This window comes from Serratia sp. GW822-FHT06D09 (assembly GCF_058799515.1).
Genome location: NZ_JBXALO010000001.1, coordinates 206,542 through 263,674, shown reverse-complemented (window position 1 = coordinate 263,674; position 57,133 = coordinate 206,542). Strand labels below are relative to the sequence as shown.

Here is a 57,133-nt window from a genome sequence, read left to right as displayed (position 1 = left end):
GGTGCATGCGCCGACCTCCGGCACCATCAGCGCCATCAAACCGCATATCACCGCTCACCCTTCAGGGCTGGCAGAGCTGTGCGTTATTATTCAGCCGGATGGCGAAGACCGTTGGTGCGAACGCGCACCGGTGGCGGATTACCGTCAACTGCCTACCGGTGAACTGATCCAGCGGATTCATCAGGCCGGCATCGCCGGGTTGGGTGGCGCAGGTTTCCCTACCGCCAGCAAGCTGCAGGGTGGCATGAACGGGGTAGAAACGCTGATCCTCAATGCCGCGGAATGCGAGCCTTATATCACCGCCGATGACCGTTTGATGCAGGAGCATGCCGACCAAGTGATCGAAGGCACGCAGATCCTGCGCCACCTGCTGCAACCGAAAGTGACGCTGATCGGCATCGAGGACAATAAACCCGAAGCGATCGAAGCGTTAAAACTGGCGTTGCGCGATCAACCGGGCATCTCGCTGCGGGTGATCCCAACCAAATATCCTTCCGGCGGCGCCAAGCAGCTCACCAAGATCCTGATCGGCAAGGAAGTGCCGCACGGCAAACACTCCTCCGCTATCGGCGTGCTGATGCAAAACGTCGGGACTGCCTTTGCCATTAAGCGCGCCATTGTCGACGGCGAACCCTTGATCGAACGCGTGGTCACCCTTACCGGTGAAGCGCTCAGCCAACCGGGTAATCTGTGGGCACGCATCGGCACCCCGGTGCAGCACCTGCTGAACTTTGCCGGTTTCCAGCCGCAGGCCCAACAAATGGTGGTCATGGGCGGCCCGCTGATGGGCTTCACCCTGCCCGCGCTGAACGTGCCGATCGTTAAGATCAGCAACTGTATTCTGGCCCCTTCCGTCAGTGAAATGGCGCCGCAAGAACCTGAACAGTCCTGTATTCGCTGCGGTTTATGCGTTGATGCCTGCCCGGCGGGCCTGTTGCCACAGCAGCTTTACTGGTTCAGCCGTGGCGAAGAACACGAAAAAGCCCGCAAGCATAACCTGTTCGACTGCATTGAGTGCGGTGCCTGCGCCTTTGTATGCCCCAGCAATATTCCGCTGGTGCAGTACTACCGCCAGGAAAAGGCCGAAATCAAAGCCATCGATCAGGAAGCCGCGCGCACCGCCGAAGCCAAGGCCCGTTACGAAGCCAAATTGGCCCGTCTGGAACGTGAAAAACTGGCGCGCGAAGAACGTCACAAGAAAGCGGCCGTCAAATTGACCGACGGCGATCAGGATGCGGTACAAGCCGCCCTGGCCCGCGTGCGCAGTAAAAATGCCGCGCCGGCAACCGGAACCATCAGCGGCGAGACACCGGACAATAGCGAGATGATCGCCGCCCGCGAAGCCCGCAAAGCGCAGGCGCGTGAACGTCGTGCTCAGCAAGATGCGGCTGCCACCCCAGCGACGTCTCCTGCTGTCGAGGGCGAAGATCCGCGTAAGGCTGCAGTTGCTGCTGCGTTAGCCCGGGTTAAAGCCAAGAAAGAAGCTCAGCAAGCCGACGCAGTTGGAACGCCTGCTGAGCCGGTAGCTGTGGTGCAGGAAGAAGATCCGCGCAAGGCAGCCGTGGCCGCTGCATTGGCACGGGTCAAAGCCAAGAAAGCTGCGCAGCAGGCCGATAGCGTTGAGTCGCCGACGGAACCAGCAGCTGCCGTACCGGAAGAAGATCCACGCAAGGCGGCGGTTGCTGCGGCCATCGCTCGCGCTAAAGCCAAGAAAGCCGCGCAGCAGGCCGAAACCGTTGAATCGCCGACGGAACCAGCAACTGCCGTACCGGAAGAAGATCCTCGCAAGGCGGCGGTTGCTGCGGCCATCGCACGTGCTAAAGCCAAGAAAGCCGCACAGCAGGCCGAAACCGTTGAATCGCCGGCAGAACCGGTAGCTGCCGCGCAGGAAGAAGATCCGCGTAAGGCGGCGGTTGCGGCGGCCATCGCACGCGTCAAAGCTAAAAAGGCCGAGCAAAACCTGGCGACGGCGGAAAACGATAAAGAGTAGCGGAAGCGGCGCCTTGCAAAACGCAAGGCGGCCCTGGCTGTTTCACTCAATAATGCGTGAGCGCCGCTGGCGACCACTTGAGCACGCAGCAAGGCGTGAGATGTGAAGGTTGGTGGACCAAACAGGCGGTTCGTAATACAGGGCGCGTTCCAATAGTCTCAGCCCTTGGAGTCACGCCCTAATCAATAGAGATCAGATAGGTATAATCAACGTCAATCTGGCGCATCTTCGAATCCTGATTCCTCTCCTTGGTTTGAATTATTTCCATCTCGACGCTCCCTTTCACTTCATTACGCAGCCCCGGCATCACGTGGGTGATCAGATAGGCAAAGAACTGCGAACACTCTTTCGCCGAGCCCAGATGGTTAATAGAAATATATTCACGCCCGGCGATCGGGATAGTGTCGATCTGGTAGCCCGACAAAATATCCTGTTTGTTCTCAGGATCCACTGCCATGATGTGGGTGGCCGAATACGCGTCATCATCTCGATTTCGCACGGAATGAATGCTGTAAACCCGATGACAATCCACACTCAGCCCACGGAAGAAATCGGTGAAGATTTCGTCCTTCATCGCCATACAAGACGAATGTTCGATCTCCGCTTCCGAGGCAAAATCCAACTGGCGCGAAAAACCCACCAGCTGCATATCCGGCAACGTCAGGCGTTTCACTTCTGGGTAATAATCGGCTGCGAAATTGGCATCGAAACTAAAGCGCGGCATCAGGTTTTTCACATCCCAGGTGTCCATCGAACGATAACGATTGGGCGTGGTGTCGAAACGCTGTTTGAACATGCGGGTAAAGGTTTGTTGGGAATCAAAGCCCAGTTCGTCTGAAATATCGATGATAGAACGGTGGGTGATACGTAACGCCACCGCTGCACGCGTCAGAATACGTGAGCGGATATAGGTGGCGAGCTGAATGCCGGTGATGCGTTTAAACTTGCGTTGCAGATGCCACTTGGAATAGCCGGAAATACGCGCGACTTCGTCCAGATTAGGCCGTTTCTCCAGATGTATCTCAACCCACTCAATCAGTTCTTCAATAAAAAATACATCTTCATTTGTCATTAATGTACATTCACTAACTTAATAATACACGGGATAATAACCCACATAGATTATGCAAAAGTTGTTATTTTGTGCGAAAAAAAGGCCCTAAAATACCCTGCAAATCCAGTGGTTATCGCCTGTTGTCGGCCAGTGATGCCGACGATTTTTGTTTTGACTGACCAAACTACCCCGCTTTTCTCGGCAAAAAAAATCTAATCGCGCCATTAGAAATTTCCCCCTCGCGTACACCCCGTGCTAAAAGCCGAATACCCGCACAATTAAGACGTATTACCCTCGCAGTGATTCAGGTAGAATGCAGCGCTATAATTTTTCCTGCGGCTCCTCTGAGAGGCGCGTTGAACCTGCCGATGCACGGCAAAGATAGGTGTAGTTACTCTATGAAGTTCAGGCCGGTACAACAAACAGCCGCCAAAGGCTTGCACATCGCCAGTTCTCCTTTCACCCATAACCAGCAAAGCACCAGCCGTATTATGCTGTGGGTCATGCTGGCTTGTATTCCCGGTGTCGCGGCGCAGGTGTGGTTCTTTGGCTACGGTACTCTGATTCAAACCGCCCTGGCGATGCTGGTCGCCCTGCTGGCGGAAGGCGCTATCCTCGCCTTGCGCAAGCTGCCGGTTCGCACGCGTCTGGCAGATAATTCTGCCCTGCTGACCGCCTTGCTGTTGGGCATCAGCCTGCCGCCACTGGCCCCCTGGTGGATGATTGTCATCGGCACTTTCTTTGCCATCGTCATCGCCAAGCAGCTGTATGGCGGCCTCGGGCAAAACCCGTTCAACCCGGCGATGGTCGGCTATGTGGTGCTGCTGATCGCCTTCCCGGTACAAATGACCAGTTGGCTGCCGCCGGATGAACTGCGAGCCACCGCGCTGTCGTTCCAGGATACCCTGCTGGCGATCTTCAGCGGCCATACCGCGCAGGGCGCCACCATTCACGAATTGCAGATGGGGATTGACGGCATCAGCCAGGCCACCCCGCTGGACGGTTTCAAAACCGGGTTGCGCAGTGGCCATAGCGTCGAACAAGTGTTGCAACAGCCGCTGTTTGGTGGCGCTCTGGCCGGTATCGGTTGGCAATGGGTGAACCTCGGTTTCCTGGCCGGCGGGCTGTTTATGCTGGCTCGCCGCCTGATCCACTGGCAGATCCCGTTCAGCATGCTGGCAGCTATCGCCGTGTGCTCTGGACTGGCCTGGTGGCTTGACCCGCTGCAGCAGGCATCGCCGCTGATCCACCTGTTCTCCGGGGCCAGCATGCTGGGGGCGTTCTTTATTGCTACCGACCCGGTCAGCGCTTCCACCACGCCAAAAGGCCGCCTGATTTATGGCGCATTGATTGGCGTACTGGTGTGGCTTATCCGTGTTTATGGCGGCTACCCCGACGGCGTTGCCTTCGCCGTTCTGCTGGCCAACATTACCGTACCGCTCATCGACCACTACACGCAGCCTCGCGTGTACGGCCATCGCTAAGGAGCCATGATGCTGAATTCAATGAGAAAGCATGGCACCACGCTGGCGGTGTTTGCCGCAGTGACTACCGGTCTGACCGCGGTGGTGCATAGCCTGACGCAAAAAACCATCGCCCACCAGGCGGCATTGCAGCAAAAAGCCCTGCTTGACCAAGTGGTGCCCCCGGAACACTACGACAACGACATGCAGACCGAGTGCTTCCTGGTAAGCGATCCGGCGCTGGGCAACGGTGCCCCTCATCGCCTGTATCTGGCGCGTAAAAACGGTCAACCTACGGCAGCCGCGGTAGAAACCACCGCACCGGACGGCTATTCCGGCGCCATTCAGCTGCTGGTCGGCGCTGATTTCAGCGGCACCGTGCTGGGTACCCGCGTGGTCGAACACCATGAAACGCCTGGATTGGGCGATAAAATTGAGCTGCGTATCTCGAACTGGATTTCGTTCTTCAGCGGCAAAAAAATTGAAGGCCCGGACGATAAACGCTGGGCGGTGAAGAAAGACGGCGGTATGTTCGATCAATTCACCGGCGCCACCATCACACCGCGCGCGGTGGTCAACGCCGTTCGGCGCACGGCATTGTATATGGAAACGCTGCCGCCTAAACTTGATAGCTTACCTGTGTGTGGAGCCAGCGAATGAGTGAAGCCAAAGATCTGATTGTCCAGGGGTTGTGGAAGAACAACTCCGCACTGGTACAGCTGCTGGGGATGTGCCCGCTGCTGGCAGTGACGTCCACCGTGACCAACGCCCTCGGGCTTGGGCTAGCGACCACCCTGGTATTGACGCTGACCAACGGCTCCATTTCCGCGGTGCGCCGCTGGGTGCCGAATGAAGTGCGTATTCCCATTTACGTCATGATCATCGCGGCGGCGGTCAGCATCGTGCAGATGTTGATCAATGCCTATGCCTTTGGCCTGTATCAATCGCTGGGGATCTTTATTCCCCTGATCGTCACCAACTGTATCGTGGTGGGGCGCGCCGAAGCGGTAGCCTCTAAAAAACCCATCGGTTTGTCGGCGCTGGACGGCCTGGCAATCGGCCTGGGCGCTACCGGCGTAATGGTGACGCTTGGCGCGATGCGTGAGTTGCTGGGCAACGGCACCCTGTTCGACGGCGCCGATATGTTGCTGGGCAGCTGGGCCAAAGTATTGCGCATCGAAGTGGTTCACTTTGACAGCCCGTTCCTGCTGGCCATGCTGCCACCGGGGGCCTTTATCGGCCTGGGCCTGCTGTTGGCGTTGAAATACCTGATTGATGAACGGATGAAAGCGCGTACGGCCAAAGCCTTGCTGGCTGAACCGACGCTGGGACAAGGACAGACAGAGAAAGCCTGATGAATAAGCAAAAACGGCTGGAAATTCTTACCCGGCTGCGCGACAACAACCCGCAGCCGACCACGGAACTGGTGTACAGCACGCCGTTTGAACTGCTGATCTCCGTACTGCTCTCCGCACAGGCGACCGACGTCAGCGTCAATAAGGCCACCGCCAAGCTTTATCCGGTGGCCAACACCCCGGCCGCCCTGCTGGCTCTGGGCGTCGACGGCGTCAAAGACTACATCAAGACTATCGGTCTGTTTAACAGCAAAGCCGAAAACGTGATCAAAACCTGTCGCATGCTGTTAGAACTGCACGGCGGCGAGGTACCGGAAGATCGTGCCGCGCTGGAGGCCCTGCCTGGCGTCGGTCGCAAGACCGCCAACGTGGTGCTCAATACCGCCTTTGGCTGGCCGACCATTGCCGTAGATACCCACATCTTCCGCGTTTGCAATCGCACCCGTTTCGCTCCGGGCAAAAATGTCGATCTGGTTGAAGAGAAGCTGCTCAAGGTGGTGCCGGCCGAGTTCAAGGTCGATTGCCACCACTGGTTTATCCTGCACGGCCGTTATACCTGCATCGCACGTAAACCGCGCTGCGGTTCCTGCATCATTGAAGATCTTTGCGAGTTTAACGAGAAGGTTTATCCCGACGCCTGATCGCTGCCACCGGGCGCAACGCGCGCCCGTCTCTTCCTCATATCCCATTGAGCTATTTTTTATCGGAAATGTGATATCAAGCAGCAGTAACCTTGGTGTTCTCGCGGATTTCAGTAGAAAACCCAATTCCCGCTTATTTTCAAGCGAAAAATTAGTTAAAAATTGCGGTAAACCTCACGTTTTAAAGATCACATTACCGTCACAAGCGCCAGTCCCGTTTTCTTAAATTTCTATAATTTTACAAAATGCGTAATATGCACAACAATCCAATGGATTAATCACCCCACCTATTGATATGGACTAATAAAACTCCATTCAGCAGAATATATCACTGTTTAAATTCCGTATAGCTTTTAATCAAAACAAAAACTCGGCAAAGCAAATAAAGACGAACGTTAATGCTGCATAACATTTGCAACATGGTTGTTTCACTCCGCGAGCGTTATATGTAACAGGATATGACAAACGCCTTGCCTCGTTGACAAAGATAGTGAACATTAACCGCCGTCATCCCATCCTATAACAACGCAGAAGGATGCAGTCCTGCATCACCTTTTGCAATTTCTCGTCTCTCTGGGACGGGGCAGTGAAAAATCAGAGGTACCAGTGTCAACAGCAAACAACAACAGCGAACAACCTGAAAGCGTGAGTCTTAACGCCTTCAAACAACCCAAGGCGTTTTACCTGATCTTCTCTATCGAGCTGTGGGAACGTTTTGGCTATTACGGCCTGCAAGGCATCATGGCGGTTTATCTGGTCAAAATGCTTGGCCTGAGCGAAGCCGACTCGATTACCCTGTTCTCTTCCTTCAGCGCACTGGTGTACGGCTTTGTCGCCATCGGTGGCTGGCTCGGAGATAAAGTGCTGGGCTCCAAGCGCGTGATCGTGCTGGGCGCGCTGGTGCTGGCCGTCGGCTATGCCATGGTGGCCTACTCCGGCCATGAAATCTTCTGGGTGTACCTGGGTATGGCGACCATCGCCGTGGGTAGCGGCCTGTTCAAGGCTAACCCATCCTCCCTGCTGTCAACCTGCTATGAGAAAGACGATCCGCGTTTGGACGGTGCATTCACCATGTACTATATGTCCGTCAATATCGGTTCTTTCCTTTCCATGTTGGCCACACCGTGGCTGGCGGCGAAATACGGTTGGAGCGTCGCGTTCTCACTGAGCGTGGTGGGCATGCTGATCACCCTAGTCAACTTTATGGTGTGCCACAAGTGGGTTAAACAGCACGGTTCCAAGCCTGACTTCAAACCTCTGCAGGTGAAAAAGCTGCTGATGGTCCTGGTGGGCGTAGTCGCTCTGGTAGCCATTTCCAGCTGGTTGCTGCACAACCAGGTGATTGCCCGCTGGGCACTGGCGATTATCTCCATCGGTATCGTGATTGTGTTCGCCAAAGAAACCTTTGCGCTGCACGGTGCCGCGCGCCGCAAGATGATCGTCGCCTTCCTGTTGATGCTGGAAGCGGTCGTCTTCTTTGTGCTCTACAGCCAGATGCCAACCTCGCTGAACTTCTTCGCTATCCACAACGTGGAACACAGCATCCTCGGTATTGGTTTCGAACCCGAGCAATATCAGGCGCTGAACCCGTTCTGGATCATGCTGGCCAGCCCTATTCTGGCGGCGCTGTATAACAAGATGGGTGACCGTCTGCCGATGCCGCACAAGTTCGCTTTCGGTATGATCCTGTGTTCCGGTGCCTTCCTGGTGCTGCCGTGGGGTGCCAGCTTTGCCAACGAACAGGGTATCGTTTCGGTTAACTGGCTGATCCTGAGCTACGCGCTGCAGAGTATCGGCGAGCTGATGATCTCCGGTCTGGGCCTGGCTATGGTGGCGCAACTGGTACCACAACGCCTGATGGGCTTTATCATGGGTTCCTGGTTCCTGACCACCGCCGCTGCCGCGCTGATTGCCGGTAAGGTCGCCGGTCTGACCGCCGTGCCTAGCAACGTTAACGACGCGCACGCTTCGCTGGCTATCTACAGCCACGTGTTTATGCAAATCGGTATCGCTACTGCCGTGATCGCCATCCTGATGATGCTGACCGCGCCGAAGCTGTACCGCATGACGCTGGACACCGCTGAAGATACCAACAAGAAAGCACAGGCGGCCGCTGCGGCCAACTGATCGCCGGCGAGTTTTTCATCGCAATAAAAAGCCGGGGCAATCATTTGCCCCGGCTTTTTTTATCTCTCGTCCTGCGAGATTCAGACCTTCGGTTTAGCGCTCAGGTTAGTCCACATGAACTCGCTGACCAACGCACCGTGGAACGCGGCCTGTTGTTTGTCTGCCGCCGCACTGTGCCCACCCTCGGTATTCTCATAGAAATAGGCCTGCTGGTAGCCCATCTGCTGCATCCGCGCCGCCATTTTACGCGCGTGCGACGGGTTGACCCGGTCATCACTGGTGGCGGTGTAAAACAGCACCGGCGGATAAGGTACATCGGCTTTGATGTTGTGATACGGCGAGAACGTCTTGATGTACGCCCACTCTTCCGCTTTGCTCGGGTCGCCGTATTCGGCAATCCATGAAGCCCCGGCGGAAAGCTGGGTATAACGTTGCATATCCAGCAACGGCACTTCACAGACGATGCAACCGAACAGCTGCGGGTACAGCGTCAGCATGTTGCCTACCAGTAAGCCGCCGTTGCTGCCGCCACGGGCTCCCAGATGTTGTGACGATGTCACTTTTCGTGCAATCAGATCCTCCGCCACTGCGGCAAAGTCCTCATAGGCACGATGACGGTTTTGCTTAAGCGCCGCCTGGTGCCAGGCTGGACCATACTCACCACCGCCGCGAATATTGGCCACGACGTACACCCCGCCACGCTCCAGCCAGGCCGGCGCCTTGGCTCCCATGTAACCCGGCGTGAGCGACACCTCAAACCCGCCATAACCGTACAGCAGCGTAGGGTTGCTGCCGTCCAGCTTGATGTCCTTGGCCGATATTTGGAAATACGGCACCCGCGTCCCGTCTTTTGACGTAGCAAAATGCTGGCTGACCTGATAACCACTGGCGTCAAAATCCTGCGGCCCTTGCTTAAGCAGTTCCGGCTCCCCGCCGTCCAGATTGCCCATGTACAAAGAGGTCGGCTGCAGGAAGCCGCTGAGAGTCAGGAAGTAATCGTTGGTCTCTTCATCAATGCCGCCGGCGGACAGGGTGCTGATTGCCCCCGGTTTGCCCAGCGGCTTGCGCTGCCAGCCATTCTCTTTCGGCGTCAGCACTTCCAACCGGTTTACCACGTTGTCCATGATGCTGAGGATCAGGTGATCGCGCGTGGCGCTGTAGCCACTTAACGCCACCTGCGCGGTCGGGGTGAATAACACCGTAAATTCACGCTTGCCAGCCAGATAATCGTCAAAGTGGGTCGCCAATAATGCACCGGAAGGATAGCGCGTCTCCCCCACCTGCCAGTCGCTGCTCGGCTTAACCAACAGCCACTCGCGGTGGGTGCTGAACTCGGCGTCGGCGGGAATATCAATTTTGATTTTCTGATCTTGTGCGGTCAGCAGATAGGTTTCGCGGCGATAGAAATCCAGGCTGCGGCCCACGTAGTTTCGCTCAAAGCCTGGCGTATGGTCATGATAGGCATACACCACCATATCCTGCGGTTGCGCTTCATACAGCGTTTGAGCCGCGCTCAACGGCGTGCCGCGCCGCCAGCGTTTGGCAATGCGCGCATAACCTGATTGAGTCATGGATCCCGCGCCAAAATCCGTGGCGACAAACAGCGTATCCTTATCAATCCACGAGGCCTGACTTTTCGCCACCGGCAGCGCAAAGCCGTCTTTAACAAACTGCTTGGTCACCAGATCGAATTCACGGATTTCGGTGGCGTCACCGCCGTCCGGCGACAGCTCCAGCAGGCAATAACGGTATTCGGGAGCCAGCGACTGCGAGCCATGGAACACCCAATCTTTGCCTTCGGCCTTGCCCAACGCGTCTATATCCAGCACCGTTTCCCAATTCGGTTGATCCTTGCGATATTCCTGCAAGGTGGTCCGTCGCCACAGGCCGCGTGGATTGGTTTGATCCTGCCAAAAGTTGTAATAGTACTCACCCCGTTTGGTGACCCACGGAATTTGGCTCTCTTTATTCAGAATGGCCAGCACCTGCTTTTCCACCTGACGAAAACCTTCGCCCTGTGCAAAACGCGCGGTGGTGCGTTGGTTTTCCTGCTTGATCCATGCCTGTGCGGCTTTGCCCAGCAGCTCTTCCAGCCACAAGAATTGGTCGGCGGCGCTGGTGCCCCCTTCTGCCGCCATCGCCAGGCGGATACTGTTGGGTAATGAAGTCATCGCGAATACGGCTCCTGCGGTTTGTGCGCTGAGTTTAATAAACTGGCGTCGGTTGGTGACTGGCAAGTTCAATCTCCCTTTGAAAGTTAATAAGACTCATTTTCAACAAGGTAGGCGTTTGGCGGCGCAGAGTCAAAGCCTGCGCCCACGCCGTTGAATCAAAATTTAGGGTAATGGATCAGATCGTGAATGCGTACTGTCTGTTGGCTGGCATTGCGGTAAGCATGTGGCCGATCGGCCTGAAAGCGCATCGCCTCGCCGCTGCTCAGGTGATACCACTGCCCGTCGACGGCCAGCTCCAGCTCGCCGCTGATGACAATCACATGCTCGATCACCCCCGGCTCATGTGCAGAAGACTCGCTGAGCGCCCCTGGAGCCAGATCGATGACAAACATGTCGAACCCCAGTTGGCGATCGAAAGGAAACAACGGGACGACACGCATATCGGCGTTGTATTGATTAAACACTGGCGCATCGCCATAGCGGTGCAGCGTGGCCTGCTGTTGCAGCGGTGAAATCTCGAGAAACGCAGAGAACGCCACGTTAAACCCGGTCGCAATTTTCCACAGCGTTGCCACCGTTGGGCTGGATTCTCCGCGTTCGATCTGCCCCAGCATGGCCTTGCTGACGCCGGTATTTTCCGCCGCCTGATTCAGGCTCCAACCGCGCTGCACGCGCAAAGAACGAAGCGTTTGTGCCAGATGACCGGATAATTCCTGCATGTTTTTCTCCCTTGCTTTTCGGCTGATTATAGCCCCTTGTACGTTATAACGCACGGTGCTATGCTGCCGCTTCACTGTGCGTTATAACGCACGACCGTTGCCGGAGTCAGCCATGCGCCCAGCCCTCTCTTTGCGTCATCTGTCCCTGCCCGCCGTGATGGCCGGGTTCGTTGCGGTATTGGTCGGTTACACCAGTTCTGCCGCCATTATCTTTCAGGCGGCCGCGGCCGCCGGTGCGACACCAATGCAGATTGGCGGCTGGCTGACCATGTTGGGGCTGGGGATGGGCATCACCTCCCTGGGACTGTCCCTGTATTACCGCACGCCGATCCTGACCGCCTGGTCGACGCCCGGCGCCGCGCTGCTGGTCACCAGTCTGCCAGGAACCCCACTCAACGAAGCGATTGGCGTTTTCATCTTTGCCTCCGGGCTGATCCTGCTGTGCGGCGTGACCGGGCTGTTTGCCCGGTTGATGGATTACATCCCTCAGGCAATTTCGGCGGCGATGCTGGCGGGGATCCTGCTGCGCTTTGGCCTGGATGCCTTCGCTTCGCTACAGGTGAATTTCGTACTCAGTGCCGGGATGGGGCTGGTGTACTTGATAACTCGCCGTTATCTGGCCCGCTACGCGATTGTCCTGACCTTGTTGACCGGCCTGGCGATTGCGGCGCTGCAGGGTAACATCCATCTTGCGCAGCAACCGTTGGCGTTCGCCATGCCGGAGTTTATTGCGCCACACTTTAGTGCGTCTACGCTGTTAGGGATTGGCGTGCCTTTCTTCGTGGTCACTATGGCGTCACAAAATGCCCCCGGCATCGCCACCCTCAAGGCCGCCGGCTACAGCGTCCCCACCTCGCCGTTGATTAGCTGGACGGCGCTGACCGCACTGTTGCTGGCGCCGTTCGGCGGGTTTTCGGTTTGTATCGCCGCTATTACCGCCGCGATCTGCATGGGGCCTGACGTGCATCCGAATCCGCAGCGCCGCTATATGGCCGCCGCTGCCGCCGGGGTATTTTACCTGCTGGCCGGTGCCTTCGGCGGCGTTATCGGCATGTTGTTCAGCGCATTGCCCGCCGCCTTGATCCACACCATTGCCGGGCTGGCGCTGCTGGGCACCATTGCCGGGAGTCTGCAACGCGCATTGCAAGATGAAAAGCAACGTGATGCCGCGCTGATCGCTTTCCTGATCACCGCGTCCGGCGTGACGCTGCTCGGCGTCGGCTCGGCATTTTGGGGGATTATTGGGGGGGCCATCGCTCATATCATCCTTTCACTGCCACACCGCGCGAACCGCAGCGAGAATTAAGTCCGCAGGTTGAAAGGTGCTTTAGTCCCTCCGTCAATGTTCCCCCTTTAGCGATCTTCTGCTTAACTGATGGGGAACCATCGACGGTTTTACTATTGCCATCGTCAATCACTAAGTGACATTGTCACGAGGATGTTTATGAATGAGCATGCCACGCTGTTAGCCCAGCGTCTGATCCGTAATTTCGACCAGGTCGAGAAATCACACGACAGCCGTCCACCGCTGTATGACAGCATCGGCGCCCGTTTGGGCACCGGTACCGCAGCCAAAAAACTGGGGGCTTCTATCGACGTGGTAGCCCCGGGCATGCGTTCATGCCCTTATCACTTCCACTATGCGCAGGAGGAGATGTTCATCGTGCTGGAGGGGACCGGCACCTTACGGGTTGCCGGGGAGCGGCTGCCGATCAAAAGCGGGGACGTTATTTTCATTCCGCCGGGCCCGGAATACCCGCATCAGATCATCAACACGTCGGATGCGCCGCTGAAATATCTGTCTGTCAGCACCCGCGAGCAGCCCGAACTGGTGGAATATCCTGACTCAGGCAAATTTCAGGCGATGGCCGTGGACCAAAATGGTGAAACGGTACGCTATTTACAGCGCCCTTCAGCGTCGCTCGATTATTGGGAGGATGAACCCTGAATCCCCTTCCGGTAACGACAGGCCCAGTGCGAGCGCCGCCTGCTCGGCGACACGGAAATCGATATCCGCCGCTTCGCCGTCCTCCATGAACCAGGCGGCGGACAGCCCTGCCCAGGCAAGGATCCACTGCAGCAGACGCTGGCGCTCCAGCCCGGCCAGTTGACAGATCTGCACGACTCGCCGCTGAAAAATGTCTGGGTCAGTAGCAATACCGTAGTTGGGGTTGCAGAAGATGTTGGCGTAGTCGAAGGCGCGTTCGCCATAAAGGCGTTTAGGGTCGATCACCAGCCAGCCACGCTCACCGAAATCCAGCACGTTGTCATGGTGTATATCTCCGTGCAACACGGTCTGTTCACGCGGGCTGGTCAGCAATTCTGCGGCCACCCTGGCGCTGAGGCGCAGCATGCCACCGTGTGCCTGCGCCGCCGGCCACAGTGAGTTAAACCATTGGTGCAAAGGAATGAGTTCCGGTAAGGGTTCGGCACGTGGTGCATGCAGGCGGGCAACGACCTGGCAAAGAATTTCCGTCGCCTGACGATCGTCGCCATCGCGCACCATTTGCGGCAACGAGCGGCTGCCTTGCGCACGCTCCAGCAAGATCCCATCCTCATGCCAGGCCAGCACCCGCGCAGCACCTTCGCCCTGCCACCAGCACATCAATAAACCGCCGAATTTTTCTTCCTGTTCGCGGGCTATTTTCAACATGGCGGCGGCCCCCCGATAGCGAACGGGCATCAGCAGGCTGCTGTGAGTTTCAAACGCCTGGCCGTCGGGCTGTAGCTGCCAGCGTTGCATGTAAGGAATTAAGGCCGAATTCATTACCCTGAAACGTCCTTCACAGTTATAAATGAATGGTAGTGATATTATTAAAAATCAATACATCTCAGCGTACTTCCGATGTTCATCGCACTATCCTAACCAAGTTTGTTTACTTTTTTAATTAATCTCTCGGGGTTTTTACCATGACATCATTAAAGCGCATTAATTATCCGCATCTGCCTACGCCAGGGGGGCCTTATGTCCATGCCGTACGCCACGGGGATACGCTGTATGTTTCCGGCCTGACGGCATTTGCCACCGAGGCTCAGGGGCAAACGACCCAGCAACAGACACAGGCGGTTCTGGAGCAACTGGCAACCATCGCCGCCACAGAGGGTACGAATCTCAAAGCGCTGATTAAAATAACCGTGTTTCTAACCGATATCGGCGATTTACCGGCCATCCGGCCGGTGCTGTTTGACTATTGCGACGGCGCGCTTCCGGCCTGCTCACTGGTCGCGGTCAGCGCCTTGTTCTCGCCACAGGTCAGCGTTGAGATCGAAGCCGTTCTGGCGCTGTGAACGTAAGGTGCCCGTAGGCATCGCGTGCGTTACCCTTTGCCGCCATTGGGACTATTCTGCTAATTTACAGCTAGGAACTTTATTACCGCCGAGACGTTAATGCAGCAAAAGCCGGTTATGCACGAAGCCAGACAATTAAAGCGCCTCAACGCCGCCACGCGTCGGCAATCCCACATGTATAAGTGGATTGCCTTTATCGCGGCGCTGGACGCCATACTGGTATTTTTTTATGACCGGGATATGCGCAACATTACCTTTTCAGGCGCCGTTGCGCTGGTGTGCGGATATTTGTGGATCCGCGATCGCAACAAAGCGCGCGGTTATCGGCGGGAGTACGATCGCAAATTTGGCAAGCACAGCGGCCTTTAGTCCTGCATTGCTTCCAGCACTTTTGCGCTGTCGACGATTTGCACGAACTTAACGATTTTTCCCGCGCGCAGCTGGTAAATATGCGCAAAGGATGCGGTGAAGGACTTTCCGGTGGCCGCGTAGGTGCCATGGTAGAAACCCTGCGCAATCACGGTTTCGCCGGCATCATAGAAGTGGTCGACATCGGCGCGATAGCCCTGCCATTCCGTCCCCAAACGCTGGTGAACATTTTTGAATATCGCCTGCGGGCCGATATAGGTGCCGGCATAAGGAAACCCCGCCGCTTCGGTCCACTCGGCATCTGGCGCCAGCGCTGCCAGCAGGTTGCGGCCATTCTCTTCGGCACTGCCGCCCTCATAGGTGGTGCGTACAATTTCAAGATTCGTAGGCATGATCTTTCTCCGGTGGCGTCTGCAGTATATTCCGGCCATACCCCGCAGACACAGGTTTACACCAAGCGGAGATGACCGGAATGGCGTCATTGTAAGTTGCTTATTCCGGTATAAAAACCGCGATTGCGGCAATAGTCTGTTGCATTGTAGTAAACAATTAGAACATTGCGCTGTCATTACCGCCGCATCAAAGGGGGTTATGATTGAGGTTTTCCGCCCACAAGGAACAAAACACGTGCATTCTTCACCACTGACGCAAGCCTTACTACAGCCTTTCGCCCCCCATCAGGAACTGGCTCAGACGTTGTTGCCGCTGACGCTCGATTCCGATGATGGCTCTCATGACGTGGCACATCTGCATCGCGTGTGGAAAAACACCCGCAAAATCAGCCAACAAGAAGGCGGCAACCGTCGCATCCTGTGTGCGGCTGTGCTGTTGCATGACTGTGTGGCAGTGGAAAAAAACTCGCCACAGCGCCATCTGGCTTCGCGCATGGCGGCAGAGAAAGGCGCCCTGATGCTCAAACAGCTGGGCTGGGAGCCGCAGGACATTGCCGAAACCGCCCATGCCATCGAGGCCCACAGCTTCTCCGCAGCCATTACCCCGGAGAGCCTGGAGGCAAAAATCATTCAGGACGCAGACCGTCTGGACGCTATCGGCATGATTGGCGTAGCGCGGTGTTTCTATATTGGTGGACGCATGCGCAGCGCGCTGTACGATGCCGCCGATCCGCTGGCGGAACAGCGCCAATATGACGACAAGCGTTTTTCCCTGGATCACTTCGAAACCAAGTTATTCAAACTGCAGGAAGGTTTCCAAACCGCCACCGGCAAGAAAATGGCGCTGGAACGTACCGAACGCATGCGGCGTTTCCTCAGCGAACTGCTGGAAGAGATGTAACGCGCCAGCGCCCTGCAAACTGGCATTTCCGTTACGGCAGCAGCATCTTCACACCGCTAATTGCTGTACACTGGATGCCAACTTCACTGACCAGGCTGCAAAAATGAAAAAACTGACGCTGAAAGACATGACGGAAAGCGAGCAACGTGAAGTAAAAACCGAGTTGGACAAGGCACGTAAAAGCCTCGGGCGCGCCTTGACCAATGGCGAGAATAACAAGATCAAGGATGAGGTGGTGGCTCGCATCACTGCCGCCCGCGAGAAAATTGAAAAAGCCACCCGGGCCGAACGCAAAGCCAATCGCGTTCAACCCACCGGGGAAACGTTCAGTTGGTCGGCTTCGATCAACGGCGCACGCCGTCCCCGCTAATCAATTTCGCCCCGCCAAGGCGGGGTTTTCCTTTTCCCGGCTTATTAGCCAAACTCATCAGCGCGGTTTAATCATGAATAACCGTGTTATCAACCTGTTGCAAATTGACAGCATCATGCAGAATATTCATTATCATCGCATTACCCCTTTTCAAGAGACCGCCATGACTCACCTCAACCACAATGACGCTGCGCAAATATCGGCATTGCCGCTTGAAGGTTTGGTGGCAGTTTACTCGAAGAAACAGACGCTCATTTGATCGGGGCGCGCTGTCCCGTCAGATGAGCTGACTGGGCGGTGTACGACTCGTTTCCCCTCTTGTTATCTCATCTGGCTTCTTATTGTTCGCATTGAAGGAAATTACTATGGCCTCATTTTCCGGTATCTGGGTTGCGCTGGTGACCCCATTTAATCACAACGCCGTTGACCTGCCCGCCACCCAACGGCTGGCCCAACACCTGATCGCCTCTGGCGTCGATGGGTTGGTGGTTTGCGGTACTACCGGTGAGGCTGCCGCGTTAAGCAAGGAAGAACAGCTGGCGGTGCTCGATGCCGTGCTGGCCGTGACGCCAGCCCATCAGGTGGTGATGGGGCTGGCCGGCAATAACCTGATCGACACATTGCAAATGCAACAGGCGATCCAGCTGCGCGACGTCGCCGGCGTGCTGATCCCCGCGCCCTACTACATTCGCCCGTCGCAATGCGGTCTGGTGGACTATTTCACCCAGTTGGCCGACGCCTCAAGCGTGCCGGTGATCCTGTACAACATTCCGCAACGCACCGGCGTGGTGATGGAGCTGGCAACCCTGCGCCAGATTGCACGCCATCCGCAGGTGAAAGCCATCAAGGACTGCGGTGGTAATCCGGACACCACCATGGCGCTGATTATCGACGGTGAAATCGACGTACTGACCGGGGAAGATAACCTGATCCTGACGACGCTGTGCCTGGGCGGCACCGGGGCGATTTCTGCTTCCGCGCATATTCAGCCGCAGCGTTTTGTGCAATTGGTGCAGCAGGTCGCCGACGGCGATTTGGTTGCCGCCCGCGCTAACTTCTATGGCCTGCTGCCAATGATCCAGCAGATGTTCAGCTTCCCGAACCCGGCCCCGGTCAAAGCCGCCTTGGCGCAGCAGGGTCTGATCCGTAACGAGCTGCGTTCGCCCATGCAAATCGCGCCGCAGGCATTGCAACAGCAAATTGCCGTCACCCTGGCGCAGTTACAGCCCGAAGCCGCGTTGATAAGTTAAATTTGTCGTTTAACCCGCTGTAATTTTGGCGTTATAGAGCTAGGATCAGAAGTTAAGCATGCCTGTCACTCATCATTATCAAGGAGCTTTCGATGAAACTGTTCTATAAAGCCGGTGCCTGTTCTCTGTCTCCACACATTGTACTGCGTGAGGCGGGCCTGGATTTCACGGCGGAAAAGGTCGATCTGGCGCTGAAGAAAACGGAAAGCGGTGCCGACTATCTGACCATCAACCCGAAAGGACAAGTGCCTGCGCTGCTGTTGGATGACGGCAGTCTGCTGACCGAAGGCGTCGCGATTGTGCAATACCTGGCCGATCGCGTGCCGGATCGCGGTCTGATCCCCGCAGCGGGCACGCTGTCGCGCTACCATGCGATTGAGTGGCTTAACTATATTGCCACCGAACTGCACAAGGGTTTCAGCCCGCTGTTTAACCCGAAAACGCCTGAAGAATACAAAGCCTTCACGCGGGAAAAACTGGAGAAGCAGTTCAGCTATCTGGATTCGGTGCTGGCGAAGCAGCATTTCTTGCTGGGGAACCGGTTTGGCGTGGCGGATGCCTATTTGTTTACCGTTCTGCGCTGGGCTATCGCCATGCAGTTTGATCTCAAAAAGCACGCCAACTTATCGGCCTATTTTGATCGCGTGGCCGCACGGCCGGCAGTAGATGCCACCTTGAACGCGGAAGGATTGAAATAATTTCCTGGCCCCGGCGCGGTAATCCGCCGGGGCACAGCGTCAGCTTAATTACAGCTTTACCGCTTTAAAATCACAGTCTGGCTGGACGATACGATCCTGAGCCGCCACCACCTGTAGTTCGTACTGTCCCATTGCCTGAGTTGTCAGCATCACTTCATAAACCGCCGCCGTCACGTGCTCCAGCGCCTTATCAAGCGCCTCGCCCTTAAGCAGATTAACCAGCAACAGGCCGCTGGTCAGATCGCCCACGCCTACCGGTTGGCGACTGCCAAAATCCACCAGCGGACGGCTGATGTGCCAGGCTTCATCCGCCGTGACCAACAGCATTTCGAAACAGTCCGGATGGTAGCCGGCGCGGCTCAGGTGCTTGACCAGCACCACTTTCGGCCCCTTGGCAATTAGCTCACGCGCAGCGCTTACCGCTTGATCAACATTCGCGACGGTGCGCTGACTCAACAACTCCAGCTCCAGCAGGTTTGGCGCAATCATGTCGCTGCACGGCAATGCCTGCTGACAATGAAACTCCGCCACGCCCGGTGCCACGATGCAGCCTTTTTCAGGGTGACCCATGACCGGATCGCAAAAATACCAGGCGTGCGGATTGGCCTGTTTGACCTGACGCACGATCTCAAGAATATGGCTACCCTGCTCCGGCGAACCGATATAACCGCTCAGCACGGCATCGCAATGCTTGAGTTGATCGATATCCGCAATACCCTGGGCAATTTCCGTCAGGTGGCTGGCCGGCATCACACAACCGGTCCACTTGCCGTACTGGGTGTGATTGGAGAACTGGACGGTGTTCAACGACCAGACGTTAACACCCATGCGGCGCATCGGAAATTCTGCCGCACTGTTGCCCGCGTGGCCAAACACCACATGAGACTGTATAGAAAGAATGTTTTTCATTGGAAGGACCTGACCTCGCCATACCGTGTGCATCTGCCCGCGGCGAAATAGAATGGATGAATAACGTACAAACGTTATGCCGGCGCGTCTAAAAACAAGAAACTGAAGGACTTTTTTTATTTTTTGGCGGCGTCATATTATAGCGAAAGCCCAGCAGCAAAAAAATAGAATAACCAGAACATCATTACGATGGACTGTTCTCCAGCCAAAAGGTGAAGTACATGTATAAAAATACCAATGGTGTTTGCCGGTCTCACCCTGGAATGTCGAACGCTGAAAGATATCATCGAAAAAAAATTTAAAACCATCGCTAAAACGTTAGCCTGTCCGTTATCTGACCGTGCAGTTTACGAAGAGTATACGCCAGGCATGTAGGGCGCTATCGCTGAGTAGTAACCATGATTGTCAACCGATACGCGACGTGAAGAACCGTGATCCAGACGCTGACAGAGCGATTCGGGGTTATTCGCCTCTAGCGCTGAATTAGCATAATCCCCTCCCCAAGCGTGCGGCTGCAGCAACGGGCCCGCACACTTCGTAAAACCAGAATTTCCTTACTGACAAGTATGTTGTGTTTTAAGGATTTTCGACTGTACTTAAAGCTTCATTTCATCTCATACTTTCATGGAGCACCCAATGAGCTTCCTTTCCTTACAACAGGACGTGGCCATTCTTTTTTATGCGACGCTCGGTAAAAAGGCCGATGCCAAGACACTGGATTTTTTCGCCAGGCAACTGGATTTGGGGTTGTATGGTAAAGACCAACTAGCCGAAAAATTTATCCAATCTCTGGATGGACATCAGCGATATGACGGTTTAACCACCGCGCAAAAAATTCAATATATTTATAAAAACATCACAGGCGAAGCTCCGGCGCCGAGCCTGCTGGGATCATTAGTCGCGCAGGTCAACGGTGGCCAATCTCTGGGGCAACTCACTAAAGATTTAGTTAGCGGAGTAAAGAGCTATACTGGCAGCGATGCCGCTCAGGTTGGACAACAACAGCATTTGTTCGACGTTATCGATACTACGTTATATCCGGCGTTGACACCCTATCCAGCCAATGCTGACGCAGCCGCCGACATTCAGGCTATGTTTTATGTAGTTGGAAGCCTCATGGTTGCAGACGGTATCAATTATTGGAGCAGTGTTCTTGCCGAAGGGAAAGCCAGTGCCAGTTATATCGCAGGGCGATTTGTAGATACGCGCATTTGGTTGAAAGAAATGAGCAACGAAGACTTTGTAAAAACCGTATATAAGAATACTTTTGGTGTAGAGGCTGGTGAAAGTGAAATCGCCGATTATGTCGCTGGATTAAATAACAATACAGCAACTCGTGGCGATGTCCTTATTCGTTTGATCACTGATATTCGCAACGATAACTCACACGATACGGCCAAACAAAACTTCCTTAATGCCACCCATGTTTATGCTGCGGGTGAGCTTCCTGCACTGAATTACCAAGAAACTGTAGCGTTACTTTTTCTGCAGTTAGCGAGCAAAACCACCCTGAATGCTGCCGGGTTGGACTATTACAGCAAAATGCTAGCCAGTGGGAAGACCAATCTGGATCTGCTGACTTTTCTAGCAAAATCGACGCATTTTCAGGGTGCCGCGGACTTCGGTGCCGTGTATCTTAAACTCTACGGTACTGCCCTCAATGAATTGCAGAAACAGGCTATTCTCCAGCAAGCGGGGAATAATCCACTGCAGGCAACGTTGAATATTATCGATACATTCCGCCATGGCGAAGCGCCGCTGGACAGTGGCCCCGAACCTAGCCACGAGAGTATGGTCAACCTCGAGTACAAGATCGGCAGCGAACTGGGTTATCAGATCCGCGGCAATGTAACATTATCGAATACCGATGGTACCCTCAGCGGAAGCATTAACAGCGGTGTCGAACACCAATTAAGCCATGCCGAAATCGCGCAACTCCTCCAAATCACCCTCAACGTGGAAGTCGAAACAGCTGTCGATCTCAGCTTTGCCAAATCATTACAGCAGGTCTCTTTACAAGGTGATTTTGCGGCCAACCAAGCTACACTCGACTCACTGAGATACAAAAATGTTACGCTTTACCTCAACGATACCAACGTAGCCAACGCTGAGGGCTTGATTGATTTCAACAAGTACCTAAGCAGTCGCATCGTGGCCGATCAACTCGATGTCAGCACCGCGCACACACATATAAACATAGACGGCGCGGACGAAATCCGGCTGCAATGGAAAGGCAATGCCATCCCCGGCGGAGTCAATAAGATCAGCAACGACTTTACCGCTACGTCTACATCCACTGGACAATACAATAACTTCAGCTTCATTTCGGCGAACTTCATAACAAAAGATGTGTTGTTGACCACGGAGTCAGACGGCAGTATCAGCGGATTTCTTCAAAGTAATCTGAATCAGTTCCTACATTTTCAATTTATCGATTTGGCAAATTATCGAGGTACAGGAAATATTTATCTGGATGGGCAACAGATAGCGACTGAGGGCACAAACCTGTTTGATGCAGGCTTATTGAATCAAACGGCCAGCATCTACAATAGCAACTACTCAGGAGTAACTCACCTTACCCAGGCAGATGCAGCTCAAAAAGACAGTACCGGCAAAATCTGGACCGGATCAATGGGTTTTAATCTGTCAGGTTTTGCCGACAATGTTCATGTCATAAACGTTTCTTTGGCCAAACCTGCGTTATTACGTATCACGGAAAATGCCACCAGTAAAAGCAAAGTGCATCTCGAGACTACCACCGGCAGTGAAACGCCCACCTGGAGCATCGTGGTAGGCAACACTAAAACATCCATGGTGGATGGCGGCACCGTAAGCCTTACCAGCCACTCGACTGCCGTCTCCGGTGAATTATTATATGTTAGCTCCTCCGGCACTTCGAACAATTCACTGACTCTGGCAGGCGGCAGCAATCATATTGAAAAAATGGTGATAAGTGGTTCTACTGACCTAAACCTGACGATTAAAGCCGATTTTAGTGACTCACTGAAAGACATCATCATCCCTGTGATAGAAGATCCCTGGAGCCAACCACCGATTATCAAGGCAAACTTAATTCTGGAAAAAGGCGGTACCGGCGGGGGAGCGTTTTATAAGCTATTGCAATCCCTGAACGATCACAGTGCTTATGATGGGCTCATTAGCGATCTGTCTGGCGATCAATTAACCATCGCCTACACAGCAACTAACAGTTTTGAGATCCAGGGCAACACTACTTTGACACGCTATCGGGATGGGGACCCTTATAGTGGCGGCAATAAAATCAGCTTTGGTAACAGCAATATCGACAACATGGTTACTATAGAAGTCCTTGAGAAAAGCGATACCATTTTTGTCGGCAAAGGTGCCGAGCAGTGGTTATTTGGCGCTAGCGCCAGTCAGACAATGGCCGTTTACGGCAGTGTAAGTAAACCGTCAGATGTTAATGCGCTCTTTAACTCGATCACTGTAGGAAGTGAAGACAACGGACAGGATATATTTGCCAAAGCGTTGGAAAAAATAACTCACGGTGCCAGTAACGGAAGTCTGGCCGAAGCAGGAGCCGTAAAACTGGGTGGCAACGTGTATGTGGTAATTGATAAAAATCATAATCAGCAATTTGATAAGGACGATATGGTATTTGCGTTGGGAGACAAGGACGTATATCAAATTGCTAACGATGTCCATTATCAGGCACCAACCATCGCGGTTAATGGTCTCAGTCAGCACAGTTTTGAATTAGTTTGATTTAGCATCATTAAGGGGCGGCTGTCACCGTGACACCGCCCTTAGGAAAGTAGAATTTCCATATGTGTTATGGACTTGTAATCTTCTTGTTTTTAAACTGTACTTGTTGCTGAACATTTCCTTTACACAAGGTTACCTCATGAGCTTATTGACGTTACAACAAGATGTCGCCATTCTTTTTTATTCCACACTCGGAAAAAAAGCAGATGACAAAGCATTGACCTATTTCGCCAGACAGCTTGAAAAAGGCACTTATACTCAGAGTGAATTGGCTGCCAAATTTATCAATTCTCAAGATGGCCAACATCGTTACGATGGTCTGTCCACCAGCCAAAAGGTGCAATACATCTATCAAAATACCAATGGCACGCCGCCAGATGCCGCAACCTTAAACTCTCTGACCGCACAAGTGGATGCAGGCACAACATTGGGTAGTCTGACTACAACGTTAATTAACGAAACTAAAAATTATGCCGGTAACGATGTAACATTCCTGAACCAACAGAAGCATCTCGAAATCATCATCAGCACGACTCTGTACCCATCACAAATAGAGCTGCCCTCTCAGCTTTCAGCTGCAGCAAATGTGCAAGGTATGTTTTACTTGCTCGGTAGTATGATCAACTCCGCCGCCATCGATTACTGGAGTGGCGTTTTAGATAGTGGTAAAAAAACCGCCGTAGAAATGGCCAACTATTTCGTCTCACTCAAGGGTCACATCAGCTCACTCAGCAACGAAGAGTTTGTGCAGAAAATCTTTTCACAAGCCTTTGGCACCTCCGCAAGCAACAGTGAACTGCAAAAATATGTCACCAGCTTGAACGACGGGAGTGAAACACGGGGCGACGTCATGATGCGCATGATGAACGACATCAGAAATGATAGCAGCCACGATGTAGCAAGACAGAACTTTACTGCCGCAACCCATGTTTATGCTCCTGGCGAGCTTCCTCCGGCTAAATATGCCGAAATCGTCATGTCACTTTATCTGACGGTCGCCGGAGTCTCTGCCGATGCCGCTGCGATTGATTCTTTTAGCCGACTGCTCGTAGGGGGCAAAACGCAAGCAGAAGTACTCGAAATCTTATCCAAAACTGACCTATTCCGTAATGCAGGGGACTATCAGTCCATTTATATGAAGCTCTACGGCAGTCCGCTCGACAGCATTTCCGCGCAGGCAATCCTGCTGAAGGCAGGTAACAACAAGATCACTGCTACCTCACTTATCATCGATGCCTTCCGTGAAGGGAAATATCCTCTGGACAATCACCCCAGTCCCCCTCCCGCTAACCTGCTGCATGAATATGAGGTGAATTTAGGAACGGCATTAGGCTATCAAAAGATGTTTAACGGTAGTTTCACCCTTTCCGACAGCGGTAAGCTGATGGCGGATATCAACACCCGCACGCTCCATGAAGTTACCTACGCAGAAATGGCTTCACTGACCTCATTGAACCAGTTGAATATCAACGCCAATATGAATATTGCGGTGGATTTAAACCGGGTGCCACCAATGAATTCCAATAAAATCGTACTTTCCGGCGACTATGCCACTAGCACAAAAGTACTTGATTCATTAGGTAGCAAGTACGCGGTTGATCTGTTGCTTAATGAAACAAACATCGCTAATGCCGATGCAACTCAGCAGCTTAAGGCCACAAATGTAATGATTGAGGCAGGAACCGACCTCAGCAACGCAAAAATCAATCTTTTATTAAACAACCAATTATACTGGGAAGGAAATAGCATAAACGGGGGAGCCAATCATATCAGCGACAGTTTCCTGGCCGAGAGCGATCTCCAAGACAACAACACAAACTCAATGATATCGGCAAATTTCATTACCAAGTCGATTTATTTAACCAGCAATAGTACGGGGGGGATCGATGGAAGTATCGTAAGTAATATCAACCAGTTCCTGTACTTTTCCCTTATCGACCTCACCCACTATAGCGGCACCGGCAATATTTATATGAACGGACAGTTAGTGGCGACGGAAGGCAACAAAGTTTTTGATTTTGGCGTGATTGACCAACAGGCCACGATCTTTAACCAAACCTACAGCAATGTCAGTATGCTTCAACAATCTGACCGCGCACAAACGCATTTTGGCAACTATACAGGCTCCCAAGGCGCGATCATTTCCGCCTATTCCGGCGAACTGACCCTTATCAACGTCAGCAATTCTTATCTGTATGTTAACGGTGATTTGACCAATCAAAGCCGCGTACACGTGTATGACTCGCTTCAAAGTGACAAATCATTTTCTCTTGCGTTGTCAGAGGCCGCGACTGAAATACGCAACATCGATATGGGTACATTCAGCCTGACGTCAACACATAAAGACACACTGCAAATCTCCATGACTCATGCCTCAACCCACTCAGTAGAGCGTACTTTAACGTTGAGCGGAGGAGAAAACCATATATCAACGCTGATGCTCTCAGGCCTGACGACCAGGCCGGATATGCTGCTAAATCTGACAATCAAATCGGATTTCGGGGATAATCTGCAAACCATTACCGGCATCGATGCCTCTATGGGGCCCGTATACTCCGAAATAGATCTCAACCTGGTCTCGGAAAAAAGTGGTACTGGCGGTGGCAGCTTTTACAACACTCTTAACGCTCTTGCCAACAAAAGTGATTTTAGCCATATCATCGACGATCTGAGCGGATACCAGCTTAAGGTCGCCAACACCGGCTTGACCGTACATTCGGCCAACGTCAAAGGCAATACCACTCTGGACACTACACGAGCGCTAACCTTTACCGACAGTACTATCGATAGCATGGTCACCTTGAATGGCGGTTATCAAAACAGCATCATTACCGCCGGTGATACCGGCAATCAATGGATTTTCTCCAAGACGGGTGACAAAAGCGCCACGCTGTATGGCAGCGCTACTACGGAAGCTGAGATCAAGAATGCATTTACCGGTCTGACAGCAACCGACAGCGCCCACGGCCTGTTCTCACAGGTACTGGCTAATATGACCCATGGAGCCAGTACCAATAACCTGTCCGAAGTTGGTTTGCTGAAGCTGGACAAGTCGGTTTATGTCATTGTGGACAAGAACCATAACCAGACGTTTGATGTAGATGATATTGTATTTTCGATTGGCAATCAGGACCCTTATTTGGCTGCGGTGAGCCTACACTATAAAGCCCCGGCAATCACCGTTAACGGTGCTGTTGATAGCCACTTTGCTGAGGCAATAGCATGAGAATTGACTAATTCTCAGCTAACCAGGTCCAAAGTCTGATGAAATAAAAAGCCCGGAGGTTATCCCCGGGCTTTTTTCGATCCAACGAGATTACTGCCAATCTACCAGGCAGTAATGTTTTTTGCCGCGACGCAGCAGCGTATAACGACCGAACAGGCGATCGGCGTCGCTGAAGGTATATTCGGCGTTAGACTGCTTCTCACCGTTGATGGTCACTGCATTGGAGCCAATCATGGTGCGAGCCTGGCCGCGTGAAGGTACCAGCTCGGCATTCACCAGCGCCTGTTGCAGATCGGCGTCGCCATCGAGCTTGATGGTCGGCATACCGTCCTGCGCCAACTGAGCGAAGTCAGCTTCAGTCATGTCGTGCAGTGCACCGGAGAACAGGCTCTGGGTAATACGTTTGGCCGCAGCCAAGCCTTCCGCACCATGCACCATGCCGGTCACTTCTTCTGCCAACACATACTGGGCACGCGGTGCCTTGCCGCTGTTCTTGTCTTCTTCTTCCAGCGCGTTGATTTCGGCCAGATCCATAAAGGTGAAGAACTTCAGGAAGCGGTACACGTCGGCGTCGGCGGTGTTGATCCAGAATTGGTAGAACTTGTACGGGCTGGTTTTTTCAGGTGCCAACCAGACTGCGCCACCTTCGGTTTTGCCGAATTTGGTGCCGTCGGCTTTGGTGATCAACGGCACGGTCAGGCCGAACACCTGCTGCTGATGCATGCGGCGGGTCAGATCGATACCTGAGGTGATGTTGCCCCACTGGTCGGAGCCGCCGATCTGCAGCTCAACCTGATGACGGTTGTAGAGCTCGGCGAAGTCGAAGCCCTGCAGCAGATTGTAGGAGAACTCGGTGAACGAGATACCGGAATCGTCACGGTTCAAACGCTGCTTCACCGCTTCCTTGTTGATCATCTGGTTGACGGAGAAGTGTTTGCCGATATCACGCAGGAAGGTCAGCACGTTCATGCCGCCGAACCAGTCGTAGTTGTTGGCGGCTACCGCGCTGTTGTTGCCACAGTCGAAATCCAGGAACGGAGAAACCTGTTTGCGGATTTTTTCTACCCACTCGTTCACAGTATCGGTGGTGTTCAGCTTACGTTCAGCCGCTTTGAAGCTCGGATCGCCGATAAGTCCCGTGGCGCCCCCCACCAGCGCGACCGGTTTGTGGCCGGCAAGCTGGAAACGCTTCAGGCACAACAGAGGAACCAGATGGCCCAAATGCAAGCTGTCAGCGGTCGGATCGAAACCGCAATACAGTGCAATTGGCCCTTGCGCCAGTCGCTCTGCTAACGCTTCCTCATCCGTAACCTGGGCAACGAGGCCCCGCTCTTGCAGTTGTTTAATCAAGTTGCTGCTTGCCATCAATGACTCCATGTATAAACGAATGCACCTTTGTCGGTACACGACCTTTCGCCCACTGGCGAAATATAAAATTCAGAATACCGCATAGAATAAAGCGCCGGCGACATCAGTGCCAGCGCTTAAGGGGGATTTTCGGTCTTCAGGGCGCCAGTCGGTCAATTTTCCAGTCATTCCCGTCCCGTTGGTACAGGAAACGGTCGTGCAAGCGGTTGGCACCGCCCTGCCAAAACTCGACGGAGTCGAAATTGACCCGGAATCCGCCCCAGAAACTCGGCAGCGGGACTTCGCCCTGTTGGAATTTTTGCTTCAGCTCGAGGAATTTGCTTTCCAGCACCCCGCGCGCGGAAATGCGCGATGACTGCTGCGACACCCAAGCGCCGATCTGGCTGTCTTTCGGGCGACTGGCGAAGTACTTCATTACTTCTAAAGTGGAAAGCCGCTCCGCCTTACCGAGGAAAATCACCTGGCGGTCAAGCATATGCCACGGGAACAGCAGGCTGATATGCGGGTTATTCGCCAATTGCTGTGCTTTGCGGCTGCCCAGGTTGGTGTAGAACACCAACCCTTTTTCATCCACATGCTTAAGCAAAACAATACGCTGATAGGGTTGACCATTTTCATCCACGGTGGCCACACACATGGCAGTCGGATCGGCCAAACGAGCGTCGCAGGCCTGTTTAAGCCACTTTTCGAACAGCTCCAGCGGATTGGCGGTCAGATCGTTGCGACGCAGGCCACCCCGGGTGTATTCACGGCGCAGGTCCGCAACATCAAATTCATTATTTTCAATCATTGGGTTATCAACCAACTGAAAAATCGTGATTCTATTCTGCGCCAGCGGCGTCAGGATCTCAATCGATCTGACGCCGCAACCGCCGGATCAATTCGCCAGCGTGCAGTCGCTCATGATCACTTTGCCATTACGCTCAAGGTAGGCGTTTTGGCCCTTGGACCAGAAGGTGTATTTACCGTCACTGTATTTTGCGCCGGTCATGGCCAGCACCTGCTTGAGTTTCAACTGCTCGCCGTCCATCAGCAGGCTGACGGTGCTCTCCTTGCCGTCCAGCGCCACCGTCAGCGGCGTGGTGCCACACTGATAGTGCAGGGTCTGGCTGCTTTGCGGCAGAACATAGCTGCAACCGGCCAACGCCAGCGCACCGGCGGCAATAATGATTTTTTTCATGCTGTTGCTCCTTAGGAAAATCTGTCGATTTCTATCCTAACAGAGCTAACGGCCCCCTAAAGGCAAAACCGGATAAATCCCACCCAGCAGGGTTTCACGGCTGGCGCCGGTGACCGAAGGCAGATTACCGGGCTGGCCAGACAAGGTACGAAACGCCAGCCAGGCGAAGGCCAGCGCTTCCATATCGTCGCCGCTGATGCCAAAATCGTCTGTCAGGCACACCTCGGTGCCGGGCAGTAGCGCCGACATTCGCGCCATCAGCAACGGGTTGCGCGCCCCGCCGCCACAAACCAGCAAACGCTCACAGCCGCCCGCCAACTGAACCTGCTCGCAAATGGTCACCGCCGTCAATTCTGCCAGCGTGGTTTGTACGTCAACCGGCTTGACCGCCGGCAGCCCCGAAAGCTGGTTCTCCAGCCAGGCGGCGTTGAAATATTCACGGCCGGTGCTTTTCGGCGCCGGCAGCGCAAAGTAAGGATCGGCCAGCATCTGCTGCAACAGAGGCAGACAGACACGGCCTTCCATCGCCCAGGCGCCGTCTTTATCGTAAGGTTGCGAGTGATGGCGCCAGATCCAGGCATCCATCAGCATATTGCCCGGCCCGGTATCGAAACCGCGCACCGGCGCCCCCGGCAACAGCATCGAAAGATTGGCGATACCGCCAATGTTCAGCACCATGCGACGTTCCACCGGATGCGCCAACAACGCCTGATGGAAGGCCGGTACCAGTGGCGCGCCCTGGCCCCCATAGGCCATATCACGCCGCCGAAAATCCCCCACGGTGGTGATATTGGTCAGCGCGGCAATGCGATTGTTATCGCCCAATTGCATAGAGAAGCGTGCGTCACCTTCGGGCTCGTGCCATACCGTCTGGCCATGGCAACCGATAGCGGTGATGTCCTGGGGCGCAACGCCGGTTTGTTTCAGCAGGCCAAGCACCGCCTCGCCGAACAATGTGCCGAGCTGCGCATCGAGTCGCCCCACTGCAGCAAGCGTGGTTTGCTGCCCCTGGCACATACCGAGAATATCCTGCTTGAGCTGAATCGGCATCGGATGGCTGTAGCTGGCCTGCTGCGCCACCATTCGTCCGTCTATCGCGGCAAGCACCACGTCGACGCCATCCAGACTGGTGCCGGACATAACACCTATATAGCGGCCTGACTTCATAGCAACATCCTTTACCCTGCGCGGGGAAGCAAATTTTTGACCCAACAAATAAACCAGAATTAAAAAATTAACGCCATGAATTCTGATGTTTTTTTTCACCTCTGTGAACGATGCGCCTGTTTTATTGCCTGCTTTCTTGCTGAGGTGTCACCGCTAAACAATCGCTCAACGTGTAACGGAATTTCTCGCGGCACTGTTATAAAGCTAAACCACCGTTTATTATTGGTTGAACAGCGCAAAGTTAAGCTGCGTGCAGTAGCGGGTCATGGTGATGTACGTGCGTTTGAGCCATACTTTGTCTATCATTTTCATTGAATCTGGCCTGGAAAGGTTCCCCAGGTTATGGACTACTATCAACAGGAGTTTTATATGATCAAGCGTCTTCTCGTCGTTGCCATCGCCGCAGTTACGCTGGCAGGGTGCGCCAATGATTCCATGTCCGGCGACGTCTATTCCGCTTCACAGGCCAAGCAGGTTCAAACCGTGACTTACGGCACGCTGGTTTCTGTTCGCCCGGTCAAAATTCAGGGCAGTGAAACGTCGAATACCATTGGTGCCATTGGCGGGGCGGTACTGGGTGGCTTCCTCGGTAACACCGTTGGCGGCGGTACCGGTCGCAGCCTGGCAACCGCAGCCGGCGCAGTAGCCGGTGGCGTGGCGGGTAACAGCATCGGCGAAGCTGCCGGCCGTACCTCAGGCTACGAGTTGGAAATCAAGACCGACCAGAAAGAGAATATCGTGGTGGTTCAGAAGGCAGGCGCAACCAAGTTCAGCCCAGGTCAGCGCGTTCGTATGGCTCGCACCGGCGACACCATTACCGTATCGCCACTGTAAGCGCTACGCGTAGGGTAAAACCGGAGGCTTTAGGCCTCCGGTTTCATTTCCGATGCTGTGAAATCTAATCGAATAAAAAGAAATTCTTATTGTTTATTTTGTAGTTCAGTGATGTTTTGCTCAAGCTTGCCAATCAAACCAACCAACAGTTGTACTTCATCAGTAGTAATGCCGCTCAGAATCTCGCCCCGCGTAGAGCTGATGACGCTGTCCACTTCCCGGATGATGGGATCGGCCGCTTCAGTCAGTTTGATACGCTTTGCACGCCGGTCATTGGCGCAGGTATGGCGAGTAATCAACCCCTTCTCTTCCAGTTGGTCCAAAGTACGAACCAATGACGGTTGCTCAATGCCGATCGCTTTAGCCAACTGGATCTGTGACTGCTCCGGCGGCAAACGATTGATACTGTGCAAAGTAACCCAATGCGTTTGCGTGAGCGCCAGCGGCTTGAGCCGATGATCGATGAGCGCGCGCCATACACGAACTAATCGTGCTAAATCTGAACCTAATGTTGACTCCACTTACCCCTCCTTATAATTAGCATGCTAACATACCCTCCCAGAGCTTAGACTATTTTGAGTAACTCACATTAAAAACACAAATGTATATAATGTATATTGTGGAAATAGCCACCATTTTGATCAGTTATTGTTTATTCTCTATGCAACCGCTCAACATATTCACTCACTGGGATTGTTAATGTGAATACTTCATGGCTTCATGCCTCGTCCCCGCTACCCGATTTGGTGCTGGGCGCCTCGCTTTATTTTCCGCCCCTATTTAAGGCTGTTTTGCTCGGCCTGATTTTATGGCTACTGGTACACCACCTGTTGCGAGACTGGATTTATTCCGGCGAAATTTGGCACCCTATGCTGATGGATTTGTCTATTTTCGTCATCGCCGTCAGCGGCTCCCTGTGGCTTTTAGCGAGTTGGTAACTCATGACGTATAAAACATTAAAATATTTTTCTACGGTAATCGTCTGTGCCATTGCCATCTGTGCCGGTTGGTGGTTATGGAATTACTATATGCAATCCCCCTGGACGCGCGATGGAAAGGTGCGCGCCGAACTCGTCAATATCACACCAGAAGTTTCTGGAAGATTAGAGAAAATAACCGTTCATGACAATCAGTTCATACCTGCGGGAAGTCTGATTTTTACGATCGACCCCGTGCCATACCAGATTGCACTCGACAATGCTGAGGCCGCGTTGGCAAAAGCGCAGTCTGACCTGGCCAAGGCCGATCATGAGGCGGCTCGACGCCGCAGTCTGCCGCGAAATGTTATTTCTGCGGAAGATATGGACGAATCGAATTTAGCGGCACAGGCAATGAAAGCCGCGTATAAAGCCGCGCAAGCTAATCTGGAACAGGCAAAATGGAATTTAAGTAAAACTAAAATTTATGCCCCTACCGATGGCTATATCACCAATTTGCAAACCCGCGTGGGTAACTATGCCAGCGTCGGCTCACCGCTGGTTGCGCTGGTTGATGTGCACTCGTTTTATGTGCTCGGTTATTTTGAAGAAACCAAGCTAAAACATATAAAAGAAGGCAATAAAGCGGACATCGTTTTATATAACGGCAACACTCCGCTTCAGGGTGAAGTTGAGAGTATCGGCCGCGCCATTTACGATCAAAGCGTCGAAAGCAGCAGCGATTTATTAATGGACGTGAAACCCAACGTGCCCTGGGTTCGTTTGGCGCAACGCGTGCCGGTACGGATAAAATTGCTAAATATTCCGGCAGATTTGCCGCTGGTCGCGGGCACCACCTGCACCATCTCGATTCATCAGTAAGGCTAACGTGTGAACCTGCCTTTTTTGGAATGGAAACGCACCCCTTGGGGAAAAGCCACCGGCGGACAATGGCGTTATGCGCTGCGCAATTCGCTGGCGATGTGCCTGTCACTGTGGGTCGCGTTCGTTCTCAATCTTGACGAACCTTACTGGGCGCTGACATCGGCCGCGGTAGTCAGCTTCCCCACCGTTGGCGGTGTGATCAGTAAAAGCATCGGCCGTGTTTTCGGCAGCCTGGTCGGCGCTGCGGCATCGGTGGCCATCGCCGGGCACTGCCTGAACGATCCCTGGCTGTTCACGCTGTTTATCGCCGCCTGGATCGGCCTGTGCACTTATATTTCAAACCACTATCAGAACAACGTTTCCTACGCCTTCGCGCTGGCGGGCTACACCGCCGCCATCATCGCCTTCAGCACCGTCAACGTGACGGACACTCAGCAGATCTTTGATATTGCCCAAGCGCGCGTTTGTGAGGTTATCACCGGTATTCTGTGCGGCGGTCTGATGATGATGATCCTGCCCAGCACCTCTGACGGCGAAACCTTGTTAACCTCGTTGCGGCGCATGCATCTGCGATTATTGGAACATGCCGCGATGCTGTGGCAGCCGGAAATCACCGTGCAGATGCGTACCTCGCACGAAGGGGTTATCGGCCAAATACTGACCATGAACTTGCTGCGTATTCAGGCTTTCTGGAGCCACTACCGGCTACGCCGAAAGAATAATCTGCTCAACTATATGCTGCACCAGCAGTTACGTATTACCAGCGTGATCTCCAGCCTGCGCCGCATGCTGCTGAACTGGCCGGATCGCCCGGACAACCTGGCCAGCGTGCTGGAACAACTGCTGACCGAGCTGCGTAACCCCGAGACTGACAAGTACCGTTTGGCGCGCATACTGCAACAGATTGCGCCGCAAGATCCCGCCGACTATCGTCATCGCGCCTTCTGGCTACGTCTGCGCCATTTCTGCTGGCTGTATCTGAGCGCCAGCCGCTGGTTGCAGCGTCTGGAGAGCGCCACGCCGGTCAGCGATATTCAGCCACCGCGCGTCACCTCTTTGGCCCGTCACACCGACAGCTACGAAGCGGCATATAACGGCCTGCGCACCTTTTTGTGCATTGTCATTGGTTGCGCTTACTGGATTAACACCCAATGGGACGCGGGCAGCTCGGCCCTGACGCTGATTGCCATCAGCTGCGTGCTCTACTCTTCCACGCCGTCCCCCATCAACAGCATCACTACCCTGCTAAAGGCGGTGCTGCTGCTGTCGATTGTCTGCTTTGTGGTGAAATTTGGCCTGATGATTCAGATTGATGATTTTTGGCTGTTCTGTGCCTTTCTGTTCCCGGTGCTGGTAACGATGCAGATGATCAAGCTGCAGCACCCCTCCTACGCCGCACTCTGGGGGCAACTGATCGTATTCATGGGCTCTTTTCTTTCCGTCACCAATCCACCAAGCTACGACTATCAGTCGTTTATCAATGACAGCATCGGGAAGATTGTCGGGGTATTGCTGGCCGGTTTAGCCTTCCAAATATTGCGACCCAGCTCGGACAAACGCAAAAGTCGGCGCATTATCCGCGCCCTGCGGCGGGACTTTATCGATCAGTTAAGCAAAAAACCGCAGCAAAACGAGAGCCAGTTTGAATCGCGAATCTATCATCGCATCAGCCAACTGAATCAAAGTCAGGATCAAGAAGCGCGCAGCTGGTTATTGCGCTGGGGCGTGGTGTTGCTCAACTGCAGCCATATCGTCTGGCAACTGCGTGACTGGCAAACCCGTTCCGATCCGCTCTCGGCGGTTCGTGACGTCTGTATTCACTGCCTGCGGGGCATCATGACGGAGAAAGGCGTGCAGCACAGTTCGCTGGACGCCAGCCTGCAAGAACTGCAGCGCATGAGTACTGCGCTGGCGCACCACCCTGAACAGGCGGCGCGCGATCTGGCAGGCTTGATTTGGCGGCTTTATTGTTCGTTGCAGCAGCTACAGCAGGCGATTGTCCCTGTTGATAGCGCAGCGACGACATCCACCGCCCGCTAACCGTTGTTATGACTTAATCACGCCGCAGGCGAAGCGTTCGCCTCCGCCACCCAGCGGTTTGGGATGATCGGAGTGATTATCACCACCGGCGTGCACCATCAGTGCCTTGCCGCTGATTTCGCTGATTTTTTTCAGCCGAGGCGCCAGCACCGGGTAGCTGGCCATGCCGTCGTCGGTCACGTAAATGGCCGGCAAATCCCCCAAATGACCGTCGGCGTACGGCCCAAGGTGCTTACCGGTTTTTTGTGGATCAAGATGTCCGCCGGCCGCCAACGCCGCGACGGCCTTGCCGTCCTTCATTCCCGGTTCGCAACTGCCCTTCTCATGAACGTGAAAACCGTGCACGCCGGCCGGCAAGGCTTTGAGCTGTGGCGTAAACAACAAACCATAAGGCGTTTCGCTGATCGTCACCTTGCCAATATCCTGACCAATTCCCTGTCCGGTCACCAGATTCATGTCAACATCCACCGTCGCCGCCTGAGCAACGCCGCAGGCCATCAAACCAAAGGCTGCATACCAATAGTGTTTCATCAATCAATCTCCTTGAAGTCTCTGTGAGTGTTCAGTATAGGGGAAGCTGCCGCGTCACCGCACAAAACACGCACAATTTTGGCGATCAAATTCGCATTATTAATAATTACTACTAATAATAATTCTACCGATGTCGGTCCTCCGACCAGACGCCGTGCGGCATACTCATTTCATTGCGACTCGCTGCAATAGCTATTCAAAGATTAACCCGGCAACGCAGCTAATTCATAAGGAACTGATATGGGAATCTTTAATTATCAAGGCCTCGATGAGGCGAAGTCCAAAGCGTTATTTACCGATGCCATGGCAATTTCCACCTACGCCTATCACAATATCGATAATGGTTTTGATGAAGGCTATCATAATACCGGCTTCGGGCTGGGCCTGCCCTTTACCCTGGTCAACGCGCTGATAGGCAGTACTCAATCACAGGGCGGATTACCCGGTATTCCCTGGAACCCTGACTCGGAAAAGGCGGCGCTGGCGGCGGTAAATAACGCCGGCTGGTCATTGATTAGCGCAGATCAATTAGGCTATCAGGGCAAAACGGACGCGCGTGGCACCTATTACGGTGAAACTCTGGGCTATACCACTGCACAGGCCGAAGTACTGGGAAAATACGACAGCGAGGGTAATCTCACCGGCATCGGCATTGCTTTTCGCGGCACCAGCGGCCCGCGTGAATCGTTAATCACCGATACCATCGGCGATCTGGTCAATGACCTGCTGGCCGGTTTCGGTCCCAGTGGTTATGCCGATAATTACAGCCTGAAAGCCTTCGGCACCCTGCTGGGGGATGTGGCCAAGTTCGCCCAGTCTCACGGGCTGAGTGGGGATGACATTACCATCAGTGGTCACAGCCTCGGCGGCCTGGCCGTGAACAGCATGGCGGCGCTCAGCGACGGCAATTGGGGTGGCTTCTACGCGCAGTCAAACTATGTCGCCTTCGCTTCTCCTACCCAATACGAAACCGGCGATAAAGTCATTAATATCGGCTACGAAAACGATCCGGTATTCCGCGCGTTGGATGGCACGACGCGCACTTCAGCAACGCTGGGCGTGCATGACGCACCACAAGAGTCCGCTACCAATAACATCGTTAATTTCAACGACCACTATGCCTCCACCGCCTGGAATATTCTGCCCTTCTCGATCCTCAATGTGCCAACCTGGTTATCTCACCTGCCGTTTTTTTATCAGGACGGATTGATGCGGGTATTGAATTCAGAGTTCTACTCGCTGACCAGCAAAGATTCGACGGTGATTGTCTCCAATCTTTCTGACGTTACCCGCGGCAATACCTGGGTGGAAGACCTCAACCGTAACGCCGAGCAACACAGCGGCCCAACCTTTATTGTCGGCAGTGACGGCAATGACCTTATCAAGGGCGGCGCGGGAAATGATTATCTCGAGGGCCGAGCCGGCAATGACACCTTCCGTGACGATGGCGGTTTTAATATTATTTCCGGCGGTGAAGGCCATAACACCCTGGATTTGCAACATGCATTGAAAAATACCGAGGTCGCGTACGACGGCAATACGCTCTATTTGCGCGATGCTGACGGTGGCATCACTCTGGCTAACTCGATTGGCACGCTGAAAAGCAAAGAGTCGTCACTGCTGATTTTCACCAAAGAGGTTGATCATCAGGTGACCGACAACGGATTACTTTCCACCAAGGGGTTGACCGCCTACGCCAGTTCGGCGAACGGCACCGCGGCCGATGACGTTCTGACCGCCAAGGATTCCGGCTCCTGGCTATTCGGTCTGGAAGGAAATGACCAGCTGTTTGGCGGCAAAGGCAATGACGTGTTCGTCGGAGGCGCGGGTAACGACGTTATGCACAGCCAGGGCGGCAACAATACCTTCCTGTTCAGCGGCGACTTCGGTCAGGATCTGATTTACGGCTATCAGGCCCGAGACAAGCTGGTATTTATCGGTACCGACGGCAGCAGTACGGGCGGTAATTTCCGTGATTTTGCTTCCGAGGTGAACGACAATCTGGTGTTTAATTTTGGCGGCAATACGGTCACTTTAGTCGGGGTCGGGTTCGATAGCCTGTCGGACGGCCAGGTGGTACTGGCCTGAACACCGGGACATTAACGTTAAAAACGGGCGGCCGAGGCTGCCCGTTTTATTGGGCCGGTTAAGGTACGTCGTAACCCAGCGCCGCTTTGCGGATGCGGAACCACTGTTGACGATCCAGCGTCAATTGCTGCGCCTTCAATGCAGAACGCACGCGTTCAATCTTGCCTGAGCCGATAATCGGCAACGGTGCCGACGGCAGACGCATCACCCAGGCGTACACCACCTGCTCGATAGTCTCGGCCCCTATTTCCTGCGCCACCGCCTGCAACTCATCACGCAGCGGCTGGAACTCGGCGTCGCTGAACAGGCGGCCGCCCCCCAGACAAGACCAGGCCATCGGCTTGATGCGTAATTGCTGGCACTGATCCAGCGATCCATCCAGGATACTCGGCTGATGAATCGGTGAAATCTCCAGTTGATTGGTCACCAGCGAGAATGGCAGCCGCGATTGCAGCAACGTAAATTGCGCCGGTGTGAAGTTGGAAACGCCGAAGTGACGCACTTTGCCACTTTGGTGCAGAGACACAAAGGCCTCGGCGACCTCATCGGCATCCATCAGCGGATCCGGACGGTGGATCAGCAACAGGTCAAGATAGTCGGTATGCAGATGCGCCAACGAACGTTCCGCGCTGTAAACAATATGCTCGCGGTCGGTGATGTAATGGCCGATGGCGTTGCCCGGTTTGGCCGTAGTGGCGATACCGCATTTGGACACCAACTCCATCGACTGGCGCAATGACGGCTTCAGCCGCATCGCTTCGCCAAAAGCCTGTTCGCAGGCATAACCGCCGTAAATATCCGCGTGATCGGCAGTGGTCACGCCCAGCTCGATATGCTGCTCAATGAACGCCAACAGCTGTTGCGGCGACATGCCCCACTCCATCAAACGCCAGTATCCGCAAATCATGCGGGAAAATTCAGGCCCCTGCGGCGCGAGTTGAATACGGTTTTCCATTATTGAAACCTCATGACAGTGTTTGATGCCAGCATACACAAGCGGGTAACGACGTGGAAAGGGGAAAGCCGCGCTAACGTGCGGCGGATCGGGTACCGGTCAAAATAGCGACGGCTGTTCGGGTAGCGGCTCATCGGGCTGTTTATTGGCTCGCTGAAGGCGCAGGAAGCGTTGGTGACACAGGCGCAGCACATCCCTTTTTTGCGCATCGCTCATTTGCATCCAGCCAAAGCGTTCTTCGCGGCTGCGCAGGCAGCCACGGCAAAAGCCTCGGTCATCGGCCTGGCAGATACCTCGGCACGGGCTGGGGATGTCAAAAAACTCAAGCTGCTGCGGCACGCGTCCTCCTGTTATCTCTTGCTAATTGAAGACGCCATCGGCGCCGCTGGCAAGTGACTTTTCGGTGTGGCGGCGAAAATAGTCGCGCAAGTAACGCAGCGCCTGGCGATTTTTCTCCGGCATCGCCCGCTCGAGCGTCATCGCATGCAGCCGTAACGGTGTCGGCCGCCATTCAGGCATCAGTTGGATTAACTCACCGCGTTGCAGCTCATCTTCTATTTCATACAGGGGTTGAATCGAGATCCCCAAACCATTGCGGGTGAAGGCGCGCATGACGGTCATGCTGTCGCTGACAATCTGCCCTTCCGCCAGACGCAATTTAAGCTGCTGGCCGCTCTGGTGATGCAAATCGAGATGCGCACCGCTGAAAGCCCCGGTGATCCATCGGTGTTGCACCAGGTCTTGTGGCGTCTCCGGCACGCCATGCTGGCTGAGATAGCGAGGAGCGGCACACAGCACCATCGGCCATTCGGCCAGCGGGTGGGCAATCATATTGGCGTCCGCCAGTTGACGATTAACCCGCAGCGCAATATCGATACGTTGATCAATCATATCGACAATCCGGTCGTCAGCCAGCACCTTCAGCGTCAGCTTGGGATGCGCCTGCAACAATGGCGCCATCGCCTCCGCTAACGGGCGACCACCGATACCGATGGTCGTCGCGATGCGCAATTCTCCCACCAGGGTATCGCGCAGTTCCGCCAGACGCTGTTCGGCCTGCTGTGCCTGAAACAACATCGCCTCACAACCGGGATAGAACGCCGCCCCCGCTTCGGTGAGCGCCAGGCGGCGTGTAGAACGGTGCAACAAGGGCACGCCAAGCGTTTTTTCCAGTGAGCGCAGGTGCTGGCTGACCGCTGACGGCGTCATTCCCAGTCGCCGGGCGGCTCCGGCTAGCGATCCTTCGGCCACCACGGTGGCGAATACCGCCATTCGATTCAGTTTATCCATGATTATGAAGTTTTACTTAATCAAGAAAGCATGAATATGGCACTAATCAACATCATTGTTAAGTACTACATTATCTATACCCGCTCGGGTCAATCTGAGCAGAAAGTTAATACTGACCCCATTACTGACAGGAGCATAAAGATGAAAGTAGCCATTATTGGAGCAACAGGTTTTGTAGGCCGCCGCGTGCTGGATGAAGCTCTGGCACGTGGACTGCAAGTCACGGCGATTGCCCGTCAGCAAAAAGACCTGCCGGAAAACGCCAACCTGAGCATAGCGCTGGGCGACATCGCCGACACCGAATGGCTGGCGAAACAGCTGGCCGGTCAGGATGCGGTGATCAGCGCCTATAACCCAGGCTGGGCGGAAGACAACCTTTACGAAAAAACCAGCCGCGGCGCACAGCAGATCCTGGACGCGGTTAAAAAAGCCGGCGTTAAACGCCTGCTGGTGGTGGGCGGTGCCGGCAGTCTGGAAGTCGCGCCGGGCGTTGAATTGGTGGACACGCCGGAATTCCCGGAAAATATTCGTCCAGGCGCACAAGCGGTACGCGATTTACGCAACAAACTGCGTAACGAGACTTCGCTCGACTGGACCTATTTGTCGCCAGCTGCCCTGTTGGAACCTGGCAAGCGCACCGGCCAGTTCCGCCTTGGCACTACCAAACTGTTGATGAATGGCCAGGCGCCAGCCGGTATCTCGGTGGAAGATCTGTCGGTCGCCATCATCGACGAAATTGAAAAACCGCAGTTTATCAAAGCGCAATTTACCGCCGCTTACTGATATCGCATCGCCAGACCATCCCCCGGTCTGGCGACCTTTTTTCTAAACCAAAACTAAACGACTTCGCCACCATTCTGAATCTCTAAGGTTTTCTTAAGTTTCATCCTGTAAATTTCAGCGCATTACTTAATAGCAGGACTTAGATTTGGCAATGTGGTTACGTCAACGCTTACAGTGCAACAGCCTGGGTTTTATCCTCGCCAGCGCCTTGTTCTTCACTCTGTTCCAGAATGCGTTATTCCTTCATAAGGCCTGGTCGTATATCAGCTTCGATAACGTCCACAGCGTTATTTTCGCCGCCACCATGCCGGTAGTGATTTTTTGCGCGTTGAATATCATCTTCAGCGTGCTGACCGTGCCCTTCCTGCGTAAACCGCTGATGATTTTCTTCCTGCTCGGCAGCGCGGCCGCCAACTACTTTATGTTCAGCTATGGCGTGGTCATCGACGGCAATATGATGCAAAACGCCTTCGAGACCAACCCGCAGGAAGCCACGGCCTTGCTGACACCCCGCATGGGGCTGTGGCTGGTGTTGCTCGGTATTCTTCCGGCGGTGGTGGTCTGCTTTACCGATATCCGAAAAACTCGCCCCTGGTGGTACATGGCCGGGCTGCGAGCCGCCAACGTGATGCTTTCCGTGGTGGTGATCCTGATTATCGCCGCGCTGTTTTATAAGGACTACGCTTCGCTGATCCGCAATAACAAAAGCGTAGTGAAAATGCTGACGCCTTCCAACTTCGTCGCCGGCACCATCAAGTTTACCCAGCAACGCTACTTCACCCGTAACCTGCCGCTGGTGAAAATTGGTGAAGATGCGCGCAAAGGGCCGCTGATAGCCTCACAGCAAAAGAAAACCCTGGTGATCCTGGTGGTGGGCGAAACGGCGCGCGCCGAGAATTTCTCGCTCGGGGGCTACGGCCGCGAAACCAACCCGCGCCTGAAACAAGACAATGTGACCTATTTTAAAAACGCCAGCTCGTGTGGCACTGAAACCGCCATATCCGTCCCCTGCATGTTCTCCAACATGCCGCGCAAGGATTACGATGCGACTCTGGCTACGCATCAGGAAGGTGTACTAGACGTACTGGCTCATGCCGGTGTTAACGTGCTGTGGCGTGAAAATGACGGCGGCTGCAAAGGCGCCTGCGATCGCGTACCGCACGTAGACATGACCAAGCTGAAATTGCCGCAGGATTGCGACGGCGATGTGTGCATGGATAATGTATTGCTGTACAAACTGAACGACTACATCAACAGCCTGAAAGACGACGGTGTGATCGTACTGCATCAGATGGGCAGCCACGGGCCGGCCTATTACCGCCGCAGTACGGCAGAGTTCCAGAAGTTCTCGCCGACCTGCGACAGCAATCAGATCCAGGATTGCACCCACGAGCAGTTGGTTAATACCTATGACAATTCGCTGCTTTATACCGACGCCATGCTGGACGACACCATCAAACTGCTGCAGCAGTACAGCGGGAAATTCAATACGGCGCTGGTGTACCTTTCCGACCACGGTGAATCATTGGGTGAAAACGGTATGTACCTGCACGGTACGCCCTATGTCTTCGCTCCAAGCCAGCAGACCCACGTTCCCTTCCTGATGTGGATGTCTGCAGACTATGAGCGCAACTTCAAGATCGATCGCCAGTGTCTGAACAATATGGCGGAAAAGGACGAAGTCTCGCAAGACAACCTGTTCCATACCCTGCTCGGCATGATGAACGTGCAAACTCGCGAGTATCAATCGCAGTTGGATATTCTGCAACGCTGCCGCAGCGGTTCATAACCGCTTAACATCTTCACCCCGCTCGGGCAAAATACCGCTCATCGCAACCGGCGTTCTTACGCCGGTTTTTTTATTGCTATTGACCTAGACCGATTGGTCTATTATGCTGACAGCCATTATGACTAAACATGCGCATTGCCCGACAGACACCCGTGAACATTTGCTCGCTACCGGCGAGACGCTAAGCCTGCGCCTTGGTTTTACCGGCATGGGGCTGAGTGAACTGCTGAATACGGCCGGGGTGCCGAAAGGCTCGTTCTACCACTACTTCCGTTCGAAAGAAGCCTTTGGTGAAGCGATGCTGCAACGTTATTTCGAGCATTATGATGGGCAAATGAAACAGCTGTTTGCCGACGATAAAAGCGATGCGCGCCACCAGTTGCTGAGCTATTACGCCCAGGCAATCAGCTATCACTGCCGCAGCGAATGCCACAATGCCTGTCTGGCGGTGAAGCTTTCCGCCGAGGTGAGTGATCTGTCAGAACCGATGCGTCATGCATTGGAAACGGGAACCGCCCGGGTGATTGCTCACCTGCAGGATGCGATTGAACGCGGTATCCGCGAAGGCGCCTTGTCGATTGCCATGAGCCCGGCAGCAACGGCAGAAACGCTGTATTCACTGTGGCTTGGCGCTTCGCTGCGTGCCAAAATCCGCCGCTCGGTCGCGCCGTTGACCAGCACGCTGGAAAGTATTGAATTGCTGTTGCGTCCGCCGCAACCTTAAACGAAACACCCTGGCTTTATCGAAACTTGCCCTGTGGGGCAGTTTTATTACATTACTAGTCGACCGGTCTATTAATATAGGATGCACTATGAAGATTGAAAAGTTGTTCTCCCCGTTGAAGGTTGGCGCTGTCACCCTGCCAAACCGCGTGTTTATGGCCCCACTGACGCGGCTGCGCAGCATTGAGCCCGGCGATATCCCTACTCCGTTAATGGGCGAATATTATGCTCAACGCGCCAGTGCCGGCCTGATCGTCACTGAAGCCACTCAGATTTCTTTCCAGGCGAAAGGCTATGCCGGCGCTCCGGGGCTGCACACTCCTGAGCAGATCGCCGCGTGGAAAAAAATCACTCAGGCTGTACACGATAAGAATGGCCATATCGCCGTTCAACTGTGGCACGTGGGCCGTATTTCCCACAACAGCCTGCAACCGGGCCAGCAGGCACCGGTGGCCCCTTCTGCGATCAATGCCGACACCCGCACCACCGTGCGTGACGAAACCGGCGCCTGGGTACGAGTGCCGACCTCTACCCCACGAGCGCTGGAAACCGAAGAGATCCCGGTGATCATCAACGATTTCCGTCAGGCAACCGCCAACGCGCGTGAAGCCGGCTTTGATTTTATCGAGCTGCACGCTGCGCACGGCTATCTGCTGCACCAGTTTATGTCGCCAGCGTCTAACCAACGTACCGACCAATACGGCGGCAGCATCGAAAACCGCACTCGCCTGACGTTGGAAGTGGTTGACGCGAGCATCGCCGAATGGGGTTCAGAACACATTGGCATCCGTATTTCACCGCTGGGTCCGTTCAACGGCCTGGATAACGGGGAAGATCAGGAAGAAGCGGCGCTGTATCTGGTGGAAGAGCTGAACAAGCGCAATATCGCTTATCTGCACATTTCCGAACCCGACTGGGCCGGCGGCAAGCCTTATTCCGACGCCTTCCGTGACTCGGTACGCGCCCACTTTAAAGGCGTCATCGTCGGTGCCGGTGCTTATACCGCCGAGAAAGCAGAAGAGCTGATTAATAAAGGCTTTATCGATGCGGTGGCCTTCGGCCGCAGCTATATCGCCAACCCGGATCTGGTAGAGCGCTTCAAGCAGAATGCTGCGTTGAACGAGCCGCAGCCTGCCACCTTCTATGGCGGCGGTGCAGAAGGTTATACTGACTACCCGACGCTGTAATAACGCGGAATACCAGATAAGAAAGCCCGTCGGTATGCGAATGCCGGCGGGCTTTTGTCATTTTTCGGTTCAGGGGCAATTTAACGAAGACCCAGCTTTCCCCAACGTTCGATCTCAGCGGCGTCGATATTGTTCATTATGGTGCGGAACCAAACGGTAAATTTATCAGGATGGTTTTTTATCTCCTGGGCTAATTGCCGAATATCGACCCACAACCAGCTGTGGGCCTCTTCGGGATCCTCTTGCGGTTCACCGTCAAACAAGCCCACGTAAATATGATCGAATTCGTGCTCAATTAAATCGCCTGGCACTTCCGCGCGGTAGGTAAAACTCGATACCTGCAGTAGCTCAGTGCAAAAGCCCATCTCTTCCTGCAACCGCCGCTGTGCAGCTGCCTGCGTTGCCTCTCCCCAGCGCGGGTGACCACAGCACGTGTTGGTCCACAACCCGGCAGAATGGTATTTACCGTAAGCCCGCTGTTGCAGCAGCAGTCTGCCCTGGCTATTAAATATAAAAATTGAAAACGCCCGGTGCAGTAATCCCTGCTGGTGCACCAGCGTTTTGGTTTGCGACCCCACGGAATTATCTTCGGCGTCCACCAGAATCAGCATTTCGTCCATTAATGATCTCCTTCGGCAGTAGCCATCATTCCACACGGGTAAAAACAAAAAAGCATATTAACCAGATCCAAATGTATAAATTGAGGCCATTCACCCTGAGTCTGGATCGCTATCCGACCCTGCTGTTCCTTGCGAGGGGTATAGTACCTATTTCCATCAACCATAGGGCACATACTGTGCGATTGCTATTGATAAGGTGACAATGTCACCGAAACTCTGCCACTCCCGCCCCGGCATACATTGAAATCCCTTATGCGGCAACGCTATACTGAATTTCGCTTCAATCCATCCGCCATTGGCAACGGCACATCCAATCAGAGGAATTATGCGCTTACTCCATACCATGATCCGCGTCGGTGACCTGCAACGTTCCATCGACTTTTATACCAAGGTATTAGGCATGCGCTTGCTGCGTACCAGCGAGAACCCGGAATACAAATACTCGCTGGCGTTTGTAGGCTATACCGATGAAAGCGAAGGTGCGGTGATTGAACTGACCTATAACTGGGGCACCGACAGCTACGAAATGGGCAGCGCGTTTGGCCATTTGGCGCTGGGCGTCGACGATGTCGCTGCAACCTGTGACAGCATCCGTAACGCCGGCGGCAAGGTTACTCGCGAAGCCGGCCCGGTTAAAGGTGGCACCACGGTGATTGCCTTCGTTGAAGACCCGGACGGTTACAAGATCGAACTGATCGAGAACAAACATGCTGGGCATGGTCTGGGCCACTGAGGTCGATTAAGGGCGCTTCCTGCGCCCTTATTTTTATCTGCGTGATAACCGCCTGCAACCGGGCGCAAAATTTGCCATAATGCGCGCTGCATTCGATGAAGATAAGAAACTGATGGCCGAAAAAAGTGATCTTAACGCCCTGAGTGGCCGTTTTCGTGGGTTTTACCCCGTAGTCATAGACATAGAAACTGCCGGATTTAATGCCAAAACCGACGCACTGCTGGAAATTGCCGCCGTTACGTTAAAAATGGATGAAAACGGCTGGTTGCAGCAGGACGAGACCCTGCACTTCCACGTGGAGCCTTTTGAAGGTGCCAACCTGCAGCCGGAAGCGCTGGCCTTTAACGGCATAGACCCAAGTAACCCATTGCGCGGTGCGGTCAGTGAGCACGATGCGTTGCACGCTATTTTTAAAGCCGTGCGCAAGGGCATTAAGGATCGTGGCTGCAACCGGGCAATCATTGTGGCGCACAATGCCAATTTTGATCACAGCTTCCTGATGGCCGCCGCAGAGCGCGCCAGCCTGAAACGTAACCCCTTCCATCCATTCGCCACCTTTGATACTGCGGCGCTGAGTGGGCTGGTACTGGGGCAGACGGTGTTGGCCAAAGCCTGCATCGCCGCCAATATCCCGTTCGACAGTTCCCAGGCACATTCTGCCCTGTATGACACCGAGCAAACCGCGTTGCTGTTCTGTGAACTGGTTAACCGTTGGAAACGCTTGGGTGGCTGGCCACTGGCAGTCGAAAACACCGACTAAGACAAAAAAATCGGGCGGCCCAGTCTTCACTGGTGCCGCCCGATGGATCCCAACAATAAAACCGAGCCGATTATGGCTGCTGGTCTTCCTGCTGTTTGTACTTCTCTGCCGTTTCTTTGATCAGCTGCTGCAGTTCGCCGCGCTGATACATTTCGATGATGATATCGCAGCCGCCTACCAGCTCACCGTCGACCCACAGCTGTGGGAAAGTCGGCCAGTTGGCATATTTCGGCAACTCGGCACGGATGTCCGGGTTCTGCAGAATATCAACGTAGGCAAAGCGTTCGCCACAGGCAGACAGCGCCTGCACGGCTTGCGCAGAGAAACCGCAGTTTGGCAATTTCGGTGAACCTTTCATGTACAGCAGAATCGGGTTCTCAGCGATCTGGTGCTGAATTTTTTCAATCGTCGTCGTCATTGTATTGCTTCCTCAAGCCAAGTCTTATGGCTACAACATGCATCACACCGGCCATTGTAGCGGCTGGAACAGTCGCAAGAAAACGCCATCTTTTGCAAGGGCATTTCCCCGTAGTCAGTCGCGTCTTACCGGCAAAGCCTTTCCGGTCAAAACATATGCGCAGAATAACATTTTTAATCTGGCCATTTCACTAATATATTTTGCCATCAAAATGCGCCGTTAAATAATCCCGCCGACGGTGATTGTCGCTTTTTTATACATCAACGGATTGATTTTTCAGCAAAAAAAATGCCATTAACGTTTTCTCACAATATGGATTATCATTTATGAGTTCTTCGCTGTTTTATATGGCGAAATTCGGGAATACTGTCCTTCTTTCGATATCTGTTCCGGGGCCAAGGTTGGTAACGTCGACATGCGTTTAATTCTTACGCTTTTTGTGCTGTTGTTTACACAGCTATTCTTCAATCTGGCGCATGCTGCGCCACAGGCGCGTATTGCCGCCGAGCAACGTAAAAGCCATGTCAACGAAGCCCGGCCAGATGACCGCAAGAAAAAGAAAGCGGTAAAAGCCAGCAAAAAAGCAAAAACCACCACCCCGCAGAAAACCGCCAAGGTTTCCAAAGCCAAAACGGAAAAAACCGCTAAAAAGATCGTCAGCGCCAAATCGAAAGGCAAAACTCAGAAAATAGCCAAAATCAAAGTTACCCCGCCGAAAAAGGGTTACAAAAAAGGCTATGGTCGCCACCGCGAAGCCGGGATGGCCACCGCAAAACTGGTGCGTGATGATAAACCGTTGAAGCTGACTCCAGCGCACAAAAAACGCTATCAGCACGCCAAGCAAACCGCGATGGCCAAGCTGATGGACCAAATGGGCAAACCTTACCGCTGGGGCGGTACTTCACCAAGAACCGGTTTCGACTGCAGCGGCCTGATTTACTACGCGTATAAAGACGTGGTGAAAATCAAAATGCCGCGCACCGCCAACGAAATGTATCACCTGCGAGACGCTGCGCCGATCAAGAGAAGCGAACTGGAAAGCGGTGACCTGGTGTTCTTCCGCATTAATAACCGCGGCGTGGCAGACCATGTTGGCGTTTATCTGGGCAACGGCAAATTTATTCAGTCACCGCGTACCGGTGAAGAAATTCGGATCAGCCAACTCGACAATGACTACTGGCAAAACCATTACATCGGCGCCCGCCGTGTAGTAACACCGAAAACCATTCGATAATTTCTTTGGCGGCTGGCTTGCCCAGCCGCTCTCCCCTGACTGATTTTCCTGCTGTTCCTAAAGCACCCAATCCTTTAGCCCGCCCCCACTGTATTTCATCGCGAAAATTGCTAAGCTAAATATCCACAATAAAAACAGGTCAATTTAAGGTCCGTTGCTTTAGCGGCGAGTTGACACTGTACAAGGAGGAAGCAATGTCGTTTGAACTGCCCGCACTACCTTATGAAAAAAATGCCCTCGAACCGCACATTTCGGCAGAAACCCTGGAATACCACTATGGCAAGCATCACAACGCCTATGTGGTCAACCTGAACAATTTGCTGAAAGGCAGCGAGTTTGAAGGATTATCCCTTGAAGCAATCATCAAGGCTTCCAGCGGCGGCATCTTCAACAATGCGGCTCAGGTATGGAATCACACCTTCTATTGGCACTGCCTGTCACCTCAGGGCGGTGGAGAGCCTCAGGGCAAATTGGCTGCCGCGATCAACCAGGCTTTTGGTTCTTTTACCGCCTTCCGGGAACTATTCAGCGACGCCGCGGTGAAAAACTTTGGCGCAGGCTGGACCTGGTTAGTGAAAAAGCCGGATGGCTCGCTGGCGATTGTTAATACGTCGAATGCGGCCACGCCGTTGACCGGTGAAGACAAACCGTTGCTTACCGTCGACGTTTGGGAACACGCCTATTACATCGATTATCGCAACGCACGACCGGCCTACCTGGAAAACTTCTGGGCACTGGTTAACTGGGCATTTGTGGAGGAAAATCTGGCGTAACGCGGGGAAATACAACCAGGCGTAGCGAACTGCGCCTGGTTGACTGAAGAGTATCAGTTCAATGCTGCGGTGAAGCTAAAAGCGATAATCACAGCCAGCGCACCCAGGGTGGTGAACAGTGACATTTTCAAATCGGTATCCATTACAACTCCTTTTCAGATTGGGTTTCCCAAGGGTAAAAGGCACACAATTAATGTGTTAAACCATTTTCCCACAGTTGGCCGATAAAATCTTGTTATCATTTCCCAGTTTATAATACCGATTACCTCTTCCCCTTTTGCTCAATATGGGACAAAATTCGCAGTTCACAACTGTGTACCGGCAAAATGCCCCTCCTGACCAAGCGCTGACGACTTCAACACACTAAAAACTCAGTTTTCGCTTCTTTGGAGAAGGATCTACGCAGGCAAACGATTAACATCACACTTACATACTGCAACATGTGAGTTCAGGAGTCATTCTTTACATGGCAACGATTAAAGATGTGGCCAAACGCGCTGGCGTTTCCACCACCACCGTTTCGCACGTCATCAATAAGACTCGTTTCGTCGCCGAAGAAACAAAAGCGGCCGTTGGCGCCGCGATCAAAGAGCTGCACTATTCACCCAGCGCCGTGGCGCGCAGCCTTAAGGTCAATCACACCAAATCTATTGGTCTGCTGGCCACATCGAGCGAAGCACCCTACTTTGCCGAAGTGATCGAGGCGGTGGAAAACAGCTGCTACAGCAAAGGCTATACGCTGATCCTGTGCAACTCACATAACAATCTGGACAAACAACGCGCCTATCTGGCGATGTTGGCGCAAAAGCGCGTCGATGGCCTGTTAGTCATGTGTTCGGAATACCCGGACCAACTGCTCGGCATGCTGGAAGATTATCGCAATATCCCGATGGTCGTCATGGATTGGGGCGCCGCACGCGGTGACTTTACCGACACCATTATCGATAACGCCTTTGAAGGCGGCTATCTGGCCGGGCGCTACCTGATTGAACGCGGCCACCGCGATATCGGGGCCATTCCGGGCCAACTGGCGCGTAATACCGGCGGCGGCCGCCATCAGGGCTTTTTAAAAGCCATGGAAGAAGCCAATATCGACGTGCGTGAAGAGTGGATTGTTCAGGGCGACTTTGAGCCGGAATCCGGCTACAAGGCCATGCATCAGATACTGTCGCAGAAGCAACGTCCTACCGCAGTCTTCTGCGGTGGCGATATCATGGCCATGGGGGCGATCTGCGCCGCCGATGAACTTGGCCTGCGCGTACCACAAGACATATCGGTGATTGGCTACGATAACGTGCGAAACGCCCGCTACTTCACCCCGGCACTGACCACCATTCATCAGCCCAAAGAGCGTTTGGGCGAGATGGCCTTCACCATGCTGCTGGATCGCATCATCAGCAAGCGTGAAGAGTCGCAGGTGATTGAGGTTCATCCCAAGCTGGTTGAGCGCCGTTCGGTCGCTGACGGCCCGTTCATCGATTATCGCCGCTAATTATCTACGCCGGACACTCTCGCGGTTTCCGGCGTCATTCTTCGCTTAGCCACTCCTGATTCAAGGTTTCACTGTCTCCCAGATAATCCAGCAACCAGGCCATAGCCGGTGACGGCGTATTTTGCTGCCAGGTCAGGCAACAAGGACTGGCGGGAAATGGCTGTTGCAACTGTAGCGCCACCAGCTCCCCGCGCTGCACCAAAGGCAATACCTGATGCGCGGGCATCATACCAACGCACAACCCGGCACACAGGCAGTCCACCGCAGAAGCCCAGTCCGGCACCACCAGGCGGCGCTGGTTGTCCAACGTCCAGGTCACGCGTTTGGGCAGGTTGCGCGAGGTATCTTCCAGGCACAGTGACGGAAAGGGCCGTAGTTGATCGTCGTTCAACAGCCCCTCTATCGCGGCCAGCGGGTGATGCGGACTGGCCACGCACAACCAACGCATATCTCCCATATCGCGAAAGGCGAAACCGCCGCCCACCGGCACCGCCCTTGTGGCGCCGATCGCCATATCGGCACGACCGTCCACCAGCGCATCCCATACGCCATTAAACACCTCCGGCTGAACCAGCAATTCGACGTCGGGGAAATGGCGGTAAAAATCCAGCACCAATTGGCGACTGCGTTGGGGTTTAACGATGATATCCACCGCTATTTTCAATTGGCCCCGCCAGCCGTTAGCGACCTGTTGGCACTGTCGGCGCGTGTCGAGCATTTTTTTGATGACACCACGCGCTTCCTGAATAAACAGCACGCCCGCCGGTGTCAGTTCCACGTCGCGATGACGGCGCTCAAACAGCGGTACCGCCAGCCATTGCTCCAACTGCCGCACCGTATAACTTACCGCCGACGGTACCCGATGCAGCTCCTGCGCCGCGGCGCTGAAACTGCCGGTGCGGGCCACCGCATCGACGACATCCAGGGAATATTCAGACCACATAGCTTTGCCTTCAATTTTTTTAACAGCACCTCGCAAATATTACCGTTTCACAAGCAGAGATCCAGCCGGATACACTTGCCGGCGCTAAAAACCTGCGACAATAAAATATTAACGAGAAATACCATGCGAAATTCCTTTGGTTTTATGTTCTACCTTGCCGGCCTGAGCATGCTGGGTTACCTGGCCACCGATATGTACCTGCCCGCTTTCGGCATGATGCAACAAGATCTGCAGATTTCCCCCGGGGCAATCAGCGCCAGCCTGAGCATCTTCCTGGCCGGGTTTGCCTTTGCACAACTGCTGTGGGGCCCGCTTTCCGATCGCCTCGGCCGTAAACCGGTGTTGCTGATCGGTCTGGCGCTGTTTGCCCTCGGCTGCCTCGGCATGCTGTGGGTGCAAAATGCCGTGCAACTTTGGTCGCTGCGCTTTATCCAGGCGATTGGGGTTTGCTCGGCTGCCGTTACCTGGCAGGCCTTGGTAATTGACCGCTATCGCGAAGGCAAGGCTAACCGCGTGTTCGCCACCATTATGCCGCTGGTAGCCCTTTCCCCGGCGCTGGCGCCGTTGGTGGGTGCCTGGTTGCTGAATCACATGGGCTGGCGCGCCATTTTCGCCGTGTTGCTGGGCATTACCGTGCTTTTGCTATTGCCGACGCTGCTGCTGAAAGAAAGCGCCAAAACCGTGCCTTCCGACGACAATAAGAAAAGCGCGCTCAGTTTCTTCCAACTATTAAAGTCACGCATCTTCAGTGGCAACGTTATGATCTTTGCCGCCTGTTCTGCCGGCTTCTTCGCCTGGCTGACCGGTTCACCGTTTATTCTTGGTGATATGGGTTATAGCCCGAACGACATCGGTCTGAGCTATGTGCCGCAGACTCTGGCGTTCTTATTAGGGGGCTATGGCTGTCGTACCGCATTGAACCGCATGAATGGCAACACCTTGTTGCCTTGGCTGTTGGTAGTTTATGGCGTCAGTATGGTTGCATTATATCTGGTTGCCACCCTGACTCAGCCCACGCTCACTACGTTGTTAATTCCGTTCTGCGTGATGGCGTTGGTCAACGGAGCCATTTACCCTATCGTGGTAGCCAATGCGTTGACCCCCTTCCCGGAGGGCACCGGTAAAGCTGCCGCCTTGCAAAACACCCTGCAATTAGGCCTGTGTTTTGTCGCCAGCATGCTGGTTTCGGCCTTTATCGCCCAGCCTCTGTTGGCAACGGTCACGGTAATGGTGTCGACGGTGGTATTGGCCGCGTTGGGCTATTTGATGCAACGGAGAAAGGTAATGGACGATCGACAGGCGACGCGTCAGGAACATGCTAACTCCGCGTCATAATTGCCAGTATTAATAATCACTTAAAGAATATTTTTGCCGAGTGCGATTTACAGTTGAGTAAGCGCCTCGGCAAGCCTATACTCAAAAACGACCTTTAAAAATAACACTTTTATAATTTCTTTATCACTAGCAACTGTTGTGTACGCGTATGGCGTCACAGTTTTTTAAGGATTGTCTTTCCCGCGTTTCTTGCGCTGGAACCTTCTTAAAATTTTCCTCTGTTCATAGTCGGATATCAGACGCCACGGGATTCTTACCGTAGGTAAACGTATGCACCCGCAGAATTTGTCTAAGCTATTTTTTGACGGGTCATAAGTCAGAAGAAGGTGATGGAGAAGCTATGAGTTCATCGTGTATAGAAGATGTGAGCATCCAGGACAACCAATGGTACCGTATCGCTCATGAAATGCTCAGCATGGCCGGTATTGAAATAAACGGCTCGCGCCCTTTCGATATTCAGGTTAAAAATCCTAATTTTTTTAAACGCGTGCTGCAGGAGGGTTCTCTCGGCCTGGGCGAAAGCTATATGGACGGCTGGTGGGAATGCGAACGGCTGGATATATTCTTTCATCACGTGGTCCGCGCCGGTCTGGAAAAGAAATTGCCCCGCCACCTCAAAGATACCCTGCGAATTGCCGCCGCGCGATTAACCAATCTGCAATCGAAGAAACGCGCCTGGATAGTCGGCAAAGAACATTACGATCTGGGGAACGATCTCTTTACCCTGATGCTGGACCCTTATATGCAATATTCCTGCGCCTACTGGAAAGAGGCGACCACGCTGGAAGAAGCGCAGGAAGCCAAATTACGGATGATTTGCGAAAAGCTGCAGCTGCAGCCGGGTATGAATTTGCTGGATATTGGCTGTGGCTGGGGCGGGCTTTCTGCCTATGCGGCGAAAAACTATGGCGTTTCGGTGGTGGGCGTAACCATTTCTGCCGAGCAGCAAAAGCTGGCACAGGAGCGCTGTGCCGGGCTGGACGTCGAGATCCTGCTGCAGGATTACCGTGATTTGCATCTGCAATTTGACCGTATTGTTTCCGTCGGTATGTTTGAACACGTCGGTCCGAAAAATTACCGCACCTACTTCAACGTGGTGGAACGTAATTTAAAACCGGACGGCCTATTCCTGCTGCATACCATTGGTTCGAATCGGACAGATATGAATGTTGACCCGTGGATCAACAAATATATCTTCCCGAATGGCTGCCTGCCGTCGGTTACCCATATTGCCCAGGCCAGCGAAGGGCATTTTGTGATGGAAGATTGGCACAATATTGGCGCTGACTACGATCGTACCTTGATGGCGTGGTACGAAAGATTCAAACAGGCATGGCCGCAGTTGGCCCAACGTTATTCGGATCGTTTCGAACGCATGTTCAGTTATTACCTGAACGCCTGCGCTGGAGCATTTCGCGCCCGTGACATTCAACTCTGGCAGGTGGTATTCAGCCCGAAAGGCGTAGAAGGCGGTATCCGCGTGACGCGCTAAATATGCACAATAAAAAACCCCGGCCAATTAACCGGGGTTATTCTTATACATGACCTGCAAAAGCATCAGCCGCAATACACGCGAATGATCTTATCCTCGCTGTCGCCCAGGAAATTCAGGCGGCGCAGGTTGAAGTCCATCGTAACCGCTGAGTTATACGGAATCGCACGTACCTGCGACTCAATTCGTACGCCTTCCAGCGAAGACATCGGTTTACCGACATAATTCTGGTATTGCGCCGCACCACAGGTGTCGCTATCGGCATCCACTGTCGGGTTGGCCGCGCCCTGGTCCGGCGAACTGCTACAAGCACTCAGCGCCAGCAGCGCCGTTAACATCAACGTTTTCCCATAAAACTTCACGCGATTGCTCCTCTCTGGTGGGTCGTTTGTCAGATCTTCTGCGCCAGCGCGCTCGCCGCCGCCATTGCCGCCTCGCGGCTTGCCAACACCCGTTCAACGGTGTCTACCACCGCCTGCGTTTGCGGGTCGATCTCAATATTCACCTTATCACCCAGGCGTTTTTTGCCCAGCGTGGTACGTTCCAGCGTTTCCGGGATCAGATGCACGCAAAAACGATTATTCACCACTTCACCGATGGTCAGGCTAATTCCGTCAATACCAATAAAACCTTTGTGCAGAACATATTTCATCAGTTCCGCATTCGGCATACGTAACCATACCTGACGATTATTCTCGGAGGTATAAATCTTGGCAATTTCCGCCGTGCAGATAATATGGCCGGACATCAGGTGACCGCCAATCTCATCATTAAACTTGGCCGCCCTTTCGATGTTAACCACATCGCCCAACGCCAGTTCACCAAGGTTGGTCAGGCGCAGCGTTTCTTTGATCAAATCAAAGCTGACGCGGTTACCTTCTACCGCCGTGACGGTCAGGCAGCAGCCGTTGTGCGCCACAGACGCACCGAGCTCCAATCCAGGCAGCAGCTCGGTAGGCATTTCTATGACGTGGGTACGGAAGTTGGATTTTTCATCAATGGCGACCAGCGGCGCGGTGCCTTGTACGATACCGGTGAACATGTGAGCCTCTTCTTTCTGAAAATGTTTAAAGCGCTTGGGGCAGTTTGCCCCAGTTGGCGAGGAAAACCAAACCCGTGGCGACAAAAAGTCTGTGCCTGCGCATTTAATAACTATTTCATCACAGCATTTGCTTAACCTCGCCGAGCGGGTACAATCTTTTTGACAAAATTCCGCTATTTTTAATTGTTGTCCTTTCGCGACGACCCTCCCCTCCATCATAAATAAATAGAAAAGGTGTATGCGTGCAGAAGTACTTCATTGAAGCGCGTAGTTTATTGGCCCTCGCAATCCCGGTAATCATCGCGCAAATATCACAAACCGCAATGGGTGTGGTAGACACCATTATGGCCGGTGCGTACAGCGCCACAGATATGGCGGCGGTTGCCGTCGGTACCTCTATTTGGCTGCCTGCCATTTTGTTCGGGCACGGCCTGTTGTTGGCGTTGACACCGGTCATCGCCCAGCTTAACGGCGCGGGCCGACGAGATCGCATTGCTCATCAGGTGCGTCAGGGCTTTTGGCTGGCGGGGGCGGTCTCGTTGCTGGTGATTATCGTGCTGTATAACAGTAAGTTCGTCATCGACTTGATGCACAATATCGACCCGCAATTGGCGGATAAAGCCGTGGGCTATCTGCACGCCATCATGTGGGGCGCGCCGGGCTATCTGTTCTTCCAGGTACTGCGCGGCCAGTGCGAAGGGCTATCGAAAACCAAGCCGGGCATGGTGATTGGCTTCCTCGGCCTGCTGGTGAATATCCCGATCAACTACATCTTTATCTACGGTAAATTCGGCATGCCGGAATTGGGTGGCGTAGGTTGCGGCGTGGCGACCGGCAGCGTTTACTGGTTTATGTTCCTGGCGATGCGTTGGTACGTGAAGCGCGCCCCGTCGCAGCGCGATATTTTGCCACACGAAGGCAGCAGCCCGCGGCCCGACTGGCCGGCAATAAGACGCCTGTTCGGCATCGGTCTGCCGGTCGCGCTGGCGCTGTTCTTCGAAGTCACGCTGTTCGCCGTCGTCGCTCTGCTGGTCTCTCCATTGGGCATCGTTTCGGTGGCCGGGCATCAGATTGCCCTGAACTTCAGCGCGCTGATGTTCGTGTTGCCTATGTCGTTGGGCGTCAGCGCGACTATTCGCGTTGGCTATCGGTTGGGTGAAGGATCGGTCGAAGGCGCGCGGATTGCCGCTTATTCGGCTATCGGCGTCGGTATCCTGATGGCCTGCTGCACCGCGCTGTTTACCGCCACCTTCCGCGAGCAAATCGCCCTGCTGTACAATGACAGCCCGGCGGTAGTGGCCATGGCATCACAGCTGATGCTGTTGGCAGCCATTTACCAGATCTCCGATTCTATTCAGGTGATTGGCAGCGGCGTTCTGCGTGGCTATAAAGATACCCGCTCAATCTTCTTCATCACCTTTATCGCCTATTGGGTGCTGGGTCTGCCCAGCGGGTATCTGTTGGCGTTGACCGACATTGTCGTCCCGGCGATGGGGCCTAGCGGCTTCTGGATTGGGTTTATTATCGGGCTGACCTTCGCCGCCATCATGATGGCCTTACGTATGCGTTGGCTGCAAAAACAGCCTGCGGCACTGATCCTGCAGCGCTCTACCCGCTAACTATCACCACCGGTCGGTTACGCCGACCGGTGGCTTCAGCAGCATGGATTGCAGAAAAAACCGCCGCACTGCACACAAGCGCAGCAATCGCGTGAAATACCGGATAAAATTACGTTTTTCTCCTTGCCAGCGCGCGGGTAGCTCGTTAATATTCGTCCCCGCTGTCAGCCATGACAGACAGGAAAAGATGCGTCCGTAGCTCAGTTGGTTAGAGCACCACCTTGACATGGTGGGGGTCGGTGGTTCGAGTCCACTCGGACGCACC

At 53.9% G+C, this 57,133-nt stretch carries 55 protein-coding genes, 1 tRNA gene and 1 pseudogene (1 of these 57 cut by a window edge); 36 read left to right on the top strand and 21 right to left on the bottom strand.

The window, feature by feature from the left end:
* Positions 1-1,990, top strand: the 3' portion of a protein-coding gene (gene rsxC, locus AC1RKG_RS01260) for an electron transport complex subunit RsxC (protein ID WP_493181742.1). 239 nt of this gene lie to the left of the window's left edge; the window shows 1,990 of its 2,229 coding nt (coding positions 240-2,229); its start codon lies beyond the left edge, outside the window; it ends in the stop codon at positions 1,988-1,990.
* A 178-nt stretch (positions 1,991-2,168) separates the two neighbouring features.
* Here rsxC and AC1RKG_RS01255 read toward each other — a convergent pair whose 3' ends face one another.
* Positions 2,169-3,062 (bottom strand): helix-turn-helix domain-containing protein, encoded by an 894-nt coding sequence (locus AC1RKG_RS01255; RefSeq protein WP_020826714.1) that lies wholly within the window; start codon positions 3,060-3,062, stop codon positions 2,169-2,171.
* A gap of 380 nt (positions 3,063-3,442) precedes the next feature.
* On the opposite strand from AC1RKG_RS01255, the gene rsxD reads away from it, so the two are divergent.
* The 5 genes from rsxD (at position 3,443) to dtpA (ending at position 8,630) form a co-directional block, all read left to right on the top strand.
* Positions 3,443-4,528 (top strand): electron transport complex subunit RsxD, encoded by a 1,086-nt coding sequence (gene rsxD / locus AC1RKG_RS01250; RefSeq protein WP_020826713.1) that lies wholly within the window; start codon positions 3,443-3,445, stop codon positions 4,526-4,528.
* 9 nt (positions 4,529-4,537) lie between these two features.
* Entirely contained in the window at positions 4,538-5,167 is a 630-nt protein-coding gene (gene rsxG, locus AC1RKG_RS01245) for an electron transport complex subunit RsxG (RefSeq protein WP_020826712.1), read from the top strand.
* Positions 5,164-5,862, top strand: coding sequence for an electron transport complex subunit E (locus tag AC1RKG_RS01240; RefSeq protein ID WP_020826711.1), 699 nt, complete (start codon positions 5,164-5,166; stop codon positions 5,860-5,862). The genes rsxG and AC1RKG_RS01240 overlap by 4 nt, the downstream gene beginning before the upstream one ends.
* Positions 5,862-6,503, top strand: a complete 642-nt coding sequence (gene nth, locus AC1RKG_RS01235) for an endonuclease III (RefSeq protein ID WP_020826710.1) — start codon at positions 5,862-5,864, stop codon at positions 6,501-6,503. Before AC1RKG_RS01240 ends, nth begins: the two co-directional genes overlap by 1 nt.
* Positions 6,504-7,109: 606 nt before the next feature.
* On the top strand, positions 7,110-8,630 hold the full coding sequence (gene dtpA, locus AC1RKG_RS01230) for a dipeptide/tripeptide permease DtpA (protein ID WP_046373676.1): 1,521 nt from the start codon (positions 7,110-7,112) through the stop codon (positions 8,628-8,630).
* A gap of 80 nt (positions 8,631-8,710) precedes the next feature.
* Here the strand turns inward: dtpA and AC1RKG_RS01225 are convergent, their stop codons facing one another.
* Positions 8,711-10,801: a prolyl oligopeptidase family serine peptidase gene (locus tag AC1RKG_RS01225; RefSeq protein WP_493181740.1), complete on the bottom strand. Its 2,091-nt coding sequence runs from the start codon at positions 10,799-10,801 to the stop codon at positions 8,711-8,713.
* Between the two features lie 158 nt (positions 10,802-10,959).
* Positions 10,960-11,523: a helix-turn-helix domain-containing protein gene (locus tag AC1RKG_RS01220; protein WP_020826707.1), complete on the bottom strand. Its 564-nt coding sequence runs from the start codon at positions 11,521-11,523 to the stop codon at positions 10,960-10,962.
* A gap of 112 nt (positions 11,524-11,635) precedes the next feature.
* On the opposite strand from AC1RKG_RS01220, the gene AC1RKG_RS01215 reads away from it, so the two are divergent.
* Together AC1RKG_RS01215 and AC1RKG_RS01210 are read left to right on the top strand one after the other, a co-directional pair.
* Entirely contained in the window at positions 11,636-12,829 is a 1,194-nt protein-coding gene (locus AC1RKG_RS01215) for a benzoate/H(+) symporter BenE family transporter (protein ID WP_122079156.1), read from the top strand.
* 138 nt (positions 12,830-12,967) lie between these two features.
* Positions 12,968-13,471, top strand: a complete 504-nt coding sequence (locus AC1RKG_RS01210) for a cupin domain-containing protein (protein ID WP_493181737.1) — start codon at positions 12,968-12,970, stop codon at positions 13,469-13,471.
* Here the strand turns inward: AC1RKG_RS01210 and AC1RKG_RS01205 are convergent.
* Entirely contained in the window at positions 13,436-14,290 is an 855-nt protein-coding gene (locus tag AC1RKG_RS01205; RefSeq protein ID WP_115058930.1) for an aminoglycoside phosphotransferase family protein, read from the bottom strand. The genes AC1RKG_RS01210 and AC1RKG_RS01205 overlap by 36 nt on opposite strands.
* A gap of 143 nt (positions 14,291-14,433) precedes the next feature.
* On the opposite strand from AC1RKG_RS01205, the gene AC1RKG_RS01200 reads away from it, so the two are divergent.
* Together AC1RKG_RS01200 and AC1RKG_RS01195 are read left to right on the top strand one after the other, a co-directional pair.
* On the top strand, positions 14,434-14,811 hold the full coding sequence (locus tag AC1RKG_RS01200; protein ID WP_046373680.1) for a RidA family protein: 378 nt from the start codon (positions 14,434-14,436) through the stop codon (positions 14,809-14,811).
* Between the two features lie 99 nt (positions 14,812-14,910).
* A complete protein-coding gene (locus tag AC1RKG_RS01195) occupies positions 14,911-15,180 on the top strand; it encodes a hypothetical protein (RefSeq protein WP_044550680.1) in 270 nt (89 codons plus the stop codon).
* Here AC1RKG_RS01195 and AC1RKG_RS01190 read toward each other — a convergent pair.
* Positions 15,177-15,572 carry a nuclear transport factor 2 family protein gene (locus AC1RKG_RS01190; RefSeq protein WP_493181735.1) on the bottom strand — a complete coding sequence of 132 codons (396 nt, stop codon included), beginning with the start codon at positions 15,570-15,572 and terminating at the stop codon, positions 15,177-15,179. The two genes, AC1RKG_RS01195 and AC1RKG_RS01190, sit on opposite strands and share 4 nt — an antisense overlap.
* A gap of 235 nt (positions 15,573-15,807) precedes the next feature.
* Here AC1RKG_RS01190 and AC1RKG_RS01185 point away from each other — a divergent pair, with 235 nt between their 5' ends.
* The 5 genes from AC1RKG_RS01185 (at position 15,808) to gstA (ending at position 18,791) form a co-directional block, all read left to right on the top strand.
* A complete protein-coding gene (locus AC1RKG_RS01185; RefSeq protein ID WP_493181733.1) occupies positions 15,808-16,473 on the top strand; it encodes an HD domain-containing protein in 666 nt (221 codons plus the stop codon).
* 103 nt (positions 16,474-16,576) lie between these two features.
* Entirely contained in the window at positions 16,577-16,843 is a 267-nt protein-coding gene (locus AC1RKG_RS01180; RefSeq protein WP_020826699.1) for a YjbD family protein, read from the top strand.
* Positions 16,844-16,916: 73 nt separating this feature from the next.
* The gene (locus AC1RKG_RS01175) at positions 16,917-17,102 is read left to right on the top strand and encodes a hypothetical protein (protein WP_020826698.1); all 186 of its coding nucleotides are present in this window, start codon (positions 16,917-16,919) and stop codon (positions 17,100-17,102) included.
* A 106-nt stretch (positions 17,103-17,208) separates the two neighbouring features.
* The gene (gene dapA, locus AC1RKG_RS01170; protein WP_187962807.1) at positions 17,209-18,093 is read left to right on the top strand and encodes a 4-hydroxy-tetrahydrodipicolinate synthase; all 885 of its coding nucleotides are present in this window, start codon (positions 17,209-17,211) and stop codon (positions 18,091-18,093) included.
* Positions 18,094-18,185: 92 nt separating this feature from the next.
* On the top strand, positions 18,186-18,791 hold the full coding sequence (gene gstA, locus AC1RKG_RS01165) for a glutathione transferase GstA (protein WP_493181730.1): 606 nt from the start codon (positions 18,186-18,188) through the stop codon (positions 18,789-18,791).
* Between the two features lie 48 nt (positions 18,792-18,839).
* Here gstA and pdxY read toward each other — a convergent pair whose 3' ends face one another.
* Complete coding sequence (gene pdxY, locus AC1RKG_RS01160) at positions 18,840-19,700, bottom strand: pyridoxal kinase PdxY (protein ID WP_046373686.1); 861 nt, start codon at positions 19,698-19,700, stop codon at positions 18,840-18,842.
* 243 nt (positions 19,701-19,943) lie between these two features.
* Here pdxY and AC1RKG_RS01155 point away from each other — a divergent pair.
* The 3 genes and pseudogenes from AC1RKG_RS01155 to AC1RKG_RS01145 form a co-directional block, all read left to right on the top strand.
* Positions 19,944-20,091, top strand: a pseudogene (locus AC1RKG_RS01155) (IS3 family transposase); the annotation flags it as partial.
* A gap of 245 nt (positions 20,092-20,336) precedes the next feature.
* On the top strand, positions 20,337-23,444 hold the full coding sequence (locus AC1RKG_RS01150; protein WP_493181728.1) for a DUF4214 domain-containing protein: 3,108 nt from the start codon (positions 20,337-20,339) through the stop codon (positions 23,442-23,444).
* Positions 23,445-23,583: 139 nt separating this feature from the next.
* The gene (locus AC1RKG_RS01145; protein ID WP_493181727.1) at positions 23,584-26,670 is read left to right on the top strand and encodes a DUF4214 domain-containing protein; all 3,087 of its coding nucleotides are present in this window, start codon (positions 23,584-23,586) and stop codon (positions 26,668-26,670) included.
* Between the two features lie 90 nt (positions 26,671-26,760).
* On the opposite strand, the gene tyrS is transcribed toward AC1RKG_RS01145, so the two are convergent.
* The 4 genes from tyrS to anmK all read right to left on the bottom strand — a co-directional run bounded on the left by tyrS (position 26,761) and on the right by anmK (position 30,385).
* A complete protein-coding gene (gene tyrS / locus AC1RKG_RS01140) occupies positions 26,761-28,035 on the bottom strand; it encodes a tyrosine--tRNA ligase (protein ID WP_020826694.1) in 1,275 nt (424 codons plus the stop codon).
* Positions 28,036-28,174: 139 nt separating this feature from the next.
* Positions 28,175-28,828 (bottom strand): pyridoxamine 5'-phosphate oxidase, encoded by a 654-nt coding sequence (pdxH, locus tag AC1RKG_RS01135; RefSeq protein ID WP_046373687.1) that lies wholly within the window; start codon positions 28,826-28,828, stop codon positions 28,175-28,177.
* A gap of 87 nt (positions 28,829-28,915) precedes the next feature.
* Positions 28,916-29,218 carry an MliC family protein gene (locus AC1RKG_RS01130; protein ID WP_122079141.1) on the bottom strand — a complete coding sequence of 101 codons (303 nt, stop codon included), beginning with the start codon at positions 29,216-29,218 and terminating at the stop codon, positions 28,916-28,918.
* A gap of 45 nt (positions 29,219-29,263) precedes the next feature.
* On the bottom strand, positions 29,264-30,385 hold the full coding sequence (gene anmK / locus AC1RKG_RS01125; protein WP_128865407.1) for an anhydro-N-acetylmuramic acid kinase: 1,122 nt from the start codon (positions 30,383-30,385) through the stop codon (positions 29,264-29,266).
* A 369-nt stretch (positions 30,386-30,754) separates the two neighbouring features.
* Between anmK and AC1RKG_RS01120 the strand changes: the two genes are divergently transcribed.
* On the top strand, positions 30,755-31,219 hold the full coding sequence (locus tag AC1RKG_RS01120; RefSeq protein ID WP_044552917.1) for an outer membrane lipoprotein: 465 nt from the start codon (positions 30,755-30,757) through the stop codon (positions 31,217-31,219).
* 86 nt (positions 31,220-31,305) lie between these two features.
* On the opposite strand, the gene slyA is transcribed toward AC1RKG_RS01120, so the two are convergent.
* Positions 31,306-31,740: a transcriptional regulator SlyA gene (gene slyA / locus AC1RKG_RS01115; RefSeq protein ID WP_012144945.1), complete on the bottom strand. Its 435-nt coding sequence runs from the start codon at positions 31,738-31,740 to the stop codon at positions 31,306-31,308.
* 180 nt (positions 31,741-31,920) lie between these two features.
* Between slyA and AC1RKG_RS01110 the strand changes: the two genes are divergently transcribed.
* The 3 genes from AC1RKG_RS01110 to AC1RKG_RS01100 are packed head-to-tail and all read left to right on the top strand — an operon-like array spanning position 31,921 to position 35,061.
* On the top strand, positions 31,921-32,157 hold the full coding sequence (locus AC1RKG_RS01110; RefSeq protein ID WP_104410897.1) for a DUF1656 domain-containing protein: 237 nt from the start codon (positions 31,921-31,923) through the stop codon (positions 32,155-32,157).
* Between the two features lie 3 nt (positions 32,158-32,160).
* On the top strand, positions 32,161-33,018 hold the full coding sequence (locus AC1RKG_RS01105) for an efflux RND transporter periplasmic adaptor subunit (RefSeq protein WP_493181724.1): 858 nt from the start codon (positions 32,161-32,163) through the stop codon (positions 33,016-33,018).
* Between the two features lie 9 nt (positions 33,019-33,027).
* The gene (locus tag AC1RKG_RS01100) at positions 33,028-35,061 is read left to right on the top strand and encodes an FUSC family protein (protein WP_493181722.1); all 2,034 of its coding nucleotides are present in this window, start codon (positions 33,028-33,030) and stop codon (positions 35,059-35,061) included.
* Positions 35,062-35,067: 6 nt separating this feature from the next.
* Here AC1RKG_RS01100 and sodC read toward each other — a convergent pair whose 3' ends face one another.
* Positions 35,068-35,592: a superoxide dismutase family protein gene (sodC, locus tag AC1RKG_RS01095; RefSeq protein ID WP_020826685.1), complete on the bottom strand. Its 525-nt coding sequence runs from the start codon at positions 35,590-35,592 to the stop codon at positions 35,068-35,070.
* A 240-nt stretch (positions 35,593-35,832) separates the two neighbouring features.
* On the opposite strand from sodC, the gene AC1RKG_RS01090 reads away from it, so the two are divergent.
* Positions 35,833-37,680 carry a polyurethane esterase gene (locus tag AC1RKG_RS01090; protein WP_493181720.1) on the top strand — a complete coding sequence of 616 codons (1,848 nt, stop codon included), beginning with the start codon at positions 35,833-35,835 and terminating at the stop codon, positions 37,678-37,680.
* 58 nt (positions 37,681-37,738) lie between these two features.
* Here AC1RKG_RS01090 and AC1RKG_RS01085 read toward each other — a convergent pair whose 3' ends face one another.
* The 3 genes from AC1RKG_RS01085 to AC1RKG_RS01075 all read right to left on the bottom strand — a co-directional run bounded on the left by AC1RKG_RS01085 (position 37,739) and on the right by AC1RKG_RS01075 (position 39,925).
* Positions 37,739-38,635, bottom strand: a complete 897-nt coding sequence (locus AC1RKG_RS01085; RefSeq protein ID WP_020826683.1) for an aldo/keto reductase — start codon at positions 38,633-38,635, stop codon at positions 37,739-37,741.
* Between the two features lie 99 nt (positions 38,636-38,734).
* Entirely contained in the window at positions 38,735-38,974 is a 240-nt protein-coding gene (locus AC1RKG_RS01080; RefSeq protein WP_115058942.1) for a DUF1289 domain-containing protein, read from the bottom strand.
* Positions 38,975-38,995: 21 nt separating this feature from the next.
* Positions 38,996-39,925, bottom strand: a complete 930-nt coding sequence (locus tag AC1RKG_RS01075) for a LysR substrate-binding domain-containing protein (RefSeq protein WP_041414527.1) — start codon at positions 39,923-39,925, stop codon at positions 38,996-38,998.
* A 141-nt stretch (positions 39,926-40,066) separates the two neighbouring features.
* Here AC1RKG_RS01075 and AC1RKG_RS01070 point away from each other — a divergent pair, with 141 nt between their 5' ends.
* The 4 genes from AC1RKG_RS01070 to AC1RKG_RS01055 all read left to right on the top strand — a co-directional run bounded on the left by AC1RKG_RS01070 (position 40,067) and on the right by AC1RKG_RS01055 (position 44,407).
* On the top strand, positions 40,067-40,708 hold the full coding sequence (locus AC1RKG_RS01070) for an NAD(P)-dependent oxidoreductase (protein ID WP_187962801.1): 642 nt from the start codon (positions 40,067-40,069) through the stop codon (positions 40,706-40,708).
* Between the two features lie 151 nt (positions 40,709-40,859).
* Positions 40,860-42,497: a phosphoethanolamine transferase EptA gene (gene eptA / locus AC1RKG_RS01065; protein ID WP_493181718.1), complete on the top strand. Its 1,638-nt coding sequence runs from the start codon at positions 40,860-40,862 to the stop codon at positions 42,495-42,497.
* 103 nt (positions 42,498-42,600) lie between these two features.
* Positions 42,601-43,221 (top strand): TetR/AcrR family transcriptional regulator, encoded by a 621-nt coding sequence (locus AC1RKG_RS01060; RefSeq protein WP_187962799.1) that lies wholly within the window; start codon positions 42,601-42,603, stop codon positions 43,219-43,221.
* A gap of 88 nt (positions 43,222-43,309) precedes the next feature.
* A complete protein-coding gene (locus AC1RKG_RS01055; protein ID WP_493181716.1) occupies positions 43,310-44,407 on the top strand; it encodes an alkene reductase in 1,098 nt (365 codons plus the stop codon).
* 80 nt (positions 44,408-44,487) lie between these two features.
* Here the strand turns inward: AC1RKG_RS01055 and idi are convergent, their stop codons facing one another.
* Positions 44,488-45,027 carry an isopentenyl-diphosphate Delta-isomerase gene (idi, locus tag AC1RKG_RS01050; RefSeq protein WP_493181714.1) on the bottom strand — a complete coding sequence of 180 codons (540 nt, stop codon included), beginning with the start codon at positions 45,025-45,027 and terminating at the stop codon, positions 44,488-44,490.
* 325 nt (positions 45,028-45,352) lie between these two features.
* Here idi and gloA point away from each other — a divergent pair, with 325 nt between their 5' ends.
* Both gloA and rnt read left to right on the top strand, forming a co-directional pair.
* Positions 45,353-45,760: a lactoylglutathione lyase gene (gene gloA / locus AC1RKG_RS01045; RefSeq protein WP_041414525.1), complete on the top strand. Its 408-nt coding sequence runs from the start codon at positions 45,353-45,355 to the stop codon at positions 45,758-45,760.
* 79 nt (positions 45,761-45,839) lie between these two features.
* The gene (gene rnt / locus AC1RKG_RS01040; protein ID WP_020826674.1) at positions 45,840-46,520 is read left to right on the top strand and encodes a ribonuclease T; all 681 of its coding nucleotides are present in this window, start codon (positions 45,840-45,842) and stop codon (positions 46,518-46,520) included.
* 70 nt (positions 46,521-46,590) lie between these two features.
* Here rnt and AC1RKG_RS01035 read toward each other — a convergent pair whose 3' ends face one another.
* A complete protein-coding gene (locus AC1RKG_RS01035; protein WP_020826673.1) occupies positions 46,591-46,938 on the bottom strand; it encodes a Grx4 family monothiol glutaredoxin in 348 nt (115 codons plus the stop codon).
* Between the two features lie 415 nt (positions 46,939-47,353).
* On the opposite strand from AC1RKG_RS01035, the gene AC1RKG_RS01030 reads away from it, so the two are divergent.
* Both AC1RKG_RS01030 and sodB read left to right on the top strand, forming a co-directional pair.
* Positions 47,354-48,172 carry a C40 family peptidase gene (locus AC1RKG_RS01030; RefSeq protein WP_020826672.1) on the top strand — a complete coding sequence of 273 codons (819 nt, stop codon included), beginning with the start codon at positions 47,354-47,356 and terminating at the stop codon, positions 48,170-48,172.
* Positions 48,173-48,366: 194 nt separating this feature from the next.
* Positions 48,367-48,945, top strand: coding sequence for a superoxide dismutase [Fe] (gene sodB / locus AC1RKG_RS01025; protein ID WP_174574128.1), 579 nt, complete (start codon positions 48,367-48,369; stop codon positions 48,943-48,945).
* Positions 48,946-48,998: 53 nt separating this feature from the next.
* Here sodB and cydH read toward each other — a convergent pair whose 3' ends face one another.
* Complete coding sequence (gene cydH, locus AC1RKG_RS01020) at positions 48,999-49,088, bottom strand: cytochrome bd-I oxidase subunit CydH (RefSeq protein WP_020826670.1); 90 nt, start codon at positions 49,086-49,088, stop codon at positions 48,999-49,001.
* A 323-nt stretch (positions 49,089-49,411) separates the two neighbouring features.
* Here cydH and purR point away from each other — a divergent pair, with 323 nt between their 5' ends.
* On the top strand, positions 49,412-50,437 hold the full coding sequence (gene purR / locus AC1RKG_RS01015; protein ID WP_020826669.1) for an HTH-type transcriptional repressor PurR: 1,026 nt from the start codon (positions 49,412-49,414) through the stop codon (positions 50,435-50,437).
* Positions 50,438-50,471: 34 nt separating this feature from the next.
* On the opposite strand, the gene punR is transcribed toward purR, so the two are convergent.
* A complete protein-coding gene (punR, locus tag AC1RKG_RS01010; RefSeq protein WP_122079117.1) occupies positions 50,472-51,380 on the bottom strand; it encodes a DNA-binding transcriptional activator PunR in 909 nt (302 codons plus the stop codon).
* Positions 51,381-51,503: 123 nt separating this feature from the next.
* Here punR and punC point away from each other — a divergent pair, with 123 nt between their 5' ends.
* Positions 51,504-52,715, top strand: a complete 1,212-nt coding sequence (gene punC, locus AC1RKG_RS01005) for a purine nucleoside transporter PunC (RefSeq protein WP_404779826.1) — start codon at positions 51,504-51,506, stop codon at positions 52,713-52,715.
* 340 nt (positions 52,716-53,055) lie between these two features.
* Positions 53,056-54,207 carry a cyclopropane fatty acyl phospholipid synthase gene (gene cfa, locus AC1RKG_RS01000; RefSeq protein ID WP_046373697.1) on the top strand — a complete coding sequence of 384 codons (1,152 nt, stop codon included), beginning with the start codon at positions 53,056-53,058 and terminating at the stop codon, positions 54,205-54,207.
* A 65-nt stretch (positions 54,208-54,272) separates the two neighbouring features.
* On the opposite strand, the gene AC1RKG_RS00995 is transcribed toward cfa, so the two are convergent.
* Together AC1RKG_RS00995 and AC1RKG_RS00990 are read right to left on the bottom strand one after the other, a co-directional pair.
* Positions 54,273-54,569, bottom strand: coding sequence for an I78 family peptidase inhibitor (locus AC1RKG_RS00995; protein WP_020826665.1), 297 nt, complete (start codon positions 54,567-54,569; stop codon positions 54,273-54,275).
* A gap of 29 nt (positions 54,570-54,598) precedes the next feature.
* The gene (locus tag AC1RKG_RS00990) at positions 54,599-55,249 is read right to left on the bottom strand and encodes a riboflavin synthase subunit alpha (RefSeq protein WP_493181712.1); all 651 of its coding nucleotides are present in this window, start codon (positions 55,247-55,249) and stop codon (positions 54,599-54,601) included.
* Between the two features lie 242 nt (positions 55,250-55,491).
* Between AC1RKG_RS00990 and AC1RKG_RS00985 the strand changes: the two genes are divergently transcribed.
* Both AC1RKG_RS00985 and AC1RKG_RS00980 read left to right on the top strand, forming a co-directional pair.
* Positions 55,492-56,868, top strand: coding sequence for an MATE family efflux transporter (locus AC1RKG_RS00985; RefSeq protein ID WP_142815288.1), 1,377 nt, complete (start codon positions 55,492-55,494; stop codon positions 56,866-56,868).
* A 189-nt stretch (positions 56,869-57,057) separates the two neighbouring features.
* Positions 57,058-57,131: transfer RNA gene (locus AC1RKG_RS00980), tRNA-Val, on the top strand.
* Positions 57,132-57,133: the final 2 nt, after the last annotated feature.

Bases quoted from the DNA above. Each gene is read 5' to 3' on its own strand.
- AC1RKG_RS01255 (WP_020826714.1), bottom strand. From the start codon at position 3,062: ATGACAAATGAAGATGTATTTTTTATTGAAGAACTGATTGAGTGGGTT.
- rsxD (WP_020826713.1), top strand. From the start codon at position 3,443: ATGAAGTTCAGGCCGGTACAACAAACAGCCGCCAAAGGCTTGCACATC.
- rsxG (WP_020826712.1), top strand. From the start codon at position 4,538: ATGCTGAATTCAATGAGAAAGCATGGCACCACGCTGGCGGTGTTTGCC.
- AC1RKG_RS01240 (WP_020826711.1), top strand. From the start codon at position 5,164: ATGAGTGAAGCCAAAGATCTGATTGTCCAGGGGTTGTGGAAGAACAAC.
- nth (WP_020826710.1), top strand. From the start codon at position 5,862: ATGAATAAGCAAAAACGGCTGGAAATTCTTACCCGGCTGCGCGACAAC.
- AC1RKG_RS01225 (WP_493181740.1), bottom strand. From the start codon at position 10,801: ATGACTTCATTACCCAACAGTATCCGCCTGGCGATGGCGGCAGAAGGG.
- AC1RKG_RS01220 (WP_020826707.1), bottom strand. From the start codon at position 11,523: ATGCAGGAATTATCCGGTCATCTGGCACAAACGCTTCGTTCTTTGCGC.
- AC1RKG_RS01215 (WP_122079156.1), top strand. From the start codon at position 11,636: ATGCGCCCAGCCCTCTCTTTGCGTCATCTGTCCCTGCCCGCCGTGATG.
- AC1RKG_RS01210 (WP_493181737.1), top strand. From the start codon at position 12,968: ATGAATGAGCATGCCACGCTGTTAGCCCAGCGTCTGATCCGTAATTTC.
- AC1RKG_RS01205 (WP_115058930.1), bottom strand. From the start codon at position 14,290: ATGAATTCGGCCTTAATTCCTTACATGCAACGCTGGCAGCTACAGCCC.
- AC1RKG_RS01200 (WP_046373680.1), top strand. From the start codon at position 14,434: ATGACATCATTAAAGCGCATTAATTATCCGCATCTGCCTACGCCAGGG.
- AC1RKG_RS01195 (WP_044550680.1), top strand. From the start codon at position 14,911: ATGCAGCAAAAGCCGGTTATGCACGAAGCCAGACAATTAAAGCGCCTC.
- AC1RKG_RS01190 (WP_493181735.1), bottom strand. From the start codon at position 15,572: ATGCCTACGAATCTTGAAATTGTACGCACCACCTATGAGGGCGGCAGT.
- AC1RKG_RS01180 (WP_020826699.1), top strand. From the start codon at position 16,577: ATGAAAAAACTGACGCTGAAAGACATGACGGAAAGCGAGCAACGTGAA.
- AC1RKG_RS01175 (WP_020826698.1), top strand. From the start codon at position 16,917: ATGAATAACCGTGTTATCAACCTGTTGCAAATTGACAGCATCATGCAG.
- dapA (WP_187962807.1), top strand. From the start codon at position 17,209: ATGGCCTCATTTTCCGGTATCTGGGTTGCGCTGGTGACCCCATTTAAT.
- gstA (WP_493181730.1), top strand. From the start codon at position 18,186: ATGAAACTGTTCTATAAAGCCGGTGCCTGTTCTCTGTCTCCACACATT.
- pdxY (WP_046373686.1), bottom strand. From the start codon at position 19,700: ATGAAAAACATTCTTTCTATACAGTCTCATGTGGTGTTTGGCCACGCG.
- AC1RKG_RS01150 (WP_493181728.1), top strand. From the start codon at position 20,337: ATGAGCTTCCTTTCCTTACAACAGGACGTGGCCATTCTTTTTTATGCG.
- AC1RKG_RS01145 (WP_493181727.1), top strand. From the start codon at position 23,584: ATGAGCTTATTGACGTTACAACAAGATGTCGCCATTCTTTTTTATTCC.
- tyrS (WP_020826694.1), bottom strand. From the start codon at position 28,035: ATGGCAAGCAGCAACTTGATTAAACAACTGCAAGAGCGGGGCCTCGTT.
- pdxH (WP_046373687.1), bottom strand. From the start codon at position 28,828: ATGATTGAAAATAATGAATTTGATGTTGCGGACCTGCGCCGTGAATAC.
- AC1RKG_RS01130 (WP_122079141.1), bottom strand. From the start codon at position 29,218: ATGAAAAAAATCATTATTGCCGCCGGTGCGCTGGCGTTGGCCGGTTGC.
- anmK (WP_128865407.1), bottom strand. From the start codon at position 30,385: ATGAAGTCAGGCCGCTATATAGGTGTTATGTCCGGCACCAGTCTGGAT.
- AC1RKG_RS01120 (WP_044552917.1), top strand. From the start codon at position 30,755: ATGATCAAGCGTCTTCTCGTCGTTGCCATCGCCGCAGTTACGCTGGCA.
- AC1RKG_RS01105 (WP_493181724.1), top strand. From the start codon at position 32,161: ATGACGTATAAAACATTAAAATATTTTTCTACGGTAATCGTCTGTGCC.
- sodC (WP_020826685.1), bottom strand. From the start codon at position 35,592: ATGAAACACTATTGGTATGCAGCCTTTGGTTTGATGGCCTGCGGCGTT.
- AC1RKG_RS01090 (WP_493181720.1), top strand. From the start codon at position 35,833: ATGGGAATCTTTAATTATCAAGGCCTCGATGAGGCGAAGTCCAAAGCG.
- AC1RKG_RS01085 (WP_020826683.1), bottom strand. From the start codon at position 38,635: ATGGAAAACCGTATTCAACTCGCGCCGCAGGGGCCTGAATTTTCCCGC.
- AC1RKG_RS01075 (WP_041414527.1), bottom strand. From the start codon at position 39,925: ATGGATAAACTGAATCGAATGGCGGTATTCGCCACCGTGGTGGCCGAA.
- AC1RKG_RS01070 (WP_187962801.1), top strand. From the start codon at position 40,067: ATGAAAGTAGCCATTATTGGAGCAACAGGTTTTGTAGGCCGCCGCGTG.
- eptA (WP_493181718.1), top strand. From the start codon at position 40,860: ATGTGGTTACGTCAACGCTTACAGTGCAACAGCCTGGGTTTTATCCTC.
- AC1RKG_RS01060 (WP_187962799.1), top strand. From the start codon at position 42,601: ATGCTGACAGCCATTATGACTAAACATGCGCATTGCCCGACAGACACC.
- AC1RKG_RS01055 (WP_493181716.1), top strand. From the start codon at position 43,310: ATGAAGATTGAAAAGTTGTTCTCCCCGTTGAAGGTTGGCGCTGTCACC.
- idi (WP_493181714.1), bottom strand. From the start codon at position 45,027: ATGGACGAAATGCTGATTCTGGTGGACGCCGAAGATAATTCCGTGGGG.
- gloA (WP_041414525.1), top strand. From the start codon at position 45,353: ATGCGCTTACTCCATACCATGATCCGCGTCGGTGACCTGCAACGTTCC.
- rnt (WP_020826674.1), top strand. From the start codon at position 45,840: ATGCGCGCTGCATTCGATGAAGATAAGAAACTGATGGCCGAAAAAAGT.
- AC1RKG_RS01035 (WP_020826673.1), bottom strand. From the start codon at position 46,938: ATGACGACGACGATTGAAAAAATTCAGCACCAGATCGCTGAGAACCCG.
- AC1RKG_RS01030 (WP_020826672.1), top strand. From the start codon at position 47,354: ATGCGTTTAATTCTTACGCTTTTTGTGCTGTTGTTTACACAGCTATTC.
- sodB (WP_174574128.1), top strand. From the start codon at position 48,367: ATGTCGTTTGAACTGCCCGCACTACCTTATGAAAAAAATGCCCTCGAA.
- cydH (WP_020826670.1), bottom strand. From the start codon at position 49,088: ATGGATACCGATTTGAAAATGTCACTGTTCACCACCCTGGGTGCGCTG.
- purR (WP_020826669.1), top strand. From the start codon at position 49,412: ATGGCAACGATTAAAGATGTGGCCAAACGCGCTGGCGTTTCCACCACC.
- punR (WP_122079117.1), bottom strand. From the start codon at position 51,380: ATGTGGTCTGAATATTCCCTGGATGTCGTCGATGCGGTGGCCCGCACC.
- punC (WP_404779826.1), top strand. From the start codon at position 51,504: ATGCGAAATTCCTTTGGTTTTATGTTCTACCTTGCCGGCCTGAGCATG.
- cfa (WP_046373697.1), top strand. From the start codon at position 53,056: ATGAGTTCATCGTGTATAGAAGATGTGAGCATCCAGGACAACCAATGG.
- AC1RKG_RS00990 (WP_493181712.1), bottom strand. From the start codon at position 55,249: ATGTTCACCGGTATCGTACAAGGCACCGCGCCGCTGGTCGCCATTGAT.